Below are 41,854 nucleotides of genomic sequence, written 5' to 3'. Positions count from 1 at the left end.
AGACATGGTTCCAATGGTCAGCGTTCTCCATTAGATTATGAAAAGGCCCATCAAAAGATGGTTATGTGTGTCTAGAATTTTGGTGGCTATTCAGATAGAGTATTTAATATGGATAAAAAGAATTGGATTCTTCAACTTCAAGAAACTCGCAGAAATTTCAATAATTCAACTTGGGTCCCTCTTAGAGCATCACAGACCAAGGAAAAAGGCTCTGTTAAAAATATAGGCTTTGAAAGTGACTTTTTTGGATGTGGATCAGTTGCATTTCTACCAGAGCATGTAGATAAAGCAAATGACTTAAGTTGGAGTGATATAGGTATTAGTTCAATTGGTAAACCATATGCATATGATGATGGTCATTATTCTCCAATTGATCAGTACGAACGCAATGATAAAGAACCTATAGGTGTCCATTTAGTTTTTGAATATCCACAACCTGTTATTGGTGGAAGAAGGTGGATACTTAATCCAGACTTGATAGTTGCTCTGGGTTTAATTAAGGAAGGTCAAAGTTGGATAAGACCTGAAGAAAATTTTGTTGAAGTTGTTCGTGAGGTATTTGATGAAAAAGGTAATCATGTACTCATAGAAATTAAAAGAGAATTTTTAATAGATTATTTAGCTGCAAGAGGTTTAACACTTCGACTCTCATATTATCGTCAGAGAGTAGAAAACGTTGAATCATTGGCAAGTAGTGCTTATGCAGATTTAACAAATTTTAAAGAACAGCGAAACGATGGAAGGTTTGAGCTACTTATTCGCAATGTAAATGATATTTTTGGAGGTGGATGGGCATCTTTTAGAGTTTGGAGAACAGATGTAGATGAAGGTGAAGATGCACCAGTAATGGGGCCTGAAAATGATGACAATACAGACTATGAAACTTCAAAAGGTCATAAAAGTGGATATCAAGGTGTACGAGTAGAAGGAGAGTTTTGGAAGGATGAATGGATTCATCATCAAAGAAAAAGTATACGTGTTCGTAGAGATCAAAACGATACATTACCAAATTTCGTTGTAGAAACTGATGGGACAAGAATGAATGCTGCTTCATTAAACAATGAAGATATAGGTCGTTGGCTATGGTTTCGTTCTGGTATTGTTAATGAATTGCTTAGTTATAGAGGATTTTTTCTTGAATGGTATACGGCAGAAACCGGAGCTATTCATTCGACCTCTGGATATAGAATACATTTTGGAGTGAACTCGTTAGATTTCATTACTGTATATGCTTATGATATAGCCCGTTTAGAAGCATGGGAGCAACATATTTGGGCTGGCCATAACACAGCCCCAGATGGAAAGGTTTCTTCTGAATTACTAATGTCACAGGTTAAGGCAAAACCTGCTTCTACACACGCTGCTGAAACTATGCTATTTGAATGTACCAAGTTGTTAGAAGCAGGGTTCCATAATGAATATGGAATTAAGTTATTTTCACAAGATATAAGTGATACAAACTTTTTTAAGGATATCTCTCGTTTTTCGAGTAAAGATCAGACATCATTATTAAGATTAGCAAAGGAAGTTATCCGTTTTTTCTCTGAGCGTTTGAATAAGGAGCAACTCCGTAAGCTTTCAACGCATAAAGATAAAGAAAAGCTTGGTTCAAATAAACTTCTTGAAAGTATCTTAGCTGATAAAGTTGGAAACGATAAAGCTCGTGAGATTTTTGGAGTGATTGCTGGAGTCTATGATATGCGAAATGGTGATGCACATCAGACGAGTTCTAAGATTGGAGATGCTTTGAAGCTAGCTGGAATTGATGAAAATAGGTCTTATCTTAGACAAGGTGAACAACTTATTTCAAATTTTGGCCAGTCTATTTGGTGGATTGGTAAGTTGTTATTTGGGGAATCATAGTATTAATCTATGAAATAGCTGACGATGATTTTTTATAGTCATATTTTTCCCTACTACACATCTGGAATATAGACAATAAGAAAGCCAGACATCCTCTCTGACTTTCTCGTATGAACTATATAGGTATGGCCCATCTCCCTGTCTTTACTTGCATTCAACTCTCTTTATATAAATTAATATAAAATTATGGCGCTGTAAGAGATGAAGGATTATTAACTGTTACTTCTGCATCAATATTAAATTGACTTAATAAATTTTTCTGTTTTTCAACTGATAAAAGCTCGCAGTTACAAGGATTATTAATTTTGGTAAAGTTATAATTATCTTTTTAAGCATATTTTACAATATTAGCGAATAAAGCCTCAAAAGCATTAAGAGCTGTATCATGCATTTCTGATGATAGAGGTGATTGACTTATATCTACAATAATATCTGTTGGTAATTCTTGTGGCATCCCAGTCCATGCACTAAATTGACCTCTATTGGCTTTCTTAATTTCAGTCATAATAGCGAATGGCTGATTTTTTGCGGTAGTTAAATAAAAGTGGAATTCTTGCAATGGGATCATATGTTACTCCTTCTTGAAAACACATTTTCAAAAATTGACATAGGTTGTGTCGTGTTATTCCCAAAATGACATTGGTTGTGTCGCAGATTCTTGTCATCAAGTGTCGCAACAATATCTAAGTCATTGAAGTTAATAAACCAGAAATGACAAACCTTGTGTCGCATGACGTATCAGTTGGAAAATGGATAGCTCAAAATTTGATGATTTTCGCTATTAAATCCTACAACTTAATTGATATTTATCTGCTTTACAGTAAAATATCCATTAGAGTCCTAGGGACTTTAGTGGATCTGAATATTTTCCTTGAGATACAACCCAAAGTTGTATCAACTTGAAACTTAATTTTACCTCAGCTCTCCACGAAATAGACCTGTTCTGCAGGTCTATTTTTAATTAAGAGATTTAATCATGAGTCTAGAAAAGCAATTAAATAATGAAATTCTAAATGAGTGCAATAAATTAATAGCAAGATACTATAATTATTTAGAAAATTTGAACTCTGAGCATGTAAGAAGTTCAAAAAGATTAACAAACCCACCGAAAAAAATAATAAAAAGACCCGAATACTGGTCTACAAATAAAGGGTGTGATCCATTTCATGTAAAGAAAAATATCAAAGCCATCGCAAAAGCAATTGCAAAAAAGATTTCCCAAAAGACTTATGAGCCTTTAAAACCATCAGAGCTTGAAGTTCCTAAAGAAGATGGAAAAACAAGAAAAGTCATAATTTATCAAATAGCAGATGCTGTTGTTTCTAAAATATTCTATAAAAGACTTTTAGCAAAGAATAAACATCGATTTAGTTCATTTTCATACGCATACAGAAATGACCGCAATGTACATTTTGCAATTCAAGACATATCTATCGACTTAAATCGCAATTCAAGATCTTTTGTAGCAGAATTTGACTTTAGTGACTTTTTTGGAAATATTTCACATACATACCTATTTGAGCAATTTGATAAAAATGCTTTTAAAATAAGTCATGAAGAGAGATTTATTATTCAATCATTCCTTAAAAACAGAGATAAAGGTATTCCCCAAGGAACATCAATATCTCTATTTTTAGCAAATCTTGCTTGCTGGGAACTCGATTATAAACTTGAAAAAGAATGGTTGAAATTTGCACGATATGCAGATGATACACTCATTTGGTCTACTGATTATCAAAAAGTTTGCAATGCTTTCAACATTATAACTTCTTTTTCACAATCTGCTGAAATTCCCATAAATGCAAAAAAATCAGATGGGATTAGTTTATTAATACAAAAGGACTACCCTTCCGAACTTGCAGCTGATAGCACTAAAAATAGTGTTAATTTTTTAGGATACTCTATATCTGTAGATACAATATCTTTCAGAGAAAGCTCAATATTAAAAATCAAAAAGCAGATTTCATATTTACTTTATAGAAATTTAATACAACCATTAAAAAATGGCAATTTTAGAATATATACAAACATTGAAAAAAATAAAGATTACAACTTAATGATTTCACTGATGCAAATCAGGCGATATATTTACGGAGATTTAAGTCATCAACAATTAACCAACTATATTGAAGGACGATCCAAAAGACTACGCTTTAAAGGAGTGATGAGTTTTTACCCTTTAGTTAATAATAAAAAACAATTGGAGGCTCTAGATGGTTGGCTAGTTTCAACCCTATATAGATGTATAAAATTGAGAGAAAAATTATTAATTCAACAACACTATATATTACCAAACACCTATGCATTCCCTATAGATAAAAAGAATTTAGCTGTTAGCCTAAACAAGCTTAAAAAATATGAAATACCTAGCTTTAAGCTGATTCTAGAAGCACTAGAAGTTGGAATTAATAAAGAAGGACTGCCAAAAATAGTGCGTCCAGATACCTATAGTTATAAGTTTGGTGTCTGAACTAAACATGCATTTAAATTCTTGGAGCTTGTGAACTATACTGACTCTGTTAGTTTTTCACATGAAAACTACTTAGTATAGACAACTTGTTTAAGATTCATTTTTATAAAAATGCAAACTACAAAAAACATAAACCCGAATTGAACTCCCTGTCCAATTCGGGCAATATGCGGTTGTGCGACGTTTTTTTTATTTTTATGAGGTCTTCCAAGCCTGATCCTGCGCTGATGTAGTTATCTTAGGAAAAATCCGCTTTTGCCGAAATCGGAACCCCAAACAACGCCTCCAACGCTTGCCCTGCATGCGCCTGCTTCATAAATCCTTCACCCACCAAAAAGCGATCCACCGCATGATCTCGCATATACTGCACATGCTCAGGTGTGCTAATTCCACTTTCGGTGATGATCGTACGACCACTCGCCATATCTTTTAAGCGTACCGTGGTCGCTAAATCCACCTCAAACGTCTTGAGATTACGATTATTGACACCGAGTAGACATTGCTCAGGGAGCTTGAGCGCACGTTCCATTTCCGCTTCGTCATGTACTTCCACCAATACATCCATGCCCTGCTCAAAAGCTAAACTGGATAATTCATCGAGCTGTGCATCGCTCAAACATGCCACGATCAACAAGATACAATCCGCATGCAGTGCACGACTTTCTACAATGTGATACGGCTCGACCATGAAGTCTTTACGCAGCGCAGGCAAAGCGCAGGCTTCCCGAGCAATACGCAAATAGTCATGGTGCCCTTGGAAAAAGTCCACATCCGTCAATACAGACAGACACGCCGCCCCTGCGTGCTCATATTCTTTGGCGATTTGCGCAGGTTGGAAGTCCGCACGAATTACACCTTTTGACGGTGAGGCTTTTTTCACTTCTGCGATGATCGCAGGTGATTTATGATTCAGTGCATTGGCAAAGCCACGAGTTGCAGTCGCTTGCTGTGCCAATTCTTCGAGATCGGCAAAGCTATATTGCTTTTTCTTTTCAGCGATTTCTTCAAACTTGCGTGCAACGATTTTGCCCAAGATGGTATTTTGAATATCTGCGTGCATGTCGTGACCTTATTCTGCGCTTGAAGATTGTTGTGTAGCTTGAGCTTTAAGATTTTGCGTAAATTCGGCAACGATGCTCATTTTCTCTAAGGCTTGACCGCCGTAGATAATGTCTTGCGCCAAATCAACCGCTTGCTTCATATCTTTACATAAACCTGATACATACAGCCCTGCCGCCGCATTCAGCGTGATCATATCTGCGGCTTTTTCGCCAATTTCCGATTTATTTTTACCCAGTGCATCTTTGATCAGTTTGAGACTTTCTGCCGAATCTGCGACAGACAAACCAGTAAGCGTTTGTGAAGTGATGCCAAAGTCTTCAGGCTTGATCGTCCATTCAGTGATTTCACCATTTTTCAGCTCGGCAACGGCAGTTTCCGCAGCAAGGCTGATTTCATCCAACCCATCTTTGGAATGCACTACCATCACATGCTCTGCACCGAGTTGTTTCAGCACTTCAGCCATTGGTACACAGAGCTCATCAGAAAATACACCGATGACAAAATGCTTCACACCCGCAGGATTGGTCAGTGGTCCAAGTAGATTGAAAAAGCTACGAATACCCAGCTCACGACGAGGTGCAGCCGCATATTTCATCGCTTGGTGATGATTCGGTGCAAACAAGAATCCGACACCCATCTCACGAATAACACGTTCAGTCTGCGCCATATCCAGATCAAGGCGAATCCCTGCTTGCTCAAGCACATCCGACGAACCCGATTTGCTCGATACACCACGACCGCCATGCTTAGCAATAGTTGCCCCTGCTGCCGAGATGACAAAGCTCGATGCGGTAGACACATTAAATAGGTTTTGCCCATCGCCACCTGTACCGACGATATCGACTAAATACTCAATATCGCTGACGTCGATTTTAATGGCGAACTCACGCATGATGCGAGCTGCTGCGGTGATTTCATCAATACTTTCACCTTTAAGGCGCAAGCCCATCATCAGCGCACCAATCTGTGCATCGGTCGCCTCGCCTTGCATAATACTGCGCATCACATCTTCCATCTGCGCTTGGGTGAGATGAATATTTTTGGTGATGTGATTGAGTGCTTGTTGGATATTCATTTATTTATAAATCTCTAAAAAATTCTGAAAGACTTGATGCCCATGTTGGCTCAAAATCGACTCAGGGTGGAATTGCACCCCTTCGATCGGCAAGGTTTTATGTTTTACGCCCATGATTTCTTCGATCGAACCATCGGCTTCTTGCGTCCAACAGGTCACATCAAAACAATCGGGAATCGTTGCTTGCTCAATCACCAAAGAGTGATAACGTGTCGCAGAGAACGGTGACGGCAGATTGCTAAAAATTCCTTGATCAGAATGGTACATATCCGACAGACGACCGTGCATCACCGTTTTGGCACGGATAATATTGCCACCAAAAGCCTGACCAATCGCCTGATGCCCAAGACATACGCCAAGTAACGGAATTTTCCCTGCAAAGTGCTGAATCGCAGGCACAGAAATCCCTGCCTCCGTCGGTGAACAAGGTCCTGGTCCGATTACGAGATATTTCGGTTGCCAACGCTCGATGTCTTCTAAAGTCACTTGATCATTGCGAACGACTTTTACCTCTTGTGCCAACTCGCCAAAGTATTGCACGATGTTATAAGTAAAAGAGTCATAATTATCAATCATGAGTAGCATTCTAAAGGCAACCTATTGAAAAAATTAATTAAATATTCTAAAAAATCACTCATTACCCGTTTAGTTACCCGTTTTTAGATAAGGGTCGATAATTGGATAAATGTAAGCGTGATCTGCTTTTTCGAATTTGATTCAATCGAAAAAAGCGTAGGCTACTTTAGCAGAATTTTTAGGGCTTGTGCGGATTGCTTTTGATCTGATCTTTCATCAACCACTTAAATTTGATGATGAAAAGAAAAAAGCCCTGTCTTTGAATTGACAAGGCTTTTCAGCAATCTTAAGCGAACAAATTAGAACTGCGTAGAAAAACTAATTCCATAACGACGCCCATCTAGCACTTGTGCACCATCTGCATCTTCCGCAGTTTTATCAGTTAGGTTATACACGCCAAATTTGCCTTTTAAATAATCGGTGAATTTATAGTTGAACCCTAAATCAATAAAAGTATAGCCTGGCAATGGTTCTGACATACTAGAACGTCCCAAATACGGTGTGGTTTCACCGCGGTAATGTAAGCGTGTCCAGATATTTAACGCATCATTCACCTCATGATCAAAACCAATATTGAATAGATGTTCAGGCATCCCATTTAATGGCTGACCTTTAAAACTGCCAGACTTGATTTCCGTATCCGTGAAAGTATAGTTCGCATTCATGGTTGTATAATCTGACAAATCTGCATCCAAAGTCACTTCAACGCCTCGAAGCTCTGCTTCATCAATGTTTTCACGGGTGCTGATAAAGGCAAATGGAATGCCATTTTCTGAGCACGTCCACGTTGAGGCATCGTTGCGATCGTAGTTGCTATTGGTGGTTGAGTCACATTCACGAATTTCTGAAATACGATCTTCAAACTTGGTGAGATAACCTGTCAACGAGGCATGGACATAATCATTTTTCCAGTGGAAGCCAAGCTCGGTAGATGTGCTTGATTCTGGTTCAAGGTCAGGATTGGCTTTGATAATGGCACGACCTGTCGACAATGGCGAGCCACCACCACCTGTGACTTGGTAGAAACCATCGGTGACCGCACGAATATCAGGTTGCTTATAGCCTGTAGATACCCCACCTTTGATGGTGAATTGATCGGTGAGGTTATATACCCCATAGATTCGTGGCGAAATATTTCCCCCATAGTGCTCATCATAGTCGTATCGAGCACCAGCAGTGAGGTTAAATTTATCGGTAATCTGCCATGTATCTTCTAAGAATGCCGCAGCCGACCAACGGGTCAACTCGCTAAACTCTGGTACCAATGGATTACGGTTGGTTGCTTTGTCAATCAGGCTTTCATCTTTATAATAGCCACCAAATGACAGCGTATGATTACCCAATGTCCAGTTCCATTGGCTATTTGCGGTGATGGTTTCAAGTTCAATGCCTTTGGTGCCAACCACGGTATTTTCACGGTCTGGGTTTTTTGAGTCCTCATATTGCACGTATGACGTGCTGTCTAGGTTGTCCGAGTATTCACCATGATGTGTCAATGCATAGACACTCCGAATACTACGACTCGATGAAGATGTGCCTGTGTCAGCAACCGTTTTACCTGGTGTAGACTCGCCGTCTTGATTGACAAAGTTGGCGTCCAAAGCTAAATCATGAGCATCATTAATCACATAAGTCCATTTGGTATTTAGACTTTCTGTAGTGTGCCCGCCAAATCCGTTGAGATAGCTATCTTCTTTACGTTCTAAACGGTTCAGACCAATTTGCACACCGAATTTATCATCGATAATTGGTCCAGAAAGGTAGGCTGAGGTATTGTAAATATTGCCTGCATTACCATGATCTTGTAGCGTTGCACCAACCTCTGCACTCCCCGTCCAGACATCAGAGACTTTTTTGGTAATGATGTTGATCACCCCACCCATTGCCTCTGAACCATACAAGGTCGATGCAGGACCACGGATAATTTCAATGCGCTCAATCGCAGCGATCGGTGGCAGAATATTCTTTTCCATCCCATAATCATCACCATTCGGGTTGGTATCCCGTGCAAACTGACGCTTACCATCGACCAAAAATAAAGTGTAATCCGAAGACATCCCTCGAATACTGATCCCTTGCGAATCATTTCCACCAGTTACCACCACCCCAGGTGCATTACGCAACACATCGGTAATGTCATTATATTCACGTTTATCCAATGCTTCACGATCAATCACCGTAATCGATGCAGGCGCTTGTACCAAATCTTGTTCATAACCTGTTGCGGTAACCACAATGGTATTGAGCTTGACCACGTTATCTTCTGTTGCAGAAGCATTCTCTGTTGTAGACACGTCCTCTGTTGTTGAGCCATTTGCGTCATTTTCTGAAGTACTGGCTGCAGTTGTGGAGGTACTGTCCACATCTTCTGCTGCAAAGCTCGGCGCTGAAATAAAATAAGTCGCAGTTATTGCCAGTGCAAGTGCACTTTTGGAGAAAGTCTTCAACATAGGAGAACCCATCTAAACCGTAAAAATTGAACAATGAATAACAAAACAACGCAAATCATACCAAATTTATTCACATTGTAAAGCTAAATAATAATATTTATCATTAAGCTAGTTATTAAAATACTGCGCTTTGCTATATTTCACTCATCATATGCATAAAAAAAAGACCACCGTAGTGATCTTTCTAATTTGCTGAATTGAATCGCTTATTTCATATATGCGCCATCATTTTGCGTGTGATCCGTTTTATCAATCACACGTGCCAGCTCAGGAATGTGCGATTGCAAAGTGGTTTCTACACCTTGCTTTAAGGTCAAATCAATCGCCGAGCAGCCCTGACAACCACCACCAAACTGCAATACCGCTGTTAAGCCATGTTCTTTGTCTTCATATACTTCAAGCAGACTACAGTTCCCACCGTGTCCTGCCAGACCTGGATTGATCTCCGCTTGAAGTACATAGGCAATGCGCTCTTCGATCGATGCATCTGGTCCAACACGTGGCACTTTAGAATTCGGTGCTTTAAAGGTTAATTGTCCGCCAAAGCGATCTTTGTTGTAATCAATCACAGCATCTTTGAGATAGGGAATAGACGGTGTGTCGATAAATGCAGGAAAATCAGGATAATCTTGCTTGTAATCGGTCGGCACCACATCTTCTGGCGCACTATACGCCATACAGCATTCCGCACGTGCTGTACCGGGGCTTTCAACAAAAATACGCACACCAATCCCTGGAGTATTTTGCTTCGCCAATAAATCTTTCAAATACTCCTGCGCCGTTGGGGTGATGATCATGTTTGGAATTTGATCGGCATCAGTTGAATTTGTGACTTGGTTAGACATACATCTTACTCCTAAAATTTCTGTGTATATGATACAACATTTCGCATTTAAATTTGAGTAAAACAGTCAGATTTAAACGATGATCCAAATAGGAAATGCCTGTTAAGCACAATTTCAACGCCCCAAATAACTTTTAGCACATAAAAAAACGCATAAAAAAGCGCATCCTTTTGATGCGCATTAAATATTCAAATTTGATTGAGGTATTAAGCGGTAGGTGCTTTATATTCAATCACATAATGACGCCAATGGTCACGAAGTTGTGGGGTGAGTTCTAAGGATTGTTCATCAAACACTAAACCGTCAATGTCTCGTGCCATCAAACCTGCAAGACTCACCATCATGTCAAAGCCTTGTACTGCCTGCGCATTAGGCAAAGCCAAGAAAAATGCTAAACCTTTGACTTCTTCATTCGGTAATGTTTCAAGATCAAAACCTGTCGGCGCACCATCATCATTGATCCGAAGCACACTAAACATCAGTGGGCTCACCGTTTCAGGGTTTTCATAACGATGGAAACAAGACATTTCACCGAAACGTAAGCCATATTTTAACAGGGTTTTCAGCGCACGATCCCCTGACAAAGCTCGCGTCGGATTTGGATAAAGATACAGTGCGATCAATTGCTCTGCTTTTGCCAAAGCACTTTCTTCATCATTGCGATATTGCTCACTGAGGTGCGCATCGAGTACATCACTTTCGCCCTGCCATTCTTCAATTTCAACCGTTTCTAATGCTGTTTCTGTTTCAGTCTCTGCGACAGTGGCTGTTGTCGCATTGTCATCCGTAGCATGGCTCTTGCTTTCAACTTGAGTATCTGCGCTCTGAGGATTTTGAATATCAGCATTTTGCTGGTCTTTTACTACATTTTTTTGATCTGAGTTTTGATCTGAATTTTGATCTAAACTTGGATCTGAGTCTTGATCTAACTGTTCGATAAAGCGTTCAATTTCATCCGCTTGATCAGGAGTGGTCGACTTAGAAGCAACTTCGGTTTGATCGGGTTCAACAACTGGTTTTGATGCCGTTTGAGCGACTGGCTCAACACGAGGTGCAGTTTCAGTCGATGATGGCTGTTGCTCAAAAGTCTGCTCTAACTGTTCTTTTTTAGCAGCATGTTGTAATTGTTCAGCATCATTCGCATCACGATGTTCATCTCGCAAATGCCGTGGGGTAATCGGTTGCTGGCTTTGTGCTTCGATCATCACCTCAGCAGGTTCTTGATTTTCCATTGCTTTTGGTTTTTTGATGATCAGTCGAAAGCCGATAATCACCATCACCACCGCCACGATGATACCAACAATTTCCCAAAGTTGATCCATGCTTTACTCCGTCATCCCGTAAGCCTCTGCTTGTGCAAGACTCACTGCCACCAGTTTTGAGCTACCTGCTTCAGGCATTGTAACCCCCAATAAATCCGTTGCCATTGTCATGGCGAGTTTATTATGTGTAATGTAAATGAATTGCACTTGTTGTGATAGTTCTTTTACCAAATTACAAAAACGATTTACATTGGCATCGTCCAGTGGCGCATCGACTTCATCCAAGACGCAAAAGGGCGCAGGATTGAGGCGAAAAATCGCAAAAACCAATGCCAAAGCGGTCAAGGCTTTTTCACCACCAGAAAGCAATGCCAAGGTGCTATTTCGTTTCCCAGGCGGACGTGCCATCAAACGTACTCCCGACTGCCAATCATCTTCTAGGCTGAGGCTCGCCTCACCACCTGTAAAGACTTTTGGAAATAAGTCTTGTAGCTCTCGATTGATCTGATCAAAAGTTTTCATAAACAATTGCTTGGTTTCTTGATCAATGCTTTGCATCGCGTCTTGCAGTTGTGCTACGGTCTGTTCCAAATCTTGGATTTGATGATCGAGTTCATCGAAACGTGCTTGTTTTTCTTGAAGCTCTTCAAAGGCAACCAGATTCACTGCGCCCATTTTTTGTAATTGCTGTTCAAGCTGTTCCAATTGTACTTTGACTTGAGAAATCTGCACATTCCCCTGCAACTGCGAGCTATCTAATTTGGAAACATCAGTCGCCTGTGCGCCAAGCTCTTCGAGTTGCGACTTGGCATGGTGCTGTTCAGTTTTATGCTGTTGCCATTGCAAGCGTGTATTTTCCAATTGATCACGTAAGGCTTGATCGTCTTGCTGTTGCTTTTGACGCAGATCGCTCAGTTGTTGCTGTTCAGTTTGTAAAGTTGCAATCTCGTGTTGCCATATCTGCCATGCTTTTTCCGATTGATCTGCATCCGCTTGTGCTGTTGCAACATTGGCTTGATATTTTTCTAAACCTGTTTGCAAACGTGCAATCTGCTGTCTTGCACCCAGTTGTTGTTCATCGAGCTGTGCCATTCGCTCTTGATGAAAATCTTGATCTTTATCCATCAACGCCAGTTTCGATTGCAACTGCTGAATGCTTTGCGTGGTGTCTTGCAGTTGTTTTTGATCGGCGTTGGACTGCGCTTGTAAGCTGTTTAATTGTTGTTGATGTGTCGTTGCAAGCTCCTGTCCTGCATCAACTTGCGGTTGCATCTCACTGAGTTTTAACTCAAGTGCTACTTTGTCATATTGAATCTGTTCAAGCTCTGCTTCATCGTCTTGCAATTGGAGTTGTAAAACATGCAATTGCTCTTGATATTGCACAGTATTTTGCGCTTGATGTTCGATTTTGGCTTGTAGCTTGGTTTGCGTGGTGAGTAATTGTTGCTGTGTGTTTTGCCACGTTTTCAGTTGTTGCTGACGAGTGTGTTGCTCCGTTTGAAGATTTTTTAATTCAAGAATGGCTTGATCAAGCTGCTGTTGAATCGGTTTGATCCGCTGTTGATTGTCCTGAAATTGGCGCTGTAAACTTTGCAAATGTTGATGATAATGCAACAGCCCTGCTTGATCTTGATGATCCAAATTCAGGTTAATCCACCAATCTTGCCCAAGCCAATAGCCATCTTCGGTGATGATACTGGCATGTGATGGTAAGCGATTTAAATTTTGCTCTGCATCGGTCAAGTCTTTGGCAATATAAATCCCTTGCCACAGCGGATGAATCGTTGAAGAAATCCATGTACTGAGTTGTTCTAAACCATCAATCTTTGCAACGTCTAAATCTTTACTCAAAATAAGCTGACGTTGCCCTTGATATGACCAATCTAAATCATCGACCACATTGGCTTGTAACCATTTTGCCAAGACTTTTTCGATCAGTTCACTGTGCTGTTTGCCTTGCTCAGTCAGTTGCAATTGGCTGAGCAACGGATGCTCGGCAGAATGCGCCGTATTTTGATTCAGTCCATTCAATAGTTTTTCAGTTTGGCGAATATCAGCTTCGAGATTTTTATGTAGCAATTTGACGTGTTGTTGCTGTTGTTCCAGTTGATTTTTTTGCTGTTGCAACTGCTCAAGCTGATTTTGTTGCTCACTGTGCTTGTGCTGTTCATCATCAATTTTAATTTGCACACTTGCCAATTCGATCTGCACATCATCCAGCTCCAGTTGAAACTCTTGATCTTGCGCTAAGTCCAATTGACTTTGCAAATGTTGTGCTTGCTGTTCGGCACGTTGCCGATTTTTCTGCACCTGCTCATATTGATAGTGCAATTGATTACGCTGTTGTTGCAAGTTGCCTAATGATTGCTTGAGTTGATTGAACTCCTCACCATGTTGCGTCATGCGCACTTGTAATGCCGATAAATCAAAACGGCTCTCTTCGCTCAACTGCTGATATTCAGCCAATGCATCTTGCGCTTTCGCCAATTGCGTGTGTAGATGTTCACGTTCAGATTGTTGTTGATCATATTGCAGTAAAGCGCTTTGCTGTTGTGATTCCGCTTTGCTGATATTGTGCTGTAATCGTTCGATATGCTGTTGATCTTGCTCAAGTTGCCAACGGCTTTGTTGTAATTTTTCTTTGGCAGATTGCCACGCTTTTTGTAGCTGTTCAGACTGCGGAAGTTGCTGTTGCAGTTTTTGCTGTAATAAATGCGCTTCGATTTCTGTCTGTTCTAAGGCTTTGTGCTGTGTTTGATAGTTTTGATTCAGCTCAGCAAGTTGCTGTGCGAGCTTGGCAACCTGTTCACCATGTTGATGAAATTGGCTTGACCACAGTTGTACTTTCAGTTGATGTGCATCGGTTTTGAGTTTTTGATACTTTTCTGCTTGTTCAGCTTGACGATTCAGCGTTTTAATCTGTGATTTGAGTTCTGAGGCAATATCGTGCAATCGTGACAAATTATCTTGTGTATGTTCAAGATGTTGCAAGGTTTCTTTACGGCGTGCTTGATAGCGAGAAATCCCCGCCGCCTCCTCGATAAAGACTCGCATTTCTTCAGGTTTGGCATCAACCAATCGGTTGATCATGCCCTGCTCGATCACTGCATAAGAGCGCGGTCCAAGCCCTGTACCGAGGAAAATATCAGTAATATCTTTACGACGACAACGGGTACCATTTAAGAAATATTCAGACTTGCCATCACGATTGACTTGGCGTTTGACAGCGAGCTCGGTGTAGGCGTTATATGCACCGCCCAATTTCCCCAAAGTATTTTCAAAACGTAGTTCGACACTTGCGACGCTATTTGGCTTACGTGATGCACTACCTGTAAAGATCACGTCTTGCATATTGCCACCACGCAGTTGCTTGGCGCTGGACTCGCCCATCACCCAGCGAATGGCATCAATAACATTGGATTTGCCACAGCCATTCGGTCCGACGATGGCGGAGCGACTATCCTTAAATTGCAAGGTGGTACTGTCTGCAAAAGACTTAAAACCCGCTAACTTGAGACTACTTAAACGCATCGCTTATATAACCTCAATTCGGCATAAGTGATGAGTAACAGTGATCTGGTTCGTGGAGGTGTCAGGCGCATTGTTCGAGGTCAACACATAGTTTGTAAAATACTGTTTTTCAAGATATTGAATTGCTAAACAATACTTGACCGAGTTTGCGCCTGACAAATGGTTTTGCTTACTTTTCCCGAAATGAGAAATATATTTCGTAAGGTAAGTCGAACCGAAGGTTAATCCTAACATATGAATGTAAACCACAAGACCTTGCAAAAAATGCTTTTTCTTTTCAACACCACGCACCACATATTTTATAGAAATTTATCCATTGTAAAAATGAATACGACATATTCTATTCGAACCCAATATCCAAATCTTAGCGCCTTGAGCGACTCGCCCACGCCAATTCGACCTGTTTCATGCGTGCCAAAGACTCCAGCACCAGATTGCGTAAGTGTCGGCAAAAATCATCCATAAATAAAGTGGCTTGTTGTGCATTTCTGCGCAAAATCGCATCAATCACCAATTGAAATAGCGCATATGCCTCTTGAAGCTCACGTTTTGCACTGTTTGAAGTCAAATAATACGCACGGCGGATCGACGGCAAAATGCTTTGATAAATATTGCGCAGATAAAAATTATCCATTTTTTGATTATACGCAGTCAAAAATTCAAAAATCGCTTCATAAAACTCTTCAAAATCACCTGTTCGCACCAGACCAGACAGCGTCTCAAGTAGTGCTTGCATCTGTGCTTGCTCATCTATTTGCCACAAGTCACTGATTTGCTGTACCAAATAGCCGAGTACCAACAAACTGCTTTCAAACAAATAATGAATTTGTCCGCTCGACATCTCCGACACAATCGCGCCACGACGTGGAAAAATCTCAATCAAATAAGTGCGCTCAAGTAGTAACAACGCCTCACGCACTGAACCTCGACTGACATCGAGCTCAGTAGCAATACGCACTTCCTGAATACGCTCGCCCTCGACCAATTCGCCAAGGATAATCTGCTCAGCAATATGTTTGGCGATTTGTTCAGAAAGACCTTCTGCGGATTGAGCGTTTTGCATAGCGCCTCTTTATTCGGTAATTCCCCAAGCTATAGCTCAATCGGGTGTGCACTATAGATCAGGAGTGTTTAATTATTTTCTGTACCATGTTGAATTTTGCACAGCATGTGCTTTGTATTTATCCCAGTCTAGCATGAAACCGTCGACACTTTGTCTAACAATTTTCAATAGTGAATACCGTCTATCGCTTTAGTCAAAAGTGATGTTTACAAAAGTACAGCCTTCGCTCAGATGATGATTCTCTTATCACATTGCATTTATAGAATTTTTTACCACATGCATCACAATGCATATCGGTTTTTTGCATCACATCGATAATAAAATACAATTGTACCCTTCACCCATTTTCACCGATAATAAAGCTATCGAATGTGATGTACATTTTTTATTGAGATTGTATTTATTTTTGCATTCAACATTTTCGTTTTTCGGCCTAGCCTCCCCAATGGCTAGGCTTTTTTTTGCCTGTTTTTCCCTAAAAATGCATGGCTGCGTAGCCTGTTTAGAAAAATCCTTTATAAATAAAGAATGTACCCACCACCGAAAGCAAACACGCAAAGCATTTTTTTAACATCGCAGGTGACAGTTGATGTGCCACTTTTGCGCCCAGTTTTGCAGTGATAAAGCTCATGCAACTAATGCCAATAAAAGCATAAATATGCACATAACCCACTGCACCTTTGATCGGCTCAGCCGTTTGTGCGCCAAACCACATAAAGCCCAAAGCGCCAGCGACTGCGATCGGTAAGCCACATGCTGCCGAGGTCGCCACTGCATTTTGCATTTGCACCCCATGACGGTTGAGATAAGGCACAGTCAGACTACCACCGCCAATGCCGAAGATCGCCGATGCCACACCGATCCCTGCACCAGCACCAATTTGTGCTGCTTTGGATGGCAGTTTCGCCGTTGGATCAATTTCCACTTTTGCGGTACGAAACATACGCCACGCCACCCAAAAGGCAAAAAAGCCCACAATCAGTTGCAAACCATGCTCAGGCAACAAATCCGCCACACCCGCACCGAGAAATGCCCCAATGATCAAACCAGGCGCCAGATTGCGAAACACTTGCCAAAGCACCGCCCCTTTCTTATGATGCGCAGACAAGGAGCTGATCGAGGTAATGATAATGGTTGCCAGCGATGTCCCAAGTGCCATATGCATCACGATCGTCGGCTCATAACCTTGCTGTAAAAAGACCAAATACAGTATCGGCACAATGGTCAAGCCACCACCCACACCAAACAAGCCCGCAGTAAATCCTGCCGCTGCACCAATCAACAAATATATGAGTAAAGTCATGGATCGAACCTTTTGCATCCAAAGCCCAGAAACCGAGCAACAATTACTCAGCGCCTTACTGGAACGCCACCATGCTACGCTAGAGCGGATAATTTGCAAGTCCAATACACGCTCGACCAACGATGATGTACGCACCTTACATGAACAAGGCGTGCAATCTGCACTTGTGATCAGTCATCAACAAAGTCATGGGCGTGGACAACATCAACGTGAATGGCTGTCTCCACAAGGCAATATTTTTTTGAGTGCGCTGTTTTCGCTTGAACGTCCTGTTGATGGGCGTTTTGCGTTGGAATGTGGTTTAAATATTCTGCACACAGCCACTTTAGAAAAATTAGATCAGTTACAAATTAAATGGGCAAATGATCTCTACAGCCCACAAGGCAAATGGGGAGGCATTTTGGTTGAACCCATCAATGCACATCAGGTCATTGTTGGTATTGGCATTAATGTCGTGCCTTTTGAGCAAAGTAAAGATATTCAGCAAGCGACCACCAGCCTTACAGAGCTTGGCTTAACACACTATGATCGGATTCAGTTTTTAGCGGAAATTTATCTGGCATTACAGCAAGCGGTGCAATGGTTTAATTTCGGCAGTCAAAATCTTGCACAACGCTTTAATGCTGTTGCTGCGTTTAAAAATCAATGGGTCAATATTCAACGGCAACATCAAGCCGATCTCGTTGGTTATTTTCAAGGCATTCAAGATGATGGCGCAATGCTGATTCGCCAAGATGCAGACGCTACACATACTGTCTGCTATGATGGTCGCCTAATGATTCCATAAAGATTTACTGAAACACATGAATCAACTTTGGCTCGACTTGGGTAATACGCGTTTAAAATATTGGCTTTGTGATGCACAGGGTCAGGTCATTGAACATGCAGCCGAATTGCACCTACAATCCCCTGCCGATTTGTTACTGGGTCTAAGTTCACATTTCCAAAATAAAAATATCAGCTTAATTGGCATTTCATCCGTCTTAGATCAAGCGACCAATCAGCGCATTGAAAAGACCTTAAAACGACTCAAAGCACCGATTTATTTTGCCAAAGTGCATGCCGAATATGCAGACCTAATCACAGGTTATGATACGCCCAATCAGCTCGGTATCGACCGTTGGCTCCAAGTCTTAGCCATGACGCAAAATCGTGGAAACTATTGCATCATCGGTTGTGGCACAGCGTTGACGATTGATTTACTTGAAGAAAAAATACATTTGGGTGGCTATATTCTGCCAAGTTTGTACCTGCAACGTGATTCCCTCACACAAGGCACCAAAGGCATTAAAATCCCCGATCAAGCCTTTGAAAGTCTTGCGGTTGGGCGTAATACCAGTGATGCAGTACATCACGGTATTTTGCTGGGTTTACTTGGTGCAATTCATCAGAGTTTACAGACGCATCCTGATGTTCAACTGATTTTAACAGGTGGCGATGCGCCATTTTTTGCACAACATTTGATGCAATATCAACCGATTGTTGAGTCAGATTTACTACTCAAAGGCTTGCAATATTATGTGTATCATCAGAATAATTGACCTATTAAACGCACTGAACCCATCGGTTTCAGGCAGTAATTTCAACTGATATTTTTAAAGCAACAGTGCGCAGTCAACCCGCCATTTTTGCCAATCGCAAATAATCTTTCACCGTGCTTTTACAGGCTTCTAATACTGCGATTTGTTGTGCTTCATCTGCCATCGCTCGCGCCAAGGTAATCGCACCAACCAATTGTGACATCACAGCCCATGCTTTTTCATCGCTACCCAAATATTTGCGAAATAGCGTATGCCCTTCAAGCAAGCGATCTTGATAAACCTGCTTAATTTCATCATCCGCCCGAGCGATTTCACTTGCAAGCGCAGGCAATGCGCAGCCCTTACCGGCACGCTTTAAATGATTTAAACCGAGATAACGCTCCAGTTCAAAATCAATCCATGCATCTGCCGAGTCATTCGGATTCGCACGCCACATTGCTAAACTTTGCTCTAATTCCGCTTCGACTAAGGCTTTAAATAGTTCATTTTTAGATGAAAAGTGTGAATAAAACGCACCACTGGTCACCCCTGCTTCTTTCATAAAAGCATCTACACCAGTCGCCGAAAAGCCGTGTTGCTTAGCGAGTTGACCGCTGAGCTTTAACAACTCTTTGCGCTTTGCTTCTTTATAACCAGGTTTGTAACGCATCGTGATTGACTCAATTTTGTACTTGACCTGATTTTCATCATAACATAGTATTCGTTATAGTAACGATCGTTATTTAATAGATTAATACCTGATCATCACACCAAATGGAGTTGAATATGACTGCTGATGAAAAAGACAAACCACCTGTAGCACTGATCATCGGTGCAGGCGATGCAACTGGTGGTGAGATTGCCAAGCGCTTTGCCAAAGGGGGTTATACTACCTGTATGACCCGACGCAACGCAGATAAACTCCAATCACTTATCCAACAGATAGAACAATCAGGTGGTCGTGCCTATGGCTTTGCCTCTGATGCTCGTCAAGAAGATCAAGTAATTGAACTCATCGAACACATCGAAGCCAATATCGGTGCGATCGAGATCATGGTATTTAACATCGGCGCAAATGTACCTTGTAGCATCTTGGAAGAAACCGCTCGTAAATATTTCAAAATCTGGGAAATGGCGTGCTTTGGCGCATTTTTAACAGGTCGTGAAGTCGCCAAGCGCATGGTTACACGTGAAAAAGGCACGATCATTTTTACAGGAGCAACCGCTGGCGTTCGTGGTGCGTCACACTTTGCAGCTTTCGCAGGTGCAAAACATGCACTGCGAGCATTGGCACAAAGCATGGCGAGAGAGCTTGGTCCACGCAATATTCATGTGGCGCATGTGGTAGTCGATGGCGCAATTGATACTAACTTCATTGCCACCACTTTCCCTGAAATGTACGCTCGAAAGGAATTTGACGGCATTTTAAATCCTGCACATATCGCTGAAAATTATTGGCATCTTGCACAGCAACCTCGTGATGCTTGGACGCATGAGCTGGATCTCCGTCCGTGGTCTGAAAAATGGTAATGGACACTGAAAAATAATACATTTAAGGAAAAATGAATGATGAAAAATATTGATTTTTATTTTGATTTTGGTAGTCCATATAGCTATATGGCATGTCATCGACTACTGCAAATTTGCAAAAATACAGAAGCACAAATCACGTGGAAGCCGATGCTCCTCGGCGGTGTGTTTAAAGCAACTGGCAACCATTCACCGATGGTGATTCCTGCCAAAGCACGCTACTGCATGATTGATTTACAGCGTTGGTCGAAGCTGTGGCACATTCCGATGCAGATGAATCCTTATTTTCCGATCAACACACTACAATTGATGCGTCTAATCACTGCAATTCATTTGTATCAACCTGACTCCTTTCCACAGGCGATTCAAACCATATTTCATGCCATGTTTGGAGAGCCTCGTAATCTCAATGACGAAGCAGAATTTGAAACATTAGCAAAAGAATTAGGCTTGGACAAAAGAGAAGTAATGACATGGCTCAGCGATGAACAGGTGAAAACTCAATTAAAAGACGTGACTGAAGAAGCCGTTGCTCGTGGCATTTTTGGCGCACCAACCTGCTTTTATCAAGATGAAATCTATTGGGGTGTGGACTCTCTGCACTTTTTAGAATCTGCGATTGATTGAACCTGCTCAACCTTCAACTGATTACGAATAGTTCGTTCGTTGTAATGGATTCGCTCTGATAGCGCTTTGGTTGTCAGATAGGTCTGTGTCATAATGTATTCCTGTAAAGTTGGATTGCATCAAATAAATATTTCATCTGATGTGTGTAATTTACCCTTGAATGTACATAAATACAATGATTTATTCATTGGATTAGAGGAATATATTGTGATTATTTGTAACTTACCTATTCTTTTAGCTGAACGAAGAATGAAGGTTTCTGATCTAATAAGAGGTACAGGGATCAATAAAACGACCCTGCATAAACTTTATAATGATGAGTTAACAAGAATTGATTTTGAAACAATCAATAGAATTTGCGACTTTCTAGACATAGATGTCGGAGATTTATTAAGCTTCAAAAAAAATTCTGAAGAATAATTTAGGCGTGATTTGACCAGCAAAAAAGACGTGGACACTTTCAGTCAATTTTTGGTCACTTTTAGCCACTTTTTTGAAGTCAGGATACAGGGCTTGACTTTTAATAAAACTCAAAATTGAGAAAAGCTGAGTAATACGCCATTCTAAGTGATTGAAAATAGGCATAAAAAAAGCCCCAATCTTGTGATTGAGGCTTTCAGAATTTGGAGCGGGAAACGAGACTCGAACTCGCGACCCCAACCTTGGCAAGGTTGTGCTCTACCAACTGAGCTATTCCCGCTTTGTGGACGCTATTATAGTCATCATATTGTCACCGTCAATTACTTTTTTCACATTTTTCAATTAACTGGCGTTTTTTTAGCACAACAGTTTAATTTCTATCAAATACCGCCTTCGCACCTATAATTAGTGCAATTTAATTTTGCTACAAGGCAACCGAGCGATGACGTACATGTCGTACTTCGAGTGAGGTTAACGCAGTAGCAGAGTTAAAGTGCCTGATTATAGTTAATCGACACGGCGCCAAGTCGTCCCCTGACGACTATCTTCAAGCACCACGCCTTGATCGAGTAAAGCCTGACGAATTGCATCTGCCTCGGCAAAGTTTTTGGCTTTCTTGGCATCAGCACGGGCTTGAATCTGTGCTTCGACTTCGTCATTGGATAAGCTATTTTCTGCACCCACATCTGACTTTAAGAATTCATCAGTATCATGCTGTGCAATATTGAGGATTTCACATAAGGCGTTGAGTGTTGCATAAGCATTGGCTGCTTGTTGCCACTCTTCAGCTTTGATTGCACGATTGGTTTCACGACTCAATTCAAACAAGATCGATAAAGCTTCAGGTGTATTAAAGTCATCCGACATAGCTTTGACAAAGCGTTGATAGGCATCCGTACTTTGTACAAATTCGAGTTTAATCGAGGCTAAAATCTGCTGTACTTCGTCGCTATTTTGCACCGCTTTATTGGTTTGGTAAAAGCGAGTTAAGGCATTTTTGGCTTCTTTGAGTGCACTATCTGAGAAGTTAATCGGACTACGATAATGTGATGACAGGATAAAATATCGAATCACTTCAGGATGAAACTTTTCCATCACATCACGAATAGTAAAGAAATTGCCCAATGATTTTGACATTTTCTCGCCATCGACATTGACGAAACCAACGTGCATCCAGTAGTTGACATATTGCTCGCCCGTTGCGCCTTCGCTTTGTGCAATTTCATTTTCATGATGTGGGAAAATCAAATCACCACCGCCACCATGAATATCAAAATGATTACCTAGGCAACACGTTGACATGGCAGAACATTCGATATGCCAACCTGGACGACCATTGCCCCACGGCGATTGCCAAGATGGTTCAGACGGTTTTGCTGATTTCCACAACACAAAGTCAAATGGATGTTGTTTTTGCACTTCGACATCGACACGCTCACTCGCGCCTGCTTGCATGTCCTCGAGCTTACGCCCTGATAGACGACCGTATTTGGCGAATTTTTCCACCGCATAATAGACGTCGCCATTCGGTGCAGGATATGCCACATCATTCTCAATGAGTTTGTTAATCATATCCTGCATCTGCGGAATATAATCCGTGGCACGTGGCGATTGATCAGGATCAAGACAGCCGAGCGCATGCGCATCTTCATTCATCGCAGTAATAAAACGGTCGGTCAATTGATTGATCGTTTCGCCATTTTCATTAGCACGTTTGATGATCTTGTCGTCGATGTCGGTGATGTTGCGAATATAGTTCACTTTCCAATTTTGAATGCGCAGGAAGCGTGTAATATAGTCAAATGCAACCATCACCCGAGCATGCCCAATATGACAGTAGTCATAGACCGTCATCCCGCAGACATAAAGGTTAATTTCGCCTTCACGTAGCGGTTGGAATGGGGCTTTTTGACGTTGCTCAGAGTTATACAGGACAAATGGTTGCATCGTAATGTTATGGTCTAAAAAATGAATAACGAATCATAACCTATTTCAACTATCCTGAAAAAGCCATCCACGGCATTTTTAGCCGACAAGGAAAATAAAATGAACTCGATCGCTTACTTTGAAATCCAATCCTCTAACCCATCTCGTGATGCTGAATTTTATCAGCAGGTGTTCGGTTGGCGCTTTGAAAAAGTCGAGGGTTTGCCGATTGAATATTATCGGATTGAAAGTGATGGCATGCACGGCGGACTGTTACAACGCCCTTGCCAAGTCCCGCCTGTGGAATATGGCACCAATGCTTATACCTGCTCGATCCAAGTGGAAAGTTTTGATGCCACAGCGCAGAAGATTTTAGAATTGGGAGGACTTGAAGCTATGCCAAAATTCGCCATCGCAGGACGTTGTTGGCAGGGTTATTTTGTTGATTTGGACAATAATGTGTTTGGGATTTTTGAAGTCGATGAGTCGGCGCAATAAATTGACCGCTTGAAAATGAATTGAAATCGCTCTTGGAGAATCTCGATCTATGCCATTTCCAATTGATGAAAAATATATTCTACAAACAGAACACCAGCTCGGACTGATTTTCCCACCCTGTTTTAAAGCAAAAATGATCCAAACGAACGGTGGTGAAGTCATCGCCGATGATGACCTTTGGCAACTCTTTCCCTTCTTCGATCAAGCGGATAAGAAACGTATCAAACGCACCTGCAACCATATTACTGTGGAGACCAAACAAGCGCAAAAATGGCACGGATTTCCCACTGATGCGATTGCCATCGCCAGCAACGGTTCAGGTGATCTACTGATTTTTAAAAAATTGGAAAATGTACAGAGCAATATGCAAACTAATGAACAACAATTGGATGATACGGTATATCGTTGGTCACATGAAACTGCCGAGCTCAAAGTCGTCGCTCAACATTTTGACCAGTTGAAGTAAGACTAAGCACTTTTGCCAGTTTGCCACTTCAGAATAACAAAAAATGATGACGACTGAATATGTCGCACTTCACTGTGAAAAGCTCTTTTCAGCAAGCAATTTATGTTAATTTAGCATCAGTGATTTTTATGGTTTGGGCTGAGTAACTTCGATGACTGTACGGTTTTTTCATACTGCGGATTGGCACCTTGGGCAGTTATTCCATAACTATCCACGTGACTACGAACATACCCAATTTTTGGCGTGGTTAATCGTGCAAATCAAAGAGAAACAACCGCATGCTTTGCTGATCGCAGGTGATATTTTCGATGTAATCAATCCAAGTTCTCAAGCGCAAAAACAACTAAATCGCTTCCTTGCCGATGCGCATGAAGTTGCCCCGCAGATGCAAACCTTGCTGATCGCAGGCAATCATGATTCAGGCTATCGCATTGAGCAGATTGAGCCATTACTCGAAAAATATAATGCAAAAACAGTGGGTTTGGTGCATTGGCATGAAGACAAAACCTTAAATGCCGAGCGCTTGATTCAACCGATTTATGAATTTAATACGGAATCAAATCAACGAGAAATCGTCGCTTGGTGTGTGACTTTGCCCTTTTTACGTCCCGCAGAAATTACAGGATTTAATGCGGATACAACAGACCATCAATCTGCCATTCGCTATATCCATCAGCAACTGATCAATGAAGCCAAGCAACGCCAAACTGGCGATCAAGCCTTGATCATCATGTCGCATGCCCACATGCAAGGCGGGCAAGAGTCTGAATCGGAACGTCCGATCGTGGTCGGCAATCAAGAAGCCTTATCCAGTGATCTGTTTGGTGATGACATCGACTATGTGGCGCTTGGGCATCTGCATAAACCGCAAAAAGTCGGGCAAGATCATATTCGCTATAGTGGCTCACCGATTCCGCTTTCCTTTAGTGAGCGCAACTACCCTCATCAAGTGCTACATATCACCCTTGACCCAAACAAATCTGATGCGCAAAAATTGCAAATCGACGCCTTAAAAGTACCACGCACTATCGACCTAAAGCGGATTACAGGTGAGCTAGATGATGTCATGCAACAACTTCGCACTCTCCCCGCTGAGGTGAAGCAGTGTGAAAATGGCAAAGATGATTTACGGGATTTTCTAGAAATCGAATACATCAGTGACCGCCCTGCACCGCTTGATTTACGCCAGCAGATTGAACAGGCATTACCAGCTAACTGTTACCGACTACTACGGATTCAGCGTAAAACCACAGCACAAAATGCGAATACCAGTACAGCAACCTCAAAAATCGATCTCGCTCCGCCAACACCAACGGAATTATTTCAGCACATCTGGGCAAAACAAGGTTTTAGCGCAGATCAAGCAGTGGAACAGGATTTTCAAAGCGTGCTTGATGAGGCACAACAACGTCAATACCAATCACATGAATCCTAATTGATAAGAATAACACCATGAAAATTCTCTCATTACGCTTAAATAATCTCGCTTCACTTGCCGATGAACAAGTGATTCATTTTGAAGATGAGCCACTAGCGCACGCTGGTTTGATCGCCATCACAGGTAAAACAGGTGCAGGCAAATCCACCATTTTGGATGCGATGTGTCTTGCCCTATTCGATCAAATTCCACGCCTCAAAAGTGCCGAAGGTCAGCTACAAGATGCCAGTGGCAAAAGCATCACCATCAAAGACAGTAGCCAAATTCTGCGTCGTGGTACAGCGGAGGGCTTTGCTGAAGTTGAATTTTTGGCACTCGATCAAAAGCGTTACCTGGCACGCTGGCAAGTGCGTCGTGCACGAGGAAAAATCAACGGCAACTTATTGGTCGATCGCTCAGTCACTGCGCTGGAAGAAGGACGTGTCCTGACCCAGAAAAAGTCAGAATGCACACCGACTGTGGAAAACTTGATTGGGCTGACCTTTGAACAATTCACACGGGCTGTGCTTTTAGCTCAGTCAGAAGTCGGCGCATTTCTTAAGGCAAAAGATCAAGAACGTGCTGATTTATTGGAATATTTGACTAATTCCAATATTTTTCGCTTAGTCAGCCAAGTGGCTTTTGAAAAAACCAAAGAAGCGAGCGATCAGCTAAATAATTTCAAACAAATGATCGGACATATTGAACTACTCAGCGAGGAGCAGGTTCAACAATTAAAAGCTGACGAAGCGGAAAATCAACAGCAACGCACCACGCTACAACTCGAACAAAAACAACTGGAACAGGCACAGCAATGGTTTGTAAAACAACAAGATTTTGCAACACAACTCACGGCACAAAATCAGCACTTACAACAACTTGAATTGCAACGTCCGCAAATCGAGCAAGACAAAACATGGCTTGAACAACTGGAGCAATTCCAACAGATTAGAGCCAGTTTTGATCAATTTGTACAGGCACAACAGCACATTCAACAGGCAAATCAAAGCCTAGAAAAAAATCAAACTGAATTCGCTAAAACTGAACAAGACAAAACGAGATGTTTTGAAATGTTCAATCAAGCTGAAAAATCGGTGACAGATCGGCAACAGCAGATCAAACAATTACAGCCTGATATTGAGCAAGCACAACAACTGGATAATCAGCGTAGCCAATTCGCCATTGCATTTAAAGAGAAAAAACCTGAACTAGAACAACATAATAGCAATCTTAAAATCCAGCAAAGCGAACTTTTGCAACTTGAACAAAACCAATCCAAGATTGAAAAATCGCTTGATCAAGCCAATACGATTTTAAAACAAACCCAAGACATCGACAGCTTTACCCTTGAGCCAAAAGCGAGCTTGGAAAAAATTGATGCGTTTTTACATGAGCAACAGAAGTTGCTACAACTGACACAAAGTATTGATGATTTTAAGGTTGCTGATTTTCATGTCGATAATTTTAATCGAGAAAAGTTTCGTGAATCACTCAATAAATTATCCCAAGACTTCAAAAAACAACAAGATCAATTCGGTGAACTCGCCGAATTTTCTCAAATCGTCGAACAGGCAAAACAGCAATTTCAACGGATTGAGCAACGCAATATTCATGCGCACGGGACGCAACGACTTTTTACGCAGTGCCAAGACGCACAACAGAAAAAGTCGCAACTTACAGCAAATCTCACCCAACAGCAAAGCGCACTGAAACAGCTTAAAGAAAATCAAATATCCGCTGAAAAAGCACATCTTGAAGCTGAAAAAAATTTGGAAAAACTACAACAAATATTGGCTGAGCAACGCCTTTTGCACAGTGAACATATTGAAAATTTGCGTGCACAACTTCAGCCTGAGCAAGCCTGTATGGTCTGTGGTAGCTCGACGCATCCTTTTGTTGATCACAGCGATTTACTTCAGCAAGCCTTAAATCAAGTGCAAGATCAACAACTTGTAGATGCCAAACAACGCAAAACGGAAAAACTGCAACAATTTGAACTGTGCAAGCAGAACTATCTGCAATGTCAACATCAGATTGATTCAATGCAAACGCAATTATTAGAATTAGAAAAGCAACTCAAGCAACTGCAATCTCAACTTGAAACTGATCTGGTTAAAATCGAATTTCATCTTGATTTGTCGACCGACAGTGATGTGCGACAACAGCAATTTGATGCGCAATTGAATACGCTAAAACAACAACAGCATGATGCAGAACGGCATACCAAAACCGTATCTGCACAACTTGCCAACTATCAACATTTGCGCCATCAATTGGAACAACAACAGCGCATTGCCGATCAGCTCAACCAATTGGAAATTGCTGAACATCGTATTCTCGAGCAACTGTCTGAGGCTGGGGATAATACGTGGGAAATGGCATGGAAACAAGATTCGACAAACTCTGCCGAACAATTAAAAGTGCAAATTCAACAACGTGTCAACGTAAAAAATGCGTTGCAAACCCATCAACATGCGCTACAAGATTTACAGAAGAAGCAACATGCCTTACGTGACAAAGTGCAATGGCTTGATACGCAGATTGCAAAGTTAAACAACGAACTCGAACGCATCACCACACAAGGCAAAGAAAACCGTCAACACTTTGCTGAAATCGTGCAAAAGCATTCGGCTAAAACATTCAGCTCAGCCAATGAATGGCTTAAAGACTTAAACCAAGACTTAGAGCGCTTGATCGATCAACGTCAGCACGCTCAAAAATCTTATCAAGATGCAGAATTGCTTTGGCAACAACAACAAAAGCAACGAGATCAAATCCAAAGTGCGCTCGACGTCTATCGCAAGCAAGCCAAACAAGCCGAAACTGAAAAAACCACTTGGCTCGCACAGCATCCACATTTTAATGAACAGCTGATTGAACAATGTCAAAACTCGAACCCAAATGACCTTGTAGAGCTACGCCAACAGATACAACAATTCGAGAATGCTTTGCTCCTGTGTCAAAATGATTTAGAAAAAATTGCACAATTGCAAGTCGCACACCAATCCTCAAAACCAACGTTGGAATTGGCGCAATTAGACAACCAACAACGTCTTTTAAATGAAAAATTAACAGCACTTAATCAACAACTTGAAACTTTGCGCAGTCAGCTGATTCATCATGAACAACAGCTAAAAGCCTATGCCAAATACCAAGCCGAGGTCGAGAAACAACAACAGGAAGCCAATCGTTGGGCGAAGATTTCTGACTTGATTGGCAGTCGTGACGGTGCGAAATTTCAGCGTTATGCACAGCATCATCACTTGGATATTTTACTAGAGTACGCCAATCAGCAGCTGCAACCGCTCGCCCCACGCTATGAGCTACAACGTATTCCCGATAGTCTTGGACTCGCAATCATTGATCATGATATGAATGATGAAACCCGCCCCGTACAGTCCTTATCAGGTGGTGAAACTTTTTTGGTCTCGCTCGCTTTGGCGCTTGCCATCGCCAATATGGCATCAGGCAATATGAAGTTGGAATCGTTATTTATTGATGAAGGTTTTGGCACGCTTGACCCAAGCTCGTTGCATATCGTGATGGATGCACTTGATCGCTTGCAATCACAAGGACGAAAAGTGATTTTGATTTCACATATTCAAGAGATGCATGAACGTATTCCCGTCAAAATCCAAGTCAAAGCCAAAGGTTCGGGTGCCAGTGAAATTCACGTGGTCGGCTAATAGGGTGAATCAACATGCTTGAAAACATCCACTCGCTAAACATTAAATCAGCAAGCGATCTGCCCTTAGACAAAACATTCAGCTTGCAACTGGAAAGTTTACGTGGACTCAGTGCCATCGTGGTGCTGTTTAGTCATGCCTTTCAAGCCTTTATCGCCCCGCAAGATGTGACCTTTTATTCTATTGTGCGTTTGCTCGGTCAATCTGCGGTGATGATGTTCTTTATCCTCAGTGGCTTTTTAATTGGACATTCGATTCAGAAAAACTTACTGCAAAATCATACCTTCTCAATCAGAAAATACGCCAGACAGCGCTTTCGCCGTATTTTGCCCCCGTTTATTTTTGCGCTGTGTTGGATGCTGTTGCTATATCTGCTGGCGCCCTATTGCTTTGCGACTGGAAGTCATGATTTCGAGCTAATCCCCGCCCTGATGATCCGCACAGCGTATGATTTTTCATGGGTAGAGTTGCTTGGCTCGGTATTTTTTGTCAATGAATTTCTGACGCCAACGCTTTATGCCAATGCGCCACTGTGGAGTTTGAGCTATGAAGTCTGGTTTTATGTTCTCGCTGGACTGATGGCGATGTGGCGATACGCCTTTGCACGAGCTGCCTTGGTGATTGTTTTAATCATTTTGTCCTTATTGAATTTGCAATTCTTAGTCTATTTTGGCGTGTGGCTATTGGCATTTGCCTTTTCATTTGATCAAGTGCGCCGTCGTTTAGATGTCCATGCTTTAAAAATCATACAATGGATTTTTGGCATTTTTGCGCTGTGTATTGCGATGTATGATGCCTATCAATTCTTCATCATCGATCAAGTCAAAACCTACCAAGCGAACCTCTTCACCCTATTCAATCCGTGTGTCGGTATTGTCTTTGCGATTTTTCTGCTACAGCTTTATCAAAAACAACGCACTTTTACTCCATTCTGGGTAAGCTCGGCACGCTTTTCTTATACCTTATATGTCACTCATTTTCCGATTTTGCTGTTTATTATGGGTGTGTTTCCGCAGAGTTATATGCACAGTATCGGGCTTTCTATTTTTTCACTGACCATTAGCATGTCGATTTGTATTGCCTTTGCATGGTTGATGGCGAAGTTTTTAGAGCCACAAATCAAAGCAATAACTTAGCGATCTATAGCTTAACTTTCTAAGCCCCTCATTTTTTAAGCATTATCTTTCGTTTATTTGTCATGATTTTAGGATACGATTTGCGCTCATTTCACACCGAATCTTTTCATCTTAATTTATTACAAAGCATTTTGGCATTGCCCTTGCTTGGTGATTTATGATGTGAATACAACACGAGCGTTTGCCTATGCCAACATTTCAAATTGATTGCCTCCTCGAATATCAAGTCCATGAGCCGACCGAATTTATTTTTCAGGTTGAAGCCTCGAAACATGCTTGGCAGAACATTTTGCATGAAGAAATCGTCATCAGCTCGATGTCCAAGGCAATGTCCGAGATGCCTGCCATCGCCATCAAACATTTTGATCGTGATCAAGGCGTGAACCGTTTTGCACGCTTATCCGCACCCGCAGAACAGCTATTTCGCCTGCATTATCAAGCACACGTGGAAACAAGCATTCCCACTCGACCGATCGACGCTGAAGAAAATGCCATTCATTTGCTCCCGTCAGAGACTTTTTACTATCTTGCACCGAGTCGATTTTGCGAGTCGGATCTACTCGAACGCATGGCTCAGCGTACCTTTGGACATATTCCGACGGGCTATCAACGAGTACAAACCATCTGCGACTGGATTTATGCACACATTATTTATGAGTCTGGATCATCGGATCACACTACCTCAGCCAAAGATATTTTGGTGAGTCGTGCAGGCGTGTGCCGAGACTTTGCGCATTTGGCGATTGCGATCTGCCGTGCTTTGGATATTCCTGCACGATTTGTATTTGGCTATATGCCGTTTTATCAAGCCATGCCAGATTTTCATGCAATTTTTGAAGTGTATCTTGGACAGCAATGGGTCTTATTCGATGCCACCAAAATGGGACCGATTGAAGAATTTGTTCGTGTTGGTACAGGCTTAGATGCCAAAGATGTGCCCTTTGCATCGTTCTTTGGACAAGCGGAATTACTCAAAATTCAACCTCAAATCCATAAACTTGAGGCTTAAATTCGATTCGTAAACTGAAAGCAGAAAAACAGACGATTGCGAAATACTTGCTATTGCGACCAATTATTACGACCAATTATTACGAATAGTCTCTTGCACCAAACAGCGCAGTCCCGACACGCACCATGGTTGAGCCCGCTTCAATCGCCTCAGCCATGTCCGCAGACATGCCCATACTCAAAGTATCCCAAAGCTCAGGCTGTGCATGATATTGCTTGACTTGATCAAACAATTGCTTGGTCATTGCAAAGGCTTGCACATGCTCAGGCTTGGGAATCACCATCAATCCTCGCAAATGGATATTTGGCAATCGGCTGATTTTTTCCACCAAATCTGCCACCTCATTGAGTACACAGCCGTCTTTAGACTCTTGTCCATCAATATTGACCTGTAAACAGATATTTAATGGGCCGACATGTTCAGGACGCTGATTTGACAGTCGTTCGGCAATAATCAAGCGATCCACGCCATGCACCCAAGCAAATTTCTCAGCCAAATGTTTGGTTTTATTACGTTGTACATGCCCGATAAAATGCCATTCGATGGCTAAATCTTGTAATTGTTCAATTTTTTCTAAGGCTTCTTGCAGATAATTTTCCCCAAAAGCGTGCTGACCCAATTGATAAAATGCTGCAATCGACTCGGCGGGATGTATTTTCGACACTGCCAGCAAATTCACACTTTGACGCACCCGCCCTGCCTGTTGGCACGCCTGATCAATCTGCCCCTGTACCTGTGCAAGTGATGTGGCAAAATCTGACATGCGCTTTTCCTTAATGAAAATAACAGTTTAATCAACTGAAAATATGAATGCGAAAATCTATGGTCATTCTTCACAAAATTGCTTGGTTTCATGAAGTGAACACCGTATTATTCTAATACATAAATAAGTAGTTTGAATATCAAGGGAACACATGGATATTACAGAACTTTTGGCATTTTCGGTCAAAAACGGGGCATCAGATTTACACCTTTCAGCAGGTCTACCACCGATGATTCGTGTCGATGGTGAGGTAAAGCGTATTAACTTGCCTGCGATGGAGCACAAAGATGTGCACCGTCTCATCTACGACATCATGAATGATAAACAACGTCGTGATTACGAAGAATTACTCGAAACCGACTTTTCCTTTGAAGTGCCTGGTGTGGCACGTTTTCGTGTTAACGCATTTAACCAAAACCGTGGCGCAGGCGCTGTATTTCGTACCATTCCATCCAAAGTATTGACCATGGAGCAACTTGGGCTCGGTCAAACCTTTAAAGATATTGCAGAATATCCACGTGGTTTAGTCTTGGTCACAGGACCTACGGGTTCGGGTAAATCTACCACTTTGGCAGCGATTTTGGACTATATCAATGACAATCGTTATGACCACATTTTGACGGTCGAAGACCCGATCGAATTTGTACACACCTCGAAAAAATGTCTGATCAACCAACGTGAAGTACATCGTGATACCCACGGCTTTAACGAAGCACTGCGCTCGGCACTGCGTGAGGATCCAGACATTATCTTGGTTGGTGAGATGCGTGACTTGGAAACCATTCGCCTTGCACTCACCGCAGCGGAAACAGGTCACTTGGTGTTTGGGACACTGCACACCACCTCTGCAGCAAAAACCATTGACCGTGTTATCGACGTCTTCCCTGCCGAAGAAAAAGACATGGTTCGTGCCATGCTTTCTGAATCACTTCAAGCCGTGATTTCACAGACTCTGCTCAAGAAAAATGGCGGTGGTCGTGTGGCAGCACATGAAATCATGATCGGTACGCCAGCGATCCGTAACTTGATCCGTGAAAACAAAATTGCCCAAATGTATTCTGCGATTCAAACAGGCGCAGCGCAAGGCATGACCACGCTCGATCAGACCTTGAAACAATTGGTTGCCAAAGGTCAGATTACTGCAGCGGCTGCTCGTAATGTGGCAAAATCTCCAGAATCATTTATGTAAGGAATTGAAAAAATGGACTTTAATGACTTACTCAAACTGATGATCGAAAAAAACGCTTCGGATTTATTTATTTCCGCCGAAGTTGAACCCTCGATGAAAGTACAAGGGCAAATCTTACCCGTGACCAAAAGCAAGCTCAGCCCTGAGATCATTTCTCAGCTGATGCATGCCATCATGAATGAAAAACAACGGGAAGAGTTTGCCAGCACACGTGAGTGCAACTTTGCCATTACCGATCGTGAAAAAACTGCACGTTTTCGTGTCAGCGCATTTCAACAGCGTGATATGCCAGGGATGGTACTGCGTAAAATCGAGACCAAAATCCCAACGCCTGAGTCGCTGAAACTGCCGCCAATCTTAAAAGAACTCGCCATGACCAAACGTGGCATTATTTTATTCGTTGGTGCGACAGGTACAGGTAAATCGACCTCATTGGCATCGCTGATTGGCTATCGTAATCAAAACTCTCGTGGTCATATCATTACCATCGAAGATCCGATCGAGTATGTGCATCAACACGCAGGTTGTATCATTACCCAGCGTGAAGTCGGTATTGATACTGATTCCTTTGAAATCGCATTGAAAAATACCTTACGTCAGGCGCCTGATGTGATTCTGATTGGTGAGATTCGTTCTCGTGAAGTCATGGACTATGCGGTGGCTTTCGCCGAAACAGGTCACTTAGTGTTTGCCACACTGCACGCCAACAACGCCAACCAAGCGCTGGATCGTATTATTCACTTCTTTGATGCCGATCGTCACAGCCAGCTTTACATGGATTTGTCCTTGAATTTGAAATCGATCATCGCCCAACAACTGGTGCCGACCAAAGATGGCAAAAGTCGCCGTGCAGCGATTGAGGTGATGATTAACTCGCCACTGATGCAGGATTATATCCGTAAGGGTGAAATCCATGAGCTCAAAGACTTGATGAAACGCTCTCGTGAGCTGGGTATGCAGACTTTTGACCAAGCTCTGTTTGATCTGTACAAAGCAGGTGAAATCACCTACGAAGATGCGCTGAAGCATTCGGACTCTCCGAACGATTTGCGTCTACAAATTAAATTGGCAGAGAGTGATGCGAATTCGCTACTCAAAGAAAGCGGGAAAGGCTTGTTTATCCAGCACGATTAGACCGCCCGCCAGACCGCTTGAAAACAAAAAAAGGTGTAACTGAAACAGTGCACCTTTTTTGCTTTGATGAATACATCAAAAAAAGATCATTTCTTTTTCAATGCGTCTTGGCATTCTGGCTCATCGCAATAACCATATAAGTTCAAAGAATGACCAGTTAGGGTGAAATTGAACTTATCTGCAATCGCATGTTGCTCGTGCTCGATCACTTCATTGGTGAATTCAACCACTTTATTACAATTTTGACACACAAGATGGTCGTGATGATCTTCTTGCATAATTTCAAAAACAGAGTGGTTATTATCGAAGTGATGGCGCTGGATAATACCCGCCGCTTCAAACTGCGTTAACACACGGTAAACCGTTGCCAAACCAACATCTTCACCCTGTTCGAGCAAAGTTTTGTAGATATCCTCTGCACTTAAATGATGTTGTTTTGAATTTTCTAATAGTTCTAAAATCTTAATTCGGGGCAAAGTCACCTTTAGCCCAGCTTTACGCAAATCCTGATTTGTAATCGGCATGAATATAAACTCTCAACAAAATTAAGTGGTCATAGGCAAACATACTTTGATAAAGTATGATCTAAACTTTATCTTAGCGCATTTAATATTTGTGGGATAGTGTAGCAAAATGCAAAAAATTCTGTTGTCAATTTTCATGACCACCATCATCTCTGGCTGTTCTGTACTCGGCGTCTATAAGATAGACATCCCACAGGGCGCACCGCTAACTCAAGCGCAAGCATCGCAAGTGAAAGTGGGCATGACACCACAACAGGTGCGTTTCTTACTGGGCACACCAACAGTCAGTGATCCTTTAAACCCTTTGCGTTGGGACTACATCTATAACTTTATCCCAGGTACATATGCCAAAAAAGCAGATATTCCTGAAAGCAAAGGTCAGCATCTACGCATTTACTTTAACGAATCTGGCGTAGTTTCGCAAATCGAAGGCTTGGAAACCATTCCAGAGTCACAACCTGGTCTACCAGGCTCTAAAGAAGCGATTCTGACTGCACCAAAATTGTAACTCATAATCATTTTCATTTGTGTAAAAAAGCATGGACTCCTCCATGCTTTTTTGTATCTTGCTGCGATTTTTACGATTTCCTAAGCATCACGATGCGGTGTGATGAGACTGTTTTAAGAAGTCTGCGATCAACTTGGTTGACCATGCTTCAGGATGGCGCAAGCCTTCATAAAAGCCACAATGACTGCCCTTCTTGGTGGTGATCACCATCACATTTTGCATTGCGCTAACTTGGGCTTTGTACGGCTCAAAGTTGCGAATATGACAGACTGGATCATCTTCAGCATTGAGGATCATCAAAGGCACTTGGATATTTTCAAACACATGGATCGGATTGATCGCCTGATCATAGTCGTCGTAGCTGGCAAAACCTGCAAATTGATAATGATGACGATGCACGTGGGTCAGCTCTTTTTGCGCTAACAAATGAGACAGTCCTGTATTGGATTGCCATACTGGGGTGTGCGGGCGGACAAAGGTATTCAGCACTTTATTTGCCATATAGCGACTATAAAAGGGATGCATATGATCAAAGCCCGTTTCTAAGTTATAACCCGGCGACAGTGCAAAAGCGGCACGAAATAGCGAATTCTCCCCTGCTTCACCTAAATAACGCACCAACAAACTGGTGCCAGCCGAGCTACCGACCCCATATAACGTCGACTGCGGATAAAGCGCCGTAATGTGTGCCAGTTGTTCACGCAAATCATCCACTGAACCAAACAGACAGAACTGCCCCACAGGCATCGGCAACTGCGCATGTCCACGGCGAATACACAAGGCGATACGCCAGCCCGTATAACGATGCAAATCTTTGACCAATTCTCGCATCGAATCTGGCGAGCCCGTAATGGTATGCAATAACACAATGGTCGGCGTATCCGCAGGAAGATCCTTGCCATACCATGCAATCGCTGTCACACCGCCATCGTGCATCTGCAATTGTTCAATATGATCATATTGGAGTTGCACCTTCTTTTTACGGATTACATCAAAATATAAAAGATGCGCATGGGTATTTGACAGCCACGGCGTTGGACGGTAAGGCTGGGTGAGCTGTGGTAAAACATCCGTAATATGCTGAAAAGTACCCGTGGGGTTGTAATACAATTTTGGGGTTTCTGCGCCAGCCCATTGTTCGATTTGATTGGAAATTTTGGGTAAAAGTTGCCGATCAATACGATGCTTAACTTGATTTTTAACTCGGCTTTTCAGTTGGGAGAATAACTGCGACTTCGCCATAAAAACAGCTCCAATACATCTGATGGATAAACAAAAATCAACATCGCATGATAAACATGACACTCAGCAAGAATCAAATACCGATGCCATGTTGATCTTTTAAAGCAATTTTTTTACTGCGGTTGAAAGGCTTTAATGCGTTCGCCCATTTGTGCAGCCAAGGCTTCCAGTCCACGTTTTGGTCGAATCATCACTTCAAACTCTACGATCTGACCTTGATCATCAAAGCGAATCATATCAATGCCCTTGAGCTGATCTTCACCAATATTGGCAGAAAATTCGAGCACGACATTATGACCATCATCACTCACAAAACTGCGATGATAGGTAAAGTTTTCAAAGACCTGAATCACATTTTGCAAAATAAAGCTCACCACCGCTTTGCCAGGATATGGGTTAAATGCCACAGGTGAATAAAACACCACGCTCTCAGCAAGGATCTGCTCAAGCACGCTCATGTCTCGAGTTGCAACCATTTCATGCCAGCGTTGCAATGTCTGCTGTACTGCTGGCGATGCCATGTTATTTGATGTGTTGTTCATTTTCATTCTCCACGTCAGGTTGTGCATGATCTTAATCGATCATTCTGTTTTTCTAATATAATCCCATTTTTCAATCTATGCAATTTGTTGCATAGATAAAAAATGTCGCCAGCGTCATCCGTAAGAGTTGTGATAAAACATCACTGGTTTAAATTATTACAAGACATATTTTCACTATCTATTTGATGCCATTTTCTTTACATTAATGGGCAGAAAATATCGTCAAACCGTGGAATGTTTGACTTCGGAGTCACAAGGATATGCCTTGAAACTCTTGTGCAGACCCGTCATATATAGCACGATGGATTTACTTTTTAATTTGATCGTTTTTGTGCTTGACATTGTGCCAAGCGCATCGCATTGATCAGTTAAAACCACCTGTTCAATACAATTTTTTTAATAAAATCTGGTTCAACCAGTATTGAGGAACACAGACATGCCACAATACACCGCACCCTTACGTGATATGCAATTTGTTTTGCATGAATTATTAAACGCAAACGATCACTACGCAAAACTGCCTGCATATGCAGAAACCGTAAGCCGTGAATTGGTTGATCAATACCTCGAAACTGCTGCTGATTTCTGTGTCAATGAACTTGCACCACTCAACCAAGTCGGCGACCGTGAAGGTTGTACTTGGAATGATGGCGTGGTGACCACCCCGACTGGCTTTAAAGAAGCCTATCAAAAATATATCGAGCTTGGCTTCCCGTCACTTGCTGCAGAAGAGCAATATGGCGGTCAAGCATTGCCTGTATCACTCAGTAATGTGATTTCTGAGATGGTCGGCACATCGAACTGGGCTTGGGGCATGTATCCAGGTCTATCGCACGGTGCGGTACGTACTGTCGAGCATCATGGTTCTGATGAGCAAAAAAACACTTATTTGCCTAAACTTGTTTCAGGTGAATGGACAGGTACCATGTGCTTGACAGAATCTCATGCAGGTTCTGACTTGGGTATTATACGTTCTAAAGCGGAACCTCAAGCTGACGGTAGCTATGCGATCTCTGGTGAAAAAATCTTTATCTCAGCGGGCGAGCATGACATGGCTGAGAACATCATCCATATCGTTCTAGCACGCCTACCTGGTGCACCGAAAGGTACCAAAGGTATTTCGCTATTCATCGTTCCAAAATTCAATGTCAACGCTGACGGTTCACTCGGTGAGCGTAATGCAGTACGTTGTGGTTCGATCGAACACAAAATGGGTATCCACGGTAATGCGACTTGCGTGATCAACTTCGATCAAGCCAAAGGTTACTTGATTGGCCCTGAAAACCGTGGTCTAAACTGCATGTTCACCTTCATGAACACCGCACGTATCGGTACTGCGATTCAAGGTCTTTGTGCTTCTGAAGGATCATTCCAAGGCGCTGTGACTTATGCACGTGACCGTTTGGCAATGCGTTCGTTGTCTGGTCCTAAAGCACCTGAGAAAGAAGCTGATCCAATCATCGTTCACCCTGCTGTACGCAACATGCTATTGACGCAAAAATCATTTGCTGAAGCAGGTCGTGCACTGGTTTACTTCTTGTCTTTGCATGCCGATATCGTTGAGCAAGGCGCAACTGAAGAAGAGCGTAAATACTCTGACAACATCTTGTCATTCTTGACGCCGATCGCTAAAGCATTCTTGACTGAAACAGGTTCTGAATCTGCCAAACACGGTGTACAAGTGTTCGGTGGTCACGGCTTTATCTCTGAGCACGGCATGGAGCAGATCGTTCGTGATACACGTATTGCGTGTCTATACGAAGGTACCACTGAGATTCAAGCGATTGACTTGTTGGGTCGTAAAGTATTGCAATCACAAGGTGCGATGCTCAAAGACTTCACCAAGATCATTCACAAATTCTGCGAAGCAAACAAAGACAATGCGGACATGAAAGAGTTCGTTGAGCCACTTGCAGCACTCAACAAAGAATGGGGTGAGATCACCATGCAGATCGCACTCAAAGCACAGCAAAACCCTGATGAAGTCGGTGCGGCTGCGGTTGATTACTTGTACTTCTCAGGCTATGTCACTTTGGCTTACTTCTGGGCGGACATGGCTCGCCTTGCACAGCAAAAATTGGCAGAAGGTTCAACTGAGACTGCATTCTACAATGCAAAAGTCACGACTGCTCGCTTCTACTTCAGCAAAATCTTGCCACGTACCAAGTCGCACGTTGCGGTAATGGCTACGGGTAATGCACCACTTGCTGCTTTGGCTGCGGATGACTTCATTATCTAAATAATGATGTTGCAATTTCAGATTTGATTTTTGTTAAATCTTGAAATAAAAAACTGTAAAAAAGGCTGACTGATGTGTCAGCCTTTTTCATTTTGATTCGCATATAATCCTTGTGTTCAAACATTTTATTGTTCCAACTATAGCAATGCAAAATAGGTAAAAGACTATGCCAGTTTATAATGCGCCACTTACGGATATGCGTTTTATCCTGAACGATGTATTTAATGCTGACCAATTTTGGCAAGCCAATGAAAAATTAGCGCACGTTGACTCAGCAACAGCCGAAGCCATCTTAGAAGAAATGGCAAAGTTTGCACAAAACGTGACCTTGCCACTGAACCGTACAGGTGATGAAGAAGGCGCACGCTGGGAAAATGGCGATGTGTTCACCCCTGCTGGCTTCAAAGAAGCCTTCCGCCAATACGCTGAAGGCGGTTGGATCGGTCTCGGTGCTGATGAGGAATGGGGCGGTCAAGCCATGCCAAAAATGCTGACTGTGCTTGCAGATGAGATGCTATTCGCCACCAACCCATCATTCATGCTCTATCCGCTACTTTCTGTAGGCGCTGGTATGGCACTCAGCAGCTACGCTTCTCAAGAACAAAAAGAAACCTATTTGCCAAAAATCTACTCAGGTGAATGGGCTGGTACCATGTGCTTGACTGAACCGCATGCAGGTACAGATTTGGGCATTATCAAAACCAAAGCTGAGCCAAATACTGATGGTTCATATAACATCACAGGCACCAAAATCTTTATTACGGGTGGCGACAACGACTTGGCGGAAAACATTATCCACCTTGTTTTGGCTAAAACTCCTGATGCACCTGCGGGCTCTCGTGGTATTTCATTGTTCATCGTACCAAAATATTTGGTCAATGAAGATGGTTCTAAAGGCGAGCGCAATGCGGCGGGCCCAGGTTCAATCGAACACAAGATGGGCATCAAAGCCTCTGCAACCTGTGTGATGAACTTTGACGGCGCCAAAGGCTTCCTCGTTGGTAAAGAAAATGAAGGTCTGGCTGCAATGTTCGTGATGATGAACTACGAACGCCTGTCGATGGGTATTCAAGGCATCGGCGCTTCTGAGTTTGCTTATCAAAACGCTGCACAATATGCCACAGATCGTATTCAAGGTCGTAGTGCAACTGGCGCAAAATCGCCTGATAAAGCGGCTGACAGCATCTTGGTACACGGTGATGTACGTCGTATGTTGCTCAATGTGCGTGCCAATAACGAAGCATCTCGTGCTTTCGCTGTGTATGTCGGTCAACAGCTCGACATCACCAAGTTCTCAACAGATGCCGAAGCAGTGAAAAAAGCCAATGACCGTGTAGCACTGCTTACGCCTATTGCCAAAGCCTACTTAACCGATACCGCTTTCCAAGCGACTTTGGATGCACAAATGGTGTTCGGTGGTCATGGTTATATTCGTGAATGGGGCATGGAACAATGCATCCGTGACTTGCGTATTGCGCAGATTTACGAAGGCACCAACGGCGTACAATCACAAGATTTGATCGGTCGTAAAACCATTAAATGTGGTGGCGCATTCATCGCTGAATACATCAGTGAAATCCGTGATGAAGTGAATCAACTCGGCTCTGAATTGAACTTTATCAAAGACGCAACACTGGATGCGGCGACTGAAGTTGAATCGATCACACAATACATTCTTGAGCAATCGAAAGAAAATGCAGATTATTCAAATGGTGTGGCAGTGGATTATCTCCATGCAGTTGGTCTACTCAGCTTTAGCTATATGTTTGCAAAAATTGCCAATGCAGCAAGCCAAAAAGACGGCGAATTCTTTGCCAATAAAGTACAGCTCGCTCGCTACTTCGTTGCCCGTATCTTACCTGATCTCAAAGCACGTTTAGTTCGTATTCAATCGAGCACCGATTTGGTGATGGGCTTTGATGAAGACTACTTTACCAATCAGTCTTAAGTTGCACTGACAGTACCATAAACCTAAAAA

The 41,854-nt window shown here is 42.3% G+C and carries 34 protein-coding genes and 1 tRNA gene; 18 read left to right on the top strand and 17 right to left on the bottom strand.

Annotation, left to right across the window (positions count from 1 at the left end; all coding sequences use genetic code 11):
• Positions 1-108: 108 nt before the first annotated feature.
• Positions 109-1,863: a hypothetical protein gene (locus BLQ60_RS11670; protein ID WP_092620689.1), complete on the top strand. Its 1,755-nt coding sequence runs from the start codon at positions 109-111 to the stop codon at positions 1,861-1,863.
• Positions 1,864-2,191: 328 nt separating this feature from the next.
• Here the strand turns inward: BLQ60_RS11670 and BLQ60_RS11665 are convergent, their stop codons facing one another.
• Positions 2,192-2,431, bottom strand: a complete 240-nt coding sequence (locus BLQ60_RS11665) for a hypothetical protein (RefSeq protein ID WP_092620686.1) — start codon at positions 2,429-2,431, stop codon at positions 2,192-2,194.
• A 408-nt stretch (positions 2,432-2,839) separates the two neighbouring features.
• Here BLQ60_RS11665 and BLQ60_RS11655 point away from each other — a divergent pair, with 408 nt between their 5' ends.
• Complete coding sequence (locus tag BLQ60_RS11655; RefSeq protein ID WP_092620679.1) at positions 2,840-4,333, top strand: reverse transcriptase domain-containing protein; 1,494 nt, start codon at positions 2,840-2,842, stop codon at positions 4,331-4,333.
• A gap of 238 nt (positions 4,334-4,571) precedes the next feature.
• Here the strand turns inward: BLQ60_RS11655 and trpC are convergent, their stop codons facing one another.
• The 9 genes from trpC to BLQ60_RS11610 form a co-directional block, all read right to left on the bottom strand.
• On the bottom strand, positions 4,572-5,393 hold the full coding sequence (trpC, locus tag BLQ60_RS11650; protein WP_092620675.1) for an indole-3-glycerol phosphate synthase TrpC: 822 nt from the start codon (positions 5,391-5,393) through the stop codon (positions 4,572-4,574).
• Positions 5,394-5,402: 9 nt separating this feature from the next.
• Entirely contained in the window at positions 5,403-6,470 is a 1,068-nt protein-coding gene (trpD, locus tag BLQ60_RS11645) for an anthranilate phosphoribosyltransferase (protein ID WP_092620672.1), read from the bottom strand.
• Positions 6,471-7,055 carry an anthranilate synthase component II gene (locus tag BLQ60_RS11640; protein ID WP_092620669.1) on the bottom strand — a complete coding sequence of 195 codons (585 nt, stop codon included), beginning with the start codon at positions 7,053-7,055 and terminating at the stop codon, positions 6,471-6,473. It lies immediately after the preceding gene.
• Positions 7,056-7,345: 290 nt separating this feature from the next.
• Positions 7,346-9,496, bottom strand: a complete 2,151-nt coding sequence (locus BLQ60_RS11635) for a TonB-dependent receptor domain-containing protein (protein WP_092620666.1) — start codon at positions 9,494-9,496, stop codon at positions 7,346-7,348.
• Between the two features lie 206 nt (positions 9,497-9,702).
• Complete coding sequence (gene nfuA, locus BLQ60_RS11630) at positions 9,703-10,341, bottom strand: Fe-S biogenesis protein NfuA (protein WP_092620663.1); 639 nt, start codon at positions 10,339-10,341, stop codon at positions 9,703-9,705.
• A 206-nt stretch (positions 10,342-10,547) separates the two neighbouring features.
• Positions 10,548-11,663, bottom strand: a complete 1,116-nt coding sequence (locus BLQ60_RS11625) for a cell division protein ZipA C-terminal FtsZ-binding domain-containing protein (protein WP_092620660.1) — start codon at positions 11,661-11,663, stop codon at positions 10,548-10,550.
• Between the two features lie 3 nt (positions 11,664-11,666).
• On the bottom strand, positions 11,667-15,134 hold the full coding sequence (gene smc, locus BLQ60_RS11620; protein WP_092620657.1) for a chromosome segregation protein SMC: 3,468 nt from the start codon (positions 15,132-15,134) through the stop codon (positions 11,667-11,669).
• 364 nt (positions 15,135-15,498) lie between these two features.
• On the bottom strand, positions 15,499-16,197 hold the full coding sequence (locus BLQ60_RS11615; RefSeq protein ID WP_092620654.1) for a GntR family transcriptional regulator: 699 nt from the start codon (positions 16,195-16,197) through the stop codon (positions 15,499-15,501).
• Positions 16,198-16,699: 502 nt separating this feature from the next.
• Complete coding sequence (locus BLQ60_RS11610) at positions 16,700-17,500, bottom strand: sulfite exporter TauE/SafE family protein (RefSeq protein ID WP_092620651.1); 801 nt, start codon at positions 17,498-17,500, stop codon at positions 16,700-16,702.
• On the opposite strand from BLQ60_RS11610, the gene BLQ60_RS11605 reads away from it, so the two are divergent.
• Together BLQ60_RS11605 and BLQ60_RS11600 are read left to right on the top strand one after the other, a co-directional pair.
• Entirely contained in the window at positions 17,499-18,287 is a 789-nt protein-coding gene (locus tag BLQ60_RS11605) for a biotin--[acetyl-CoA-carboxylase] ligase (RefSeq protein WP_092620648.1), read from the top strand. The two genes, BLQ60_RS11610 and BLQ60_RS11605, sit on opposite strands and share 2 nt — an antisense overlap.
• 16 nt (positions 18,288-18,303) lie before the next feature.
• Positions 18,304-19,041 carry a type III pantothenate kinase gene (locus tag BLQ60_RS11600; protein WP_092620645.1) on the top strand — a complete coding sequence of 246 codons (738 nt, stop codon included), beginning with the start codon at positions 18,304-18,306 and terminating at the stop codon, positions 19,039-19,041.
• A gap of 73 nt (positions 19,042-19,114) precedes the next feature.
• On the opposite strand, the gene BLQ60_RS11595 is transcribed toward BLQ60_RS11600, so the two are convergent.
• Complete coding sequence (locus BLQ60_RS11595) at positions 19,115-19,690, bottom strand: TetR/AcrR family transcriptional regulator (RefSeq protein ID WP_092620642.1); 576 nt, start codon at positions 19,688-19,690, stop codon at positions 19,115-19,117.
• Positions 19,691-19,806: 116 nt separating this feature from the next.
• On the opposite strand from BLQ60_RS11595, the gene BLQ60_RS11590 reads away from it, so the two are divergent.
• The 3 genes from BLQ60_RS11590 to BLQ60_RS11580 all read left to right on the top strand — a co-directional run bounded on the left by BLQ60_RS11590 (position 19,807) and on the right by BLQ60_RS11580 (position 21,597).
• The gene (locus BLQ60_RS11590; RefSeq protein WP_092620639.1) at positions 19,807-20,550 is read left to right on the top strand and encodes an SDR family oxidoreductase; all 744 of its coding nucleotides are present in this window, start codon (positions 19,807-19,809) and stop codon (positions 20,548-20,550) included.
• Positions 20,551-20,589: 39 nt separating this feature from the next.
• Entirely contained in the window at positions 20,590-21,177 is a 588-nt protein-coding gene (locus BLQ60_RS11585; protein ID WP_092620701.1) for a 2-hydroxychromene-2-carboxylate isomerase, read from the top strand.
• 207 nt (positions 21,178-21,384) lie between these two features.
• Entirely contained in the window at positions 21,385-21,597 is a 213-nt protein-coding gene (locus tag BLQ60_RS11580) for a helix-turn-helix domain-containing protein (protein WP_092620636.1), read from the top strand.
• A gap of 204 nt (positions 21,598-21,801) precedes the next feature.
• Here the strand turns inward: BLQ60_RS11580 and BLQ60_RS11575 are convergent.
• Both BLQ60_RS11575 and cysS read right to left on the bottom strand, forming a co-directional pair.
• Positions 21,802-21,877: transfer RNA gene (locus BLQ60_RS11575), tRNA-Gly, on the bottom strand.
• A gap of 227 nt (positions 21,878-22,104) precedes the next feature.
• Entirely contained in the window at positions 22,105-23,544 is a 1,440-nt protein-coding gene (gene cysS / locus BLQ60_RS11570; protein ID WP_092620633.1) for a cysteine--tRNA ligase, read from the bottom strand.
• A gap of 99 nt (positions 23,545-23,643) precedes the next feature.
• Between cysS and BLQ60_RS11565 the strand changes: the two genes are divergently transcribed.
• From BLQ60_RS11565 to BLQ60_RS11540, 6 genes are all read left to right on the top strand, one after another.
• Entirely contained in the window at positions 23,644-24,021 is a 378-nt protein-coding gene (locus tag BLQ60_RS11565) for a VOC family protein (RefSeq protein WP_092620630.1), read from the top strand.
• A 49-nt stretch (positions 24,022-24,070) separates the two neighbouring features.
• The gene (locus BLQ60_RS11560) at positions 24,071-24,487 is read left to right on the top strand and encodes an SMI1/KNR4 family protein (RefSeq protein WP_092620627.1); all 417 of its coding nucleotides are present in this window, start codon (positions 24,071-24,073) and stop codon (positions 24,485-24,487) included.
• A gap of 151 nt (positions 24,488-24,638) precedes the next feature.
• Positions 24,639-25,922, top strand: a complete 1,284-nt coding sequence (locus tag BLQ60_RS11555) for an exonuclease SbcCD subunit D C-terminal domain-containing protein (protein WP_092620624.1) — start codon at positions 24,639-24,641, stop codon at positions 25,920-25,922.
• Positions 25,923-25,939: 17 nt separating this feature from the next.
• A complete protein-coding gene (locus BLQ60_RS11550; protein ID WP_092620621.1) occupies positions 25,940-29,590 on the top strand; it encodes an AAA family ATPase in 3,651 nt (1,216 codons plus the stop codon).
• 14 nt (positions 29,591-29,604) lie between these two features.
• Positions 29,605-30,726: an acyltransferase family protein gene (locus tag BLQ60_RS11545; protein ID WP_092620617.1), complete on the top strand. Its 1,122-nt coding sequence runs from the start codon at positions 29,605-29,607 to the stop codon at positions 30,724-30,726.
• Positions 30,727-30,913: 187 nt separating this feature from the next.
• Positions 30,914-31,735: a transglutaminase-like domain-containing protein gene (locus BLQ60_RS11540; protein WP_092620614.1), complete on the top strand. Its 822-nt coding sequence runs from the start codon at positions 30,914-30,916 to the stop codon at positions 31,733-31,735.
• 79 nt (positions 31,736-31,814) lie between these two features.
• On the opposite strand, the gene BLQ60_RS11535 is transcribed toward BLQ60_RS11540, so the two are convergent.
• Complete coding sequence (locus tag BLQ60_RS11535; RefSeq protein ID WP_092620611.1) at positions 31,815-32,498, bottom strand: YggS family pyridoxal phosphate-dependent enzyme; 684 nt, start codon at positions 32,496-32,498, stop codon at positions 31,815-31,817.
• A 151-nt stretch (positions 32,499-32,649) separates the two neighbouring features.
• On the opposite strand from BLQ60_RS11535, the gene BLQ60_RS11530 reads away from it, so the two are divergent.
• A complete protein-coding gene (locus BLQ60_RS11530; protein ID WP_092620608.1) occupies positions 32,650-33,687 on the top strand; it encodes a type IV pilus twitching motility protein PilT in 1,038 nt (345 codons plus the stop codon).
• Between the two features lie 12 nt (positions 33,688-33,699).
• Positions 33,700-34,821 (top strand): PilT/PilU family type 4a pilus ATPase, encoded by a 1,122-nt coding sequence (locus BLQ60_RS11525; protein WP_092620605.1) that lies wholly within the window; start codon positions 33,700-33,702, stop codon positions 34,819-34,821.
• An 86-nt stretch (positions 34,822-34,907) separates the two neighbouring features.
• On the opposite strand, the gene fur is transcribed toward BLQ60_RS11525, so the two are convergent.
• Positions 34,908-35,345, bottom strand: coding sequence for a ferric iron uptake transcriptional regulator (gene fur, locus BLQ60_RS11520; protein WP_092620602.1), 438 nt, complete (start codon positions 35,343-35,345; stop codon positions 34,908-34,910).
• A 109-nt stretch (positions 35,346-35,454) separates the two neighbouring features.
• Between fur and BLQ60_RS11515 the strand changes: the two genes are divergently transcribed.
• Positions 35,455-35,853, top strand: a complete 399-nt coding sequence (locus BLQ60_RS11515) for an outer membrane protein assembly factor BamE (protein WP_092620599.1) — start codon at positions 35,455-35,457, stop codon at positions 35,851-35,853.
• An 87-nt stretch (positions 35,854-35,940) separates the two neighbouring features.
• On the opposite strand, the gene BLQ60_RS11510 is transcribed toward BLQ60_RS11515, so the two are convergent.
• Both BLQ60_RS11510 and BLQ60_RS11505 read right to left on the bottom strand, forming a co-directional pair.
• Complete coding sequence (locus BLQ60_RS11510) at positions 35,941-37,095, bottom strand: YheT family hydrolase (RefSeq protein ID WP_092620596.1); 1,155 nt, start codon at positions 37,093-37,095, stop codon at positions 35,941-35,943.
• A 113-nt stretch (positions 37,096-37,208) separates the two neighbouring features.
• Positions 37,209-37,616, bottom strand: a complete 408-nt coding sequence (locus BLQ60_RS11505; RefSeq protein ID WP_092620698.1) for a nuclear transport factor 2 family protein — start codon at positions 37,614-37,616, stop codon at positions 37,209-37,211.
• Between the two features lie 457 nt (positions 37,617-38,073).
• On the opposite strand from BLQ60_RS11505, the gene BLQ60_RS11500 reads away from it, so the two are divergent.
• A complete protein-coding gene (locus BLQ60_RS11500) occupies positions 38,074-39,876 on the top strand; it encodes an acyl-CoA dehydrogenase C-terminal domain-containing protein (RefSeq protein WP_092620593.1) in 1,803 nt (600 codons plus the stop codon).
• Positions 39,877-40,042: 166 nt separating this feature from the next.
• Positions 40,043-41,824 carry an acyl-CoA dehydrogenase C-terminal domain-containing protein gene (locus BLQ60_RS11495; RefSeq protein WP_092620590.1) on the top strand — a complete coding sequence of 594 codons (1,782 nt, stop codon included), beginning with the start codon at positions 40,043-40,045 and terminating at the stop codon, positions 41,822-41,824.
• Positions 41,825-41,854 lie beyond the last annotated feature (30 nt).

The sequence above is a fragment of the Acinetobacter marinus genome, assembly GCF_900096915.1.
GTDB classification, from domain to species: domain Bacteria; phylum Pseudomonadota; class Gammaproteobacteria; order Pseudomonadales; family Moraxellaceae; genus Acinetobacter; species Acinetobacter marinus.
Note: the sequence above shows the minus strand (reverse complement) of the source record. Positions and strands in the feature narration are given on the sequence as shown.

Bases quoted from the DNA above. Each gene is read 5' to 3' on its own strand.
- BLQ60_RS11590 (WP_092620639.1), top strand. From the start codon at position 19,807: ATGACTGCTGATGAAAAAGACAAACCACCTGTAGCACTGATCATCGGT.
- BLQ60_RS11600 (WP_092620645.1), top strand. From the start codon at position 18,304: ATGAATCAACTTTGGCTCGACTTGGGTAATACGCGTTTAAAATATTGG.
- BLQ60_RS11510 (WP_092620596.1), bottom strand. From the start codon at position 37,095: ATGGCGAAGTCGCAGTTATTCTCCCAACTGAAAAGCCGAGTTAAAAAT.
- BLQ60_RS11515 (WP_092620599.1), top strand. From the start codon at position 35,455: ATGCAAAAAATTCTGTTGTCAATTTTCATGACCACCATCATCTCTGGC.
- smc (WP_092620657.1), bottom strand. From the start codon at position 15,134: ATGCGTTTAAGTAGTCTCAAGTTAGCGGGTTTTAAGTCTTTTGCAGAC.
- BLQ60_RS11585 (WP_092620701.1), top strand. From the start codon at position 20,590: ATGAAAAATATTGATTTTTATTTTGATTTTGGTAGTCCATATAGCTAT.
- trpC (WP_092620675.1), bottom strand. From the start codon at position 5,393: ATGCACGCAGATATTCAAAATACCATCTTGGGCAAAATCGTTGCACGC.
- BLQ60_RS11670 (WP_092620689.1), top strand. From the start codon at position 109: ATGGATAAAAAGAATTGGATTCTTCAACTTCAAGAAACTCGCAGAAAT.
- fur (WP_092620602.1), bottom strand. From the start codon at position 35,345: ATGCCGATTACAAATCAGGATTTGCGTAAAGCTGGGCTAAAGGTGACT.
- BLQ60_RS11555 (WP_092620624.1), top strand. From the start codon at position 24,639: ATGACTGTACGGTTTTTTCATACTGCGGATTGGCACCTTGGGCAGTTA.
- BLQ60_RS11615 (WP_092620654.1), bottom strand. From the start codon at position 16,197: ATGCAAAACGCTCAATCCGCAGAAGGTCTTTCTGAACAAATCGCCAAA.
- BLQ60_RS11655 (WP_092620679.1), top strand. From the start codon at position 2,840: ATGAGTCTAGAAAAGCAATTAAATAATGAAATTCTAAATGAGTGCAAT.
- BLQ60_RS11545 (WP_092620617.1), top strand. From the start codon at position 29,605: ATGCTTGAAAACATCCACTCGCTAAACATTAAATCAGCAAGCGATCTG.
- BLQ60_RS11665 (WP_092620686.1), bottom strand. From the start codon at position 2,431: ATGATCCCATTGCAAGAATTCCACTTTTATTTAACTACCGCAAAAAAT.
- BLQ60_RS11605 (WP_092620648.1), top strand. From the start codon at position 17,499: ATGGATCGAACCTTTTGCATCCAAAGCCCAGAAACCGAGCAACAATTA.
- BLQ60_RS11535 (WP_092620611.1), bottom strand. From the start codon at position 32,498: ATGTCAGATTTTGCCACATCACTTGCACAGGTACAGGGGCAGATTGAT.
- BLQ60_RS11610 (WP_092620651.1), bottom strand. From the start codon at position 17,500: ATGACTTTACTCATATATTTGTTGATTGGTGCAGCGGCAGGATTTACT.
- BLQ60_RS11640 (WP_092620669.1), bottom strand. From the start codon at position 7,055: ATGCTACTCATGATTGATAATTATGACTCTTTTACTTATAACATCGTG.
- BLQ60_RS11540 (WP_092620614.1), top strand. From the start codon at position 30,914: ATGCCAACATTTCAAATTGATTGCCTCCTCGAATATCAAGTCCATGAG.
- BLQ60_RS11500 (WP_092620593.1), top strand. From the start codon at position 38,074: ATGCCACAATACACCGCACCCTTACGTGATATGCAATTTGTTTTGCAT.
- BLQ60_RS11530 (WP_092620608.1), top strand. From the start codon at position 32,650: ATGGATATTACAGAACTTTTGGCATTTTCGGTCAAAAACGGGGCATCA.
- BLQ60_RS11550 (WP_092620621.1), top strand. From the start codon at position 25,940: ATGAAAATTCTCTCATTACGCTTAAATAATCTCGCTTCACTTGCCGAT.
- BLQ60_RS11625 (WP_092620660.1), bottom strand. From the start codon at position 11,663: ATGGATCAACTTTGGGAAATTGTTGGTATCATCGTGGCGGTGGTGATG.
- cysS (WP_092620633.1), bottom strand. From the start codon at position 23,544: ATGCAACCATTTGTCCTGTATAACTCTGAGCAACGTCAAAAAGCCCCA.
- BLQ60_RS11595 (WP_092620642.1), bottom strand. From the start codon at position 19,690: ATGCGTTACAAACCTGGTTATAAAGAAGCAAAGCGCAAAGAGTTGTTA.
- BLQ60_RS11560 (WP_092620627.1), top strand. From the start codon at position 24,071: ATGCCATTTCCAATTGATGAAAAATATATTCTACAAACAGAACACCAG.
- BLQ60_RS11565 (WP_092620630.1), top strand. From the start codon at position 23,644: ATGAACTCGATCGCTTACTTTGAAATCCAATCCTCTAACCCATCTCGT.
- BLQ60_RS11505 (WP_092620698.1), bottom strand. From the start codon at position 37,616: ATGGCATCGCCAGCAGTACAGCAGACATTGCAACGCTGGCATGAAATG.
- trpD (WP_092620672.1), bottom strand. From the start codon at position 6,470: ATGAATATCCAACAAGCACTCAATCACATCACCAAAAATATTCATCTC.
- nfuA (WP_092620663.1), bottom strand. From the start codon at position 10,341: ATGTCTAACCAAGTCACAAATTCAACTGATGCCGATCAAATTCCAAAC.
- BLQ60_RS11525 (WP_092620605.1), top strand. From the start codon at position 33,700: ATGGACTTTAATGACTTACTCAAACTGATGATCGAAAAAAACGCTTCG.
- BLQ60_RS11635 (WP_092620666.1), bottom strand. From the start codon at position 9,496: ATGTTGAAGACTTTCTCCAAAAGTGCACTTGCACTGGCAATAACTGCG.
- BLQ60_RS11495 (WP_092620590.1), top strand. From the start codon at position 40,043: ATGCCAGTTTATAATGCGCCACTTACGGATATGCGTTTTATCCTGAAC.